This is a genomic window from Corynebacterium sp. MSK122, assembly GCF_030229435.2.
GTDB classification, from domain to species: Bacteria; Actinomycetota; Actinomycetes; order Mycobacteriales; family Mycobacteriaceae; genus Corynebacterium; species Corynebacterium marquesiae.
Genome location: NZ_JASPHV020000017.1, coordinates 1 through 53,143 on the forward strand (window position 1 = coordinate 1; position 53,143 = coordinate 53,143).

General features: G+C 59.5%; 53 protein-coding genes, 1 tRNA gene and 1 other RNA gene. 16 read left to right on the forward strand and 39 right to left on the reverse strand.

All coding sequences use genetic code 11. The annotated features are described in order from the left end of the window. Nucleotides 1-321 precede the first annotated feature (321 nt). The 9 genes from QP934_RS08115 to ftsE form a co-directional block, all read right to left on the reverse strand. Entirely contained in the window at nucleotides 322-1,077 is a 756-nt protein-coding gene (locus tag QP934_RS08115; protein ID WP_419127262.1) for an ABC transporter ATP-binding protein, read from the reverse strand. Then, entirely contained in the window at nucleotides 1,074-2,057 is a 984-nt protein-coding gene (locus tag QP934_RS08120; RefSeq protein WP_419127263.1) for an iron chelate uptake ABC transporter family permease subunit, read from the reverse strand. Before QP934_RS08120 ends, QP934_RS08115 begins: the two co-directional genes overlap by 4 nt. Continuing rightward, nucleotides 2,047-3,012 carry an ABC transporter permease gene (locus tag QP934_RS08125; protein ID WP_419127264.1) on the reverse strand — a complete coding sequence of 322 codons (966 nt, stop codon included), beginning with the start codon at nucleotides 3,010-3,012 and terminating at the stop codon, nucleotides 2,047-2,049. Before QP934_RS08125 ends, QP934_RS08120 begins: the two co-directional genes overlap by 11 nt. A gap of 63 nt (nucleotides 3,013-3,075) precedes the next feature. Beyond that, the gene (locus QP934_RS08130) at nucleotides 3,076-4,071 is read right to left on the reverse strand and encodes a siderophore ABC transporter substrate-binding protein (protein ID WP_337888285.1); all 996 of its coding nucleotides are present in this window, start codon (nucleotides 4,069-4,071) and stop codon (nucleotides 3,076-3,078) included. A 157-nt stretch (nucleotides 4,072-4,228) separates the two neighbouring features. After that, nucleotides 4,229-4,609, reverse strand: a transfer-messenger RNA (tmRNA) gene (gene ssrA / locus QP934_RS08135). A gap of 62 nt (nucleotides 4,610-4,671) precedes the next feature. Next, nucleotides 4,672-5,028 carry a DUF488 domain-containing protein gene (locus tag QP934_RS08140; RefSeq protein ID WP_419127265.1) on the reverse strand — a complete coding sequence of 119 codons (357 nt, stop codon included), beginning with the start codon at nucleotides 5,026-5,028 and terminating at the stop codon, nucleotides 4,672-4,674. Beyond that, nucleotides 5,021-5,524: an SsrA-binding protein SmpB gene (gene smpB / locus QP934_RS08145; protein ID WP_005322310.1), complete on the reverse strand. Its 504-nt coding sequence runs from the start codon at nucleotides 5,522-5,524 to the stop codon at nucleotides 5,021-5,023. The genes QP934_RS08140 and smpB overlap by 8 nt, the downstream gene beginning before the upstream one ends. Nucleotides 5,525-5,568: 44 nt before the next feature. Then, complete coding sequence (gene ftsX, locus QP934_RS08150; RefSeq protein WP_419127266.1) at nucleotides 5,569-6,471, reverse strand: permease-like cell division protein FtsX; 903 nt, start codon at nucleotides 6,469-6,471, stop codon at nucleotides 5,569-5,571. Then, nucleotides 6,468-7,157: a cell division ATP-binding protein FtsE gene (ftsE, locus tag QP934_RS08155; protein ID WP_419127267.1), complete on the reverse strand. Its 690-nt coding sequence runs from the start codon at nucleotides 7,155-7,157 to the stop codon at nucleotides 6,468-6,470. The genes ftsX and ftsE overlap by 4 nt, the downstream gene beginning before the upstream one ends. A gap of 109 nt (nucleotides 7,158-7,266) precedes the next feature. On the opposite strand from ftsE, the gene QP934_RS08160 reads away from it, so the two are divergent. After that, on the forward strand, nucleotides 7,267-8,886 hold the full coding sequence (locus QP934_RS08160; RefSeq protein WP_284792104.1) for an AbgT family transporter: 1,620 nt from the start codon (nucleotides 7,267-7,269) through the stop codon (nucleotides 8,884-8,886). A gap of 83 nt (nucleotides 8,887-8,969) precedes the next feature. Here QP934_RS08160 and prfB read toward each other — a convergent pair whose 3' ends face one another. Beyond that, nucleotides 8,970-10,073: a peptide chain release factor 2 gene (prfB, locus tag QP934_RS08165; protein ID WP_419127268.1), complete on the reverse strand. Its 1,104-nt coding sequence runs from the start codon at nucleotides 10,071-10,073 to the stop codon at nucleotides 8,970-8,972. Between the two features lie 60 nt (nucleotides 10,074-10,133). Here prfB and QP934_RS08170 point away from each other — a divergent pair, with 60 nt between their 5' ends. Together QP934_RS08170 and hisN are read left to right on the forward strand one after the other, a co-directional pair. Further along, nucleotides 10,134-10,970 carry an inositol monophosphatase family protein gene (locus QP934_RS08170; protein WP_419127269.1) on the forward strand — a complete coding sequence of 279 codons (837 nt, stop codon included), beginning with the start codon at nucleotides 10,134-10,136 and terminating at the stop codon, nucleotides 10,968-10,970. Continuing rightward, a complete protein-coding gene (gene hisN, locus QP934_RS08175) occupies nucleotides 10,963-11,745 on the forward strand; it encodes a histidinol-phosphatase (protein ID WP_049378795.1) in 783 nt (260 codons plus the stop codon). The genes QP934_RS08170 and hisN overlap by 8 nt, the downstream gene beginning before the upstream one ends. A gap of 253 nt (nucleotides 11,746-11,998) precedes the next feature. Here hisN and feoB read toward each other — a convergent pair whose 3' ends face one another. The 3 genes from feoB to QP934_RS08190 all read right to left on the reverse strand — a co-directional run bounded on the left by feoB (nucleotide 11,999) and on the right by QP934_RS08190 (nucleotide 15,517). After that, entirely contained in the window at nucleotides 11,999-13,921 is a 1,923-nt protein-coding gene (feoB, locus tag QP934_RS08180) for a ferrous iron transport protein B (protein ID WP_419127270.1), read from the reverse strand. After that, entirely contained in the window at nucleotides 13,921-14,166 is a 246-nt protein-coding gene (locus QP934_RS08185; RefSeq protein WP_225745784.1) for a FeoA domain-containing protein, read from the reverse strand. The genes feoB and QP934_RS08185 overlap by 1 nt, the downstream gene beginning before the upstream one ends. Nucleotides 14,167-14,428: 262 nt before the next feature. After that, the gene (locus QP934_RS08190) at nucleotides 14,429-15,517 is read right to left on the reverse strand and encodes a S1 family peptidase (RefSeq protein ID WP_419127271.1); all 1,089 of its coding nucleotides are present in this window, start codon (nucleotides 15,515-15,517) and stop codon (nucleotides 14,429-14,431) included. A 149-nt stretch (nucleotides 15,518-15,666) separates the two neighbouring features. On the opposite strand from QP934_RS08190, the gene QP934_RS08195 reads away from it, so the two are divergent. Then, nucleotides 15,667-16,110, forward strand: a complete 444-nt coding sequence (locus tag QP934_RS08195; RefSeq protein WP_419127272.1) for a DUF1990 family protein — start codon at nucleotides 15,667-15,669, stop codon at nucleotides 16,108-16,110. 67 nt (nucleotides 16,111-16,177) lie between these two features. Here QP934_RS08195 and QP934_RS08200 read toward each other — a convergent pair whose 3' ends face one another. The 7 genes from QP934_RS08200 to QP934_RS08230 form a co-directional block, all read right to left on the reverse strand. Continuing rightward, nucleotides 16,178-16,885, reverse strand: coding sequence for a kinesin (locus QP934_RS08200; RefSeq protein ID WP_419127273.1), 708 nt, complete (start codon nucleotides 16,883-16,885; stop codon nucleotides 16,178-16,180). A gap of 24 nt (nucleotides 16,886-16,909) precedes the next feature. Next, entirely contained in the window at nucleotides 16,910-17,722 is an 813-nt protein-coding gene (locus QP934_RS08205; protein ID WP_419127274.1) for an ABC transporter ATP-binding protein, read from the reverse strand. 2 nt (nucleotides 17,723-17,724) lie between these two features. Next, nucleotides 17,725-18,708 (reverse strand): FecCD family ABC transporter permease, encoded by a 984-nt coding sequence (locus QP934_RS08210; RefSeq protein WP_419127275.1) that lies wholly within the window; start codon nucleotides 18,706-18,708, stop codon nucleotides 17,725-17,727. Next, on the reverse strand, nucleotides 18,698-19,630 hold the full coding sequence (locus QP934_RS08215) for a FecCD family ABC transporter permease (protein WP_419127276.1): 933 nt from the start codon (nucleotides 19,628-19,630) through the stop codon (nucleotides 18,698-18,700). Before QP934_RS08215 ends, QP934_RS08210 begins: the two co-directional genes overlap by 11 nt. Nucleotides 19,631-19,659: 29 nt before the next feature. After that, the gene (locus QP934_RS08220; RefSeq protein ID WP_419127277.1) at nucleotides 19,660-20,535 is read right to left on the reverse strand and encodes an ABC transporter substrate-binding protein; all 876 of its coding nucleotides are present in this window, start codon (nucleotides 20,533-20,535) and stop codon (nucleotides 19,660-19,662) included. 151 nt (nucleotides 20,536-20,686) lie between these two features. Further along, nucleotides 20,687-20,763 (reverse strand) — tRNA-Met (locus tag QP934_RS08225). A 151-nt stretch (nucleotides 20,764-20,914) separates the two neighbouring features. Beyond that, nucleotides 20,915-23,872, reverse strand: coding sequence for a UPF0182 family protein (locus QP934_RS08230; RefSeq protein WP_419127292.1), 2,958 nt, complete (start codon nucleotides 23,870-23,872; stop codon nucleotides 20,915-20,917). 123 nt (nucleotides 23,873-23,995) lie between these two features. Between QP934_RS08230 and QP934_RS08235 the strand changes: the two genes are divergently transcribed. Next, nucleotides 23,996-24,532, forward strand: a complete 537-nt coding sequence (locus QP934_RS08235) for a PPA1309 family protein (RefSeq protein WP_005322346.1) — start codon at nucleotides 23,996-23,998, stop codon at nucleotides 24,530-24,532. Nucleotides 24,533-24,578: 46 nt separating this feature from the next. Beyond that, a complete protein-coding gene (locus QP934_RS08240; protein WP_419127278.1) occupies nucleotides 24,579-25,247 on the forward strand; it encodes a beta-N-acetylglucosaminidase in 669 nt (222 codons plus the stop codon). A gap of 5 nt (nucleotides 25,248-25,252) precedes the next feature. Here the strand turns inward: QP934_RS08240 and QP934_RS08245 are convergent, their stop codons facing one another. Further along, complete coding sequence (locus QP934_RS08245; RefSeq protein WP_419127279.1) at nucleotides 25,253-26,317, reverse strand: PDZ domain-containing protein; 1,065 nt, start codon at nucleotides 26,315-26,317, stop codon at nucleotides 25,253-25,255. Nucleotides 26,318-26,410: 93 nt separating this feature from the next. Here QP934_RS08245 and QP934_RS08250 point away from each other — a divergent pair, with 93 nt between their 5' ends. Continuing rightward, nucleotides 26,411-27,832, forward strand: coding sequence for a zinc-dependent metalloprotease (locus QP934_RS08250; protein WP_419127280.1), 1,422 nt, complete (start codon nucleotides 26,411-26,413; stop codon nucleotides 27,830-27,832). Here the strand turns inward: QP934_RS08250 and QP934_RS08255 are convergent. Continuing rightward, nucleotides 27,829-28,350 (reverse strand): M48 family metallopeptidase, encoded by a 522-nt coding sequence (locus tag QP934_RS08255; protein WP_337888237.1) that lies wholly within the window; start codon nucleotides 28,348-28,350, stop codon nucleotides 27,829-27,831. The genes QP934_RS08250 and QP934_RS08255 overlap by 4 nt on opposite strands. A 62-nt stretch (nucleotides 28,351-28,412) precedes the next feature. Between QP934_RS08255 and QP934_RS08260 the strand changes: the two genes are divergently transcribed. Beyond that, nucleotides 28,413-29,300: a hypothetical protein gene (locus QP934_RS08260; protein WP_419127281.1), complete on the forward strand. Its 888-nt coding sequence runs from the start codon at nucleotides 28,413-28,415 to the stop codon at nucleotides 29,298-29,300. On the opposite strand, the gene QP934_RS08265 is transcribed toward QP934_RS08260, so the two are convergent. From QP934_RS08265 to QP934_RS08300, 8 genes are all read right to left on the reverse strand, one after another. Beyond that, the gene (locus tag QP934_RS08265; protein ID WP_419127282.1) at nucleotides 29,278-31,335 is read right to left on the reverse strand and encodes an ATP-dependent DNA helicase UvrD2; all 2,058 of its coding nucleotides are present in this window, start codon (nucleotides 31,333-31,335) and stop codon (nucleotides 29,278-29,280) included. The two genes, QP934_RS08260 and QP934_RS08265, sit on opposite strands and share 23 nt — an antisense overlap. Then, a complete protein-coding gene (locus QP934_RS08270; protein ID WP_419127283.1) occupies nucleotides 31,328-32,059 on the reverse strand; it encodes an NAD(+) diphosphatase in 732 nt (243 codons plus the stop codon). The genes QP934_RS08265 and QP934_RS08270 overlap by 8 nt, the downstream gene beginning before the upstream one ends. After that, entirely contained in the window at nucleotides 32,060-33,178 is a 1,119-nt protein-coding gene (locus tag QP934_RS08275; protein WP_419127284.1) for a potassium channel family protein, read from the reverse strand. Nucleotides 33,179-33,250: 72 nt separating this feature from the next. Then, the gene (locus tag QP934_RS08280) at nucleotides 33,251-36,430 is read right to left on the reverse strand and encodes an ATP-dependent helicase (protein ID WP_419127285.1); all 3,180 of its coding nucleotides are present in this window, start codon (nucleotides 36,428-36,430) and stop codon (nucleotides 33,251-33,253) included. Beyond that, the gene (locus QP934_RS08285; protein WP_419127293.1) at nucleotides 36,423-39,530 is read right to left on the reverse strand and encodes an ATP-dependent helicase; all 3,108 of its coding nucleotides are present in this window, start codon (nucleotides 39,528-39,530) and stop codon (nucleotides 36,423-36,425) included. The genes QP934_RS08280 and QP934_RS08285 overlap by 8 nt, the downstream gene beginning before the upstream one ends. A 32-nt stretch (nucleotides 39,531-39,562) precedes the next feature. Beyond that, the gene (locus QP934_RS08290) at nucleotides 39,563-40,348 is read right to left on the reverse strand and encodes a hypothetical protein (protein WP_287555721.1); all 786 of its coding nucleotides are present in this window, start codon (nucleotides 40,346-40,348) and stop codon (nucleotides 39,563-39,565) included. Nucleotides 40,349-40,357: 9 nt separating this feature from the next. After that, nucleotides 40,358-41,296 (reverse strand): DUF3152 domain-containing protein, encoded by a 939-nt coding sequence (locus QP934_RS08295; protein WP_419127286.1) that lies wholly within the window; start codon nucleotides 41,294-41,296, stop codon nucleotides 40,358-40,360. A gap of 61 nt (nucleotides 41,297-41,357) precedes the next feature. After that, complete coding sequence (locus QP934_RS08300) at nucleotides 41,358-41,582, reverse strand: DUF3107 domain-containing protein (protein ID WP_005322370.1); 225 nt, start codon at nucleotides 41,580-41,582, stop codon at nucleotides 41,358-41,360. Nucleotides 41,583-41,653: 71 nt separating this feature from the next. On the opposite strand from QP934_RS08300, the gene QP934_RS08305 reads away from it, so the two are divergent. Then, nucleotides 41,654-42,979, forward strand: coding sequence for a DEAD/DEAH box helicase (locus tag QP934_RS08305; protein ID WP_198492676.1), 1,326 nt, complete (start codon nucleotides 41,654-41,656; stop codon nucleotides 42,977-42,979). Continuing rightward, nucleotides 42,976-44,214: a hypothetical protein gene (locus QP934_RS08310; RefSeq protein ID WP_340419228.1), complete on the forward strand. Its 1,239-nt coding sequence runs from the start codon at nucleotides 42,976-42,978 to the stop codon at nucleotides 44,212-44,214. Before QP934_RS08305 ends, QP934_RS08310 begins: the two co-directional genes overlap by 4 nt. A 74-nt stretch (nucleotides 44,215-44,288) precedes the next feature. On the opposite strand, the gene QP934_RS08315 is transcribed toward QP934_RS08310, so the two are convergent. Further along, nucleotides 44,289-44,777 carry a hypothetical protein gene (locus QP934_RS08315; protein ID WP_049378770.1) on the reverse strand — a complete coding sequence of 163 codons (489 nt, stop codon included), beginning with the start codon at nucleotides 44,775-44,777 and terminating at the stop codon, nucleotides 44,289-44,291. A gap of 497 nt (nucleotides 44,778-45,274) precedes the next feature. On the opposite strand from QP934_RS08315, the gene QP934_RS08320 reads away from it, so the two are divergent. Further along, a complete protein-coding gene (locus QP934_RS08320) occupies nucleotides 45,275-45,535 on the forward strand; it encodes a WhiB family transcriptional regulator (protein WP_005322377.1) in 261 nt (86 codons plus the stop codon). Between the two features lie 83 nt (nucleotides 45,536-45,618). Next, entirely contained in the window at nucleotides 45,619-45,693 is a 75-nt protein-coding gene (locus tag QP934_RS08325; protein WP_100067784.1) for a 50S ribosomal protein bL37, read from the forward strand. Between the two features lie 266 nt (nucleotides 45,694-45,959). On the opposite strand, the gene QP934_RS08330 is transcribed toward QP934_RS08325, so the two are convergent. Both QP934_RS08330 and QP934_RS08335 read right to left on the reverse strand, forming a co-directional pair. Next, a complete protein-coding gene (locus tag QP934_RS08330; protein WP_198492673.1) occupies nucleotides 45,960-46,232 on the reverse strand; it encodes an anti-sigma factor in 273 nt (90 codons plus the stop codon). Then, a complete protein-coding gene (locus QP934_RS08335; RefSeq protein ID WP_005326558.1) occupies nucleotides 46,232-46,834 on the reverse strand; it encodes a sigma-70 family RNA polymerase sigma factor in 603 nt (200 codons plus the stop codon). The genes QP934_RS08330 and QP934_RS08335 overlap by 1 nt, the downstream gene beginning before the upstream one ends. A 37-nt stretch (nucleotides 46,835-46,871) precedes the next feature. On the opposite strand from QP934_RS08335, the gene ybaK reads away from it, so the two are divergent. After that, complete coding sequence (gene ybaK / locus QP934_RS08340; RefSeq protein WP_419127287.1) at nucleotides 46,872-47,375, forward strand: Cys-tRNA(Pro) deacylase; 504 nt, start codon at nucleotides 46,872-46,874, stop codon at nucleotides 47,373-47,375. Here ybaK and QP934_RS08345 read toward each other — a convergent pair. Further along, nucleotides 47,361-48,008: an SOS response-associated peptidase gene (locus QP934_RS08345; protein WP_419127288.1), complete on the reverse strand. Its 648-nt coding sequence runs from the start codon at nucleotides 48,006-48,008 to the stop codon at nucleotides 47,361-47,363. The genes ybaK and QP934_RS08345 overlap by 15 nt on opposite strands. On the opposite strand from QP934_RS08345, the gene aroA reads away from it, so the two are divergent. Both aroA and rsgA read left to right on the forward strand, forming a co-directional pair. After that, nucleotides 48,007-49,308 carry a 3-phosphoshikimate 1-carboxyvinyltransferase gene (gene aroA / locus QP934_RS08350; protein WP_419127289.1) on the forward strand — a complete coding sequence of 434 codons (1,302 nt, stop codon included), beginning with the start codon at nucleotides 48,007-48,009 and terminating at the stop codon, nucleotides 49,306-49,308. The two genes, QP934_RS08345 and aroA, sit on opposite strands and share 2 nt — an antisense overlap. Next, nucleotides 49,301-50,326, forward strand: a complete 1,026-nt coding sequence (gene rsgA / locus QP934_RS08355) for a ribosome small subunit-dependent GTPase A (protein ID WP_049378766.1) — start codon at nucleotides 49,301-49,303, stop codon at nucleotides 50,324-50,326. The genes aroA and rsgA overlap by 8 nt, the downstream gene beginning before the upstream one ends. Here the strand turns inward: rsgA and QP934_RS08360 are convergent. The 3 genes from QP934_RS08360 to QP934_RS08370 are packed head-to-tail and all read right to left on the reverse strand — an operon-like array spanning nucleotide 50,323 to nucleotide 51,517. Further along, a complete protein-coding gene (locus tag QP934_RS08360; protein WP_419127290.1) occupies nucleotides 50,323-50,574 on the reverse strand; it encodes a hypothetical protein in 252 nt (83 codons plus the stop codon). The two genes, rsgA and QP934_RS08360, sit on opposite strands and share 4 nt — an antisense overlap. 17 nt (nucleotides 50,575-50,591) lie before the next feature. Then, a complete protein-coding gene (locus tag QP934_RS08365; protein ID WP_005326570.1) occupies nucleotides 50,592-51,107 on the reverse strand; it encodes a DUF6912 family protein in 516 nt (171 codons plus the stop codon). Beyond that, nucleotides 51,107-51,517, reverse strand: coding sequence for an HAD-IA family hydrolase (locus tag QP934_RS08370; protein WP_040424828.1), 411 nt, complete (start codon nucleotides 51,515-51,517; stop codon nucleotides 51,107-51,109). The genes QP934_RS08365 and QP934_RS08370 overlap by 1 nt, the downstream gene beginning before the upstream one ends. 152 nt (nucleotides 51,518-51,669) lie before the next feature. Here QP934_RS08370 and QP934_RS08375 point away from each other — a divergent pair, with 152 nt between their 5' ends. After that, on the forward strand, nucleotides 51,670-52,077 hold the full coding sequence (locus QP934_RS08375; protein ID WP_225745815.1) for a hypothetical protein: 408 nt from the start codon (nucleotides 51,670-51,672) through the stop codon (nucleotides 52,075-52,077). 22 nt (nucleotides 52,078-52,099) lie between these two features. Here QP934_RS08375 and QP934_RS08380 read toward each other — a convergent pair whose 3' ends face one another. Then, complete coding sequence (locus QP934_RS08380; protein WP_419127291.1) at nucleotides 52,100-52,918, reverse strand: hypothetical protein; 819 nt, start codon at nucleotides 52,916-52,918, stop codon at nucleotides 52,100-52,102. A gap of 132 nt (nucleotides 52,919-53,050) precedes the next feature. Next, nucleotides 53,051-53,143, reverse strand: a 93-nt coding sequence (locus tag QP934_RS08385) for an IS3 family transposase (RefSeq protein WP_156474291.1), incomplete at its 5' end; no start/stop codon positions are given.

Below are 53,143 nucleotides of genomic sequence, written 5' to 3' on the forward strand. Positions count from 1 at the left end.
ACACACCAACCAACAAACCACCTAGGCCTGCTGGCAGACAAACCAATCAACACACAACCATGCACACAAAAAATAAAAAGTACATTGGCACACTATTGAGTTCTCAAACATCATCCACACACCACAAGAAAATTAACTTCCCGTTAACCTCTCGTTGGCGGCCCGTACAAACTTACTCAACCAAATGAACCAAGTCAAATCATCGAACCAAGTCCGTACAAAATTCGCTTGAAAGTAACCAACCGGCTACCTCGCGGCGACTTGGAATAATCTAGCCCACCACAACCAAACAACACAAACCTGCAGGACAACCTAGGTTTACTAGTGGTAACAAGCTATCTTTCCTTCTGGCCCTTCGATTACTTGAACTTGGGTATCAAAAATAGAAGTAAGGATCTCATCTCGAATAATTTCTTCTGTTGAGCCAAATTCAACGATGCGGCCTTCTTTACACGCACAGATGTAGTCGGCATACCGGGCTGCAAAGTTAATGTCATGCAGCACCACCACTATGGTCCGACCTAGTGACTGGGCAGCGTCTTTTAGATATCGCATCATCTCTACAGAATGAGCTATGTCGAGATTATTGAGCGGCTCGTCTAATAGGACATATTCCGTCTCTTGGCACAGGACCATAGCTACATAAGCGCGCTGGCGTTGACCTCCTGAAAGCTCATCAAGATACCGATGCTGCAATTCTTCCAGTCGGAAAAAGTTTATGTATTTGGAGATTATTTCTTCGTCATACGGCGTATTTCGGCCTTTGGTGTAGGGAAAGCGGCCAAAGCCAATCAATTGCCGCACGGTCAATTTGGTTACGAAGTGGTTTTCTTGCCGCAGAATGGACACGACTTTTGCTAAGTGCCCGGATCTCGTAGATTGGACATCTTTTCCGGCGATCTCGATATCGCCCTCGTCCATGTCCAGCAGCCGGCCAATCATTGTGAGCATGGTGGACTTGCCCGCACCGTTGGGACCAATCAATGCGGTGATTCCACCTTTTGGGATCCGCAGATTGAGCGGCCCGATAGCTACTTCCCCAGAGTAGCGTTTGGATACGTTCTTTAATTCAATCACAGTCGACCCTTTCGCAGAATGATAAAGAGAAATGCGCAGCCGCCAACGAGCTCAATAATGATGGAAACCACGCCTTGAGCGGCGAACACGTGCCGCATTAGAAAATATGCGGCGGTAAGCAGCAAGAAAGCCAAACCAATGGCCATCGGGAAGATGAAGCGGTGGTCATAGGTATCAGTGAATTGATAGGCCAACGTGGCAACCAAAAATCCTAGGAAGGTCATTGGTCCCACCAAGGCGGTTGTCGTGGCCATTAAAAGGGACACCAAGATCAAGGTATAAATTGCATGGCCCTTGTGGTTAACTCCCAAATTCGTACTGACATCTTTGCCTAGGGAAATCGCGTTCAAGGTACGCGCATTGAGCAGCAGAAGCGCTGCCACCATCGCAACGATGGGAATGACGATGGGATAATAGTCTGATTCCGCATTGTTGATGGAGCCGAATAGTCGCGCGGTGAGCACGTCAAACTCGCTAGGCGTTAGGGTTCGCTGCATAAACGTAGATAGGGATCCCAGTCCGCCACCGATGACCACGCCAACCAGCAGCATTGCGTGCATATTGTGCTTGTTATTGGTGAGTAGCCACGAATACAGCACCAAAGACAGCCCCACCATGAGCGTCATTTGGAATAGGAATGTGGGAAGGGTGCGGGCGTCGTTAAGCCCTGCTGCACCGAGGAAGAAGATGGTCGCAGTATTGATCGCTACATACAGTGACTCAAAGCCCATGATGGATGGGGTAAGAATCCGATTATTCGTCACAGTGTGAAAAGCCACCGTAGCCATCGCTTGGCACACCGCCACAATTGCCATCGCAATGAGCGCATCAGCACGACGCTGTGCAATTAGCCAGAATTTTCGCGTTCCAAACTGCATCGGGTTGTCATATGCCAACCAGGCGAAGGCAAAGGCCAAGGCCAGTCCCCATACGCAGGCCAGAGTTATCCAATACTTTTTCCGCGTGGGCTTAGTGTGCACGAGTGGACCTCACGATCATCACAATGAAGACAACCGCACCGAGTACCCCAAGAATCACCGAGACTGGCATCTCAAAAGGTGCGATAATGATGCGACCAACTAAGTCACAAACGGTCACGATACCTATGCCTAAAAGGCATACCCACGGCAAGTTGGAGCGCAGGTCGTCCCCACGCACCATCGAAACCACATTGGGCACGATGAGCCCCAAGAATGGCAAAGAGCCAACGACTACGGTGACGACGCCGGTGGCCACGGCAATCAAGCTCGTGCCCAGCAAGAGCATACGGTTGTAGTTGAGCCCTATGTTGGTGGCGATGTCTTCACCCAAGCCAACAACGGTGAGCCGGTCTGCATAAATGAATACGGCGGCCAGGACCGCTAGCACCAGCCACAGAACTTCATATTGCCCCTTGTACACGGAGGTAAAAGAGCCCATAAACCAAATCCCCAGCTGCTGCAGCATATCGGCCTGCAGAGCAAAGAAGCTGGAGACTGCAGAAATCACGGCTCCCAACATGATGCCAACGATGGGCACAATGAGCGAAGATCGCAAGGTCACGCGCCGCAGGAATAGGAAGAACACAATGGTGCCAATAAAAGAAAACGCTACGGCTCCCATCATTTTGACCAGAATCGAAGCGGTCGGGGCGATCCACAAGACAAAGAGCAAACCTAACCCCGCCCACTCAGTGGTTCCTGTAGTGGAAGGTTCTACAAATCGATTTTGGGTTAACAGTTGCATGACCAACCCGCTCATGGCCATTGCGGCACCAGCGAGAACGAGCGCTATGGTTCGCGGAAGCCGAGTGATGCCAAACATGGCGGCCCCGTCCTCCGCGCCAAAGACGTCGTACTGTCCCAATAGCAAGGAGGCAGCGAGCAGGGCAAAAACAATCAGGGCCCCAAGGCCGAGCTTCCAATCCCACAGCGCAGGGCGCGTGGTAGTTTCCATTTTTCTCCTCTAGCAGACAAAGGCCGGAGGGCTCCTCCCCTCCGGCCTTGGCGTGCGCGCTGGCTAATTCTTTTCGAAGGCGTCCGCCATCGCGTTCAGCGTTTCCGTGTAGGTAATGATGTTTTCGTTGGTGTAGGTATCCTGCGGAGCGGTAACGATGCGGCCTTCCTTGACTGCGGTGACGTTCTTCAGCGCGGAGGAATCTTCTACCAGCTTTTGGCCTGGGGTATAACCTTCTTCATCCTTGGCTATGGCACCATCGCGATCCATGACGAGGATATAGTCCGGGTTGGATTGAGCGATTGCCTCCACCGAAATATCGTCACCCTCGTGGTCATCGCTGGCATTGTCTACCTCGAGCGCCGGAGTCATCCCAATCAGCTCGAAGAGTGGCCCATAGAAGCGTCCCTTACCAGGGGCAATGTAGTTAATCTCCCCGCCGGAGGTATTTACTGCCATGATCTTTTTGTCCGGGTCATAGGCCTTCTTGGCGCGTTCCAAGGCAGCGTTAAAATCATCAACCAGAGCTTTTGCGTCATCCTCGTGTCCAAAAATTTTGCCCATCGCCTCTGTCTGGCGGATTAGCTCTTTCGCCATATCCTCGCCGTCCCGTGGAGTGAAATCCACCACCGGGGTTCCATCAACCAGGGATTCCAGGTCATCTTGATACTGGCTGAAGCGCTGACCATTAACCACAATATCTGGGTCCGCAGCCACCAGCGCCTCCAAATCTGGTTCGCGGTGGGAGCCTAGGTTGGCTTCTACACTTTCCTCATTGATGTCTTTGGAAAGGGTATCCGGCACCAAGTCGAGAGGAGCAGCCACTATATGGACACCCCAATCAGACAGAATCTCGAAGGCGCGGTTATCAGTTACAGCTACGCGCTCATACGGGGGATGAAGTTCCTGTTCCCCGTTATTGTCCTGCAACGTGAGCGCGCTTGCCGACGCCCCCTTTTCCTCCTCCACTGTTCCGTCCTCTGCGGGACTGCAGGCAGTCACTGCCAAAGAAGCGGCGATAACCGCAGAAACAAGAGAGCGATGAATATTCTTCACGATGAATTCCTTATGGGCGGGAAATAAATACCAGCCTAACCTAACTTAGGCATGCCTTATGTTTCAAGTATTAGGATAACCTTACCCCCACCGAGTGTTGAAAGGGCTTGTGAGAAAGCGAATAAAACGAGAAAAAACCCCCGATTTCTCGGGGGCCTCTCGGTGGAGCTGCCGGGAATTGAACCCGGGTCCTTCGTCACCTTGCCAGGGCTTCTCCGTGCGCAGTTCGCACAGAATCTCTGCTCGGCCCTCCGGATCGGGCGAACACGTCCGGATGATGGGCCCAGTCACCAGTAAGAGTCCCGACTGGTCCTGATGACCCGACCAGCCGGCTAGTTCCTTAGTCGATGCCAGGATCTAGGTCAGGAACGAAACCTAGGCTGACAGACACGCGTCGCTGTAATTAGGCAGCGAGGGCGTAGTCACGCTGAGAGTTCTTCTCTGCGTTTATTGGTTGCTACGACGCTTATACGGTGGTCGTTAGCCTGCACCGGCACGCTTCCCCTGGCGCAGTGCACGAAGTCGAAACCAAATCAACCCCATGCTGTAGGGACGGGATAGTGCATCTTCCCTACGGTTCGTTCAACACTACCCCACTCGCTTTTATTTCCTCAAGTGCTCTTCTAGCCACTCTTTGAGAACGACTGCGTGGTTGATCTCGCGGCTGGATGCGGCGAAGAGGAGGGTGGCGTCGGAAAGCGCAAGCAGTTGGGAGAGCTCGTCGGAATCGTTGCCATCGAGCTCAGCCTTGTAGCGGCGGGCAAACTCGTCGAAGCGCTCCTCGTCGTGGTTCCACCATTTGCGCAGTTCGGAACTGGGTGCGACGTCTTTAAACCATTCGTCGTAAGCAAGGTCGCTCTTGGCAACGCCCCGGGGCCACATCCGGTCTACCAGTACTCCGGTGCCCTGGATAGTGTCCTCGCCCTTGGCAACGTCATGTACTTTCGCAGTCTTAAACATTAATTCCCTTCACGCGGCGGCCGAGTTCGCGAGAGATTTCACGGTCTTGGTCGCGGCGCTTAATATCCTCACGTTTATCGTAGTCTTGTTTACCTTGCGCCAACGCCAGCGAGAGCTTGGCGTAGCCGTTTTTAAGGTAGACCTTGAGCGGAACCAAGGTCTTATTGCCGTTGCGCACCTGCCCGTAGAGCTTGTCGATTTCGCGGCGGTGCAGCAAAAGCTTGCGGGTGCGCCGCGGGCTGTGGTTCGTCCACGAGCCCATGGAATATTCCGGGATGTGCAGGTTGCGCAGGTACACCTCGCCATCGTCGATGGTGGCGAAGGCGTCATTGAGTGAAATCTTGCCCTCTCGGAGGGACTTGATCTCGGTACCGAGCAGGACGATGCCGCACTCGTATTCCTCGAGGATCTTGTAGTCGTGCCGGGCCCGGCGGTTGGTAGCGAGCGTTGCTTCGCCGGACGCCGCCTTCTTATTCTTCTTGCCCTTCTTAGCCATAATAATGCCAGTGTAGTGCCCTTTTACTTGGCCCGGCAAACAGACTATTTGCGCACATAAGACCGCAGGGTGATATGGGCCGTGACGGCGGTAACCACCAGGGCTAATAGGCCGACGAGCGGGAGGGCAATCCAAAGGTCGCCGGACTTCATAGGTGCAAGCAGCTGGGATTCATATAGTCCCTGCAGGGATGGGTCCACCACTTGCGACTTGCCCAAGAAGATGCCGGCCCCGCCGAGAACCACACCGATGAGCGAGGCCAGCACTGCTTCCACCACGAACGGCGCCTGCGTCATCCACCGGCTCGCGCCCACCATGCGCATGATTTCCGTTTCGCGGGTCCGGTGGAACGCGGCGATCTGCACCATATTGGCCACCAAGAAAATGGCAGCCACGGACATCACGGTGGCCAGGATGAAGGTGGCATTGCGGATGGAATCGAGGTTGCTTGCGGCATCGCGCACCTCTTGCTGCTGGTCGACGACATCCTCTACCGCCGGGTTATCCCGAATCGCATCAATGGCGGAGGCGTCTTCTGGGTCCGCAAGCCGCACGTGGAATGCAGCCGGCAGCGCATCAGGTGAGGTTTGCTCCACCATCACAGGATCGGTGTCTTGGAAAAGCTCCTTGAACCGCTCATAGGATTCTGCGCGGTTGCGGTATTCCACGGACTCGACGGAATCATCCGCCTCCAACTGATCCTTGATATCCGCGCATGCCGGACTCGTACAGTCTGGGTCCCCGGCGGAAATGTCCTCATTGAGCTGGACCATGACCTCAACGCGGTCTAGGTAGATATCCTTGGTGTCCCTGGTCAGGTTGGTCACCATAATGCCTGCGACAACGAGCCCCACCGCAATGGCGGTGGTGATGATCATGGCGATGGTCATGGTCAGGTTGCGGCCAAGACCCTTGGTAGCCTCGCGGAAAATAAACCCTAGCTTCATGCTTCCCCCTCGTACATAGCCTCGTGTTCGTCGCGCACGAGGACTCCATTGCGCAGCTCCAACACACGCTTGCGCGCCCTATTGACGGCGCGGGCATTGTGGGTGGACATGACCACGGTGGTGCCACGGCGGTTGATGCCTAGGAGCAGGTCCATGATCTCGTCGGCGGTGGAGGGATCGAGGTTGCCCGTGGGTTCGTCGGCAAGCAGCAGCTTCGGGCGATTGACTACGGCGCGCGCAATAGCCACGCGCTGCTGCTCGCCACCGGAAAGCTCGTGGGGATACGCATCGCGACGATCCTCTAGGCCGACCAAGTCCAAAACCTGCGGGACCGAGGTAGAGATCCGGTACTTGCTCTTGCCAATCACCTCCAGCGCAAAGGCCACGTTTTGATACACCGTCAGCTTGGGGAGCAGGCGGAAATCCTGGAAGACGTAACCAATGGACTGGCGTAGCGCGTTGATTTGCTTGCCGGAAAGCTCATTGACGTGGAAATCGTCGAAGTAAATATCGCCCTTGCTGACATTGTTATAGCGCACCATCAGCTCCAAGAAAGTGGACTTACCGGAGCCGGAGGGTCCGATGAGGAAAGCGAATTCACCATCCGCAATCTCGAAAGACACCTCATCGAGCGCTGGGCGAGACTCGGCGGAGTAGGCCTTAGTCACGTTGTCGAATCTAATCACACGAATCACTGTAGCAACCAAAGTTGACACCGCGCTGTGAACTATATTTAAGTAATGTGGTCTAAGACACTAATTTGTTCCGACCCAATCGACAGAAAGTGCCGATACTATGGCCGAAACCGAAACCAAAGAAAAACCACGTTCTGCAAGCGGCTTCCTAGGCACTGTAGAAAAGATTGGCAATAAACTGCCGGATCCGTTCTGGCTCTTCGTTATCCTCGCAGCCATCGTCGCTGTGACTTCTTGGCTAGGACACCTCATTGGCATGACCGCAGAGGACCCCAAGACCGGCGAAACCATCGAAGTAGAATCCCTGCTGACCACCGAGAATATCTCGCGCATGGTTACTGATGCAGTGGAGAACTTCACCAGCTTCCCGCCGCTCGGCGTCATCCTTGCCGTGATGCTCGGCGTGGCCGTGGCGGAGCAGTCTGGCCTGCTTTCCGCGTTGGTGCGCGCGATGGTGACCAAGGTCAGCGCGAAAATGCTGACCTTCGTTGTGGCGCTGGCCGGCGTGACCGGATCCGTAGCCTCCGACGCCATCTACGTCATTCTAATTCCGCTGGGTGCAATGGCCTTCCACGCCGTGGGCCGGTCCCCCATCGTGGGCGCGATGGTGGCCTTTGCGGCGTCGTCAGCCGGCTTTAATGCCTCGCTGATTCTCAATATCACCGACCTCCTGCTGGCGGGCATTTCTACCCCGGCCGCACAGTTTGTGGACCCAGAATATGAAGTCAGCCCGCTTGCCAATATCTTCTTTGTCATCCCATCCGCAGTGGTACTCTCCCTCATCATTACAGCAGTCACGGAATTCCTCATGGTGAAAAAGGCCCGCGAGCTCGTGGACCACGACCACATTAATTATGAAGAGGTCTCTTTTTCCAAGGCCGCCGGTGGGGCCGGCGCGAATGCAGAGGAGGATGAGGAGTACGACTTCACCGATGATGAAGAGGCAATGCGCATCAAGCCCAACGAACAGCGCGGTTTGATTGCTTCCGGCATCGCACTCGTGCTCTTCCTTGCCGCCTTCTTTGCACTCCTATTTATCCCTGGCTCCCCGCTAGCAAGCCAAGGGGATAGCTTCATGGAGTCGCCACTCATTAGCGCCATCGCGGTGCCGATTGCCCTGGCTTTCTTGGTATGCGGCATCGTCTACGGCTTGGCGGCAGGCACCGTGAAGTCTTTTGCTGATGTGCCGGAGTTTATGGCCAAGGGCATCGAGACCCTTGTCCCCATGCTGGTCCTCTTCTTCGCGGTGGCACAGTTCCTCGCCTGGTTCGAATGGTCGAACTTGGGCGTATGGACCGCCATCAAGGGTTCCGAGCTGCTCCAACACTGGTCATTGCCGCCGCTAGTCATGTTTGCGGCACTGGTGGCCATGGTCGCACTGCTTAACCTCTTCATCACCTCCGGTTCCGCCCAGTGGGCGCTGATGGCCCCGGTCATCGTGCCGATGATGATGTATGTGGGCGTCTCACCTGAGGTTTCCCAGATGCTCTTCCGTATCGGTGATTCGCCGACAAATATCATCACCCCAATGTCGCCCTACTTCGCGCTGGCGTTGACCTTCTTGCAGCGCTACTACAAGCCGGCAGGTGTGGGTACCTTGATGTCACTGGCGCTGCCCTATTCTCTCTGCATGATCGTGGGTTGGTTCGTCTTCTTTGTCATTTGGTATCTCATCGGCATCCCGCTGGGACCGGGCGCTCCGATGGACTACGTGGGTTAGGTCCATAGAGATCAGGCCGAACTGAGGATCTTCTCCCCTCAGTTCGGCCTTTTTGCGTTCAATTCAGCCCGATCAGTATGGACCTAAGCTTGGTCTTCTTGTTGCTGCATGCGCCAGCGGATACCGGATTCCAGGAAGCCATCGATATCGCCATCGAGCACCTTGGAAGGATCGCCCACCTCAAAATTGGTGCGCAGGTCTTTGACCATCTGATACGGGTGCAGCACGTAGGAGCGCATCTGATTGCCCCAAGAGGCGTTGCCACCGGCACCCAACGCATCGAGCTCGGCCTGTTCCTCTTGGCGCTTGCGCTCCAGAAGCTTTGCCTGCAACACGCGCATAGCCGAGGCCTTATTTTGAATCTGCGACTTTTCATTCTGGCAGGTCACCACGATTCCGGTGGGAATGTGGGTCAGGCGCACCGCAGAGTCGGTGGTGTTGACGGACTGTCCTCCAGGACCAGAAGAGCGATAAACATCGACGCGCACATCATTATCCGGGATATCGATGTGGTCGGTCTGCTCCACCACCGGCAGGACTTCCACCTCGGCAAAGGAGGTTTGGCGCCGGCCCTGGTTATCAAAGGGCGAGATGCGCACCAGGCGGTGTGCTCCCTGCTCCACAGAGAGCTGGCCATACATGTATTCACCGTGGACCACAAAGGTCGCAGACTTGATGCCTGCTTCTTCCGCATAGGAGATGTCATAGACATCCACTTTGTGACCGTGCTTTTCCGCCCAGCGCGTATACATGCGCATAAGCATTTCGGCCCAGTCGGCCGCATCCACACCGCCCGCGCCAGAGCGGATATTGATAACCGCCTCGCGCGGGTCATACTCACCAGAAAGCATGGTGGTAACCTCCAGCGATTCGATAGCAGATTCCAGGTAATCGAGCTCATCATCCGCCAGAGAGGTATCCCCCTCTTCTTCCGCGAGTTCGTACATCACGGGCATGTCCTCTAGGCGCCCGCGCAGCGATTCCAGCTTGCGGACCTTAGCCTGCGCTGCGGAAAGCTCGGAGGTGACCTGTTGCGCGTGGGCGGGGTCGTCCCACAGGGACGGGTCGCCGGCCTGGGCCTCTAGTTCCCGAATGCGGGCAGCCAAAGCCTCCGGGTCCATGACCTTCTCGATGGTGGTCAGGGTGGTTTCCAATTGCTTGAGCCGTGCTGTTACTTCGGGACGCATAGGCCCCAATCCTACCCACCCGGCCGGCATAATTAGCCATCGGCCGCGTTTAGGGTGACAATGGTGGGCATGGATCAAAAGCCGAGCTTGCAGGAGATGATCGACGCGGTCATCAAGACCTTCATTGTCGCGCACGCGGATGACGGGGATGCGCACCTGGCGCAGGCCCTTGTCTATAACGCCGGGCGCCTGGCCTGGCGCCTGCGCGAGATGGGCGTCGACGTAGAGCACAAGACTTCTATCTCGGACGTTGTTACGGATGCGGACAGGGCGGCCGAGCGCTTCGTCGCGGGCGTGCTCGAAGCCGTGCGCCCGGAAGACGGCATCCTCGGCGAAGAGGGTGCGGCCCGCGAGTCCAAGTCCGGGCGCACCTGGGTCATCGACCCAGTTGATGGCACCTACAATTTCTCCTCCGGTTCCGATTATTGGTGCTCTGCCTTGGCGCTTACCGACGCCACGGGGATCACCCTCGGCGCCGTCCACCGCCCCGCCATGGGGTACACCTGGTTCGGTGGCCGGGACTACCCCACTTCCCTCGACGGCAAGGAAGTAGCTCGCCTGCAGGAGAAGCCGGCCGAGCAGATTTCACTATCCACGTATCTGCACCCAACTTCGCTGGCGGATGAGGATATCCGCGGGGCATGGCAGCACGTGGCGGAAAACTTTGCTACAGTCCGTATGCTCGGTGCCGGTTCTGTTGACCTGTCCTCCGTGGCCGATGGCACATGGGGCGCATGGATGCAGCATTCGGTAGCGGATTGGGATTGGTTCCCCGGCAAAGCCCTCGTGGAAGCGGCCGGTGGTGCTGCCCGCAAGGTAGAAGCCGGTGGCGTCGAATGGTGCCTCGCTGGCAATAAACAGGTAGTGGATCAGATGGAGGATTGGCTCCGTGGGTAAGTTCAAAGAAGACTTGGGCCTCGCGCTCGAGCTGGCGGGCCATGCCGATGTAGTGACCATGCATCGTTTCGAGGCCTCGGACCTTTCCGTCAAGGAAAAGCCAGATATGTCCCCCGTATCGGATGCGGACCTCACCTGTGAGAAGCAAATCCGCGAATCCCTCAAGCGCTCCCGCCCGCGCGATGAAGTGCTGGGTGAGGAATACGGCGGCGAGGCCTGCTATAAGGGCCGCCAGTGGGTCATAGATCCCATCGACGGCACCAAAAACTTCGTGCGTGGCGTCCCCGTATGGGCCACGCTCATTTCCCTCTTGGAAGACGGCGAACCGGTGGTATCTGTAGTTTCCGCACCCGCCCTGCGCCGCCGCTGGTACGCGGCCAAGGGCGCTGGTGCCTTCCGCGTTTTCGGCGGCGAGCCGAAGCGCTTGAGCGTATCCCACGTGGAAAAGCTCGCCGATTCTTCGCTGGCCATGAGCTCGCTGACCGGATGGGCCGAACGCGGCCTGCGCGATCAGTTCCTCGCACTCACGGACAAGACCTGGCGCCTGCGCGGCTATGGTGATTTCTGGTCCTACTGCCTCGTGGCCGAAGGCGCGGTAGACATCGCCGCCGAACCCGAGGTGTCCTTGTGGGACCTCGCCGCGCCCTCCCTCATCGTGACCGAGGCCGGCGGCACTTTCACGGATCTGGACGGAAACCCCGGCCCGCACGGTGGATCCGGCGTCGCTTCCAACGGCCTGCTCCACAAGCACGCCCTAGCCGCGCTGCAAGGCTAGGAATGTCTCCGCAGCTGAAGTAACACCGGACCGCGGCGCTTCGCCGCCGCTCCGGAACACCCACCCACCTGCGCGCAACTGCCGCAGCCGCCCGTGGGGCACGCGGTGAGCGATTCGCGCACCAGCTCCGCACTACGCTCGAGATGGGCGAGGATAACTTCCACGGTACCCTGCCCTAACCCAGTAGCTTTTGCAATCTCGACCGGGTTGGATTTTCCCTGTTTAATAGCCTCCTTAACCTTCTCCGTGGGGCTCATAGGAAGACCTTGAGGACCTGGAATACTCCCACCGCAAGGATCCAGGCGGTGGCGAGCTGAAGGGCGAAACCGATAAGCGTCCACTTCCAGCCTATTTCCCGCCGCTGCGCGGCTACCGTGGCCACGCACGGGGTATAGGCCAGCAGGAATACCATGTACGCCCATACCGCCGCGAGCCCATGCCCGCCAGAGGCCGCGTCGAAGTCGGCGCGAATATGGCTGGCTAGTGGGGATTCTGCTTGCTCTTCTGGGGCATCATCAGTGACGTCTTCTACCGCATAGGTTTGCGCCCAGGTAGAAATGAGAGTCTCCTTGGCCACGAATCCGGTGACCAACGGGCCTGTCAGAGACCAAGAATCAAAGCCAGCCGGGGCAAAGGCCGGGGACATCACCTTTGAGACCGCACCATAGGCGGAATCCTCCGGCGGTACCGCCCCCTCGTTGAAAGAGTGCCCACCGGTTACCGGGATGGACATGAGCAACCAGATGACCACCACGGTGGCGACGATGATGCCGCCGGCGGTATGCAAGAAGCCCTTCAGACGCACCCACATCACCGACAGAGTGAGGCCAAAGGTGGGAAGCTGATAGGCCGGAAGATCGATAACTAGGGCTTCGGCCGGCATGGCGCGCCACACCGTGCGGCGCAAGGCGAGGCCTACCAACACCACCAGCGCGATAGACAGCACGTACATGGCGAATACCGCGGAACCAGCATGAGCGGGGAAAAACACCTGCGCCAGCATCATGAACACGATGAGACGGGCCGAACAGGAAGTGAAAGGAATAAGGAGGCAGGTGAGGATGCGATGGCGGACGTCGCCAAGCACGCGCGTCGCCGAAATCGCCGGAACATTGCAGCCATAGCCCACCACGATGGGGATAAAGGCCTTGCCCGGTAGGCCAATGGCGCGCATAACTCGGTCAGTGACCACGGCCGCGCGCGCCATATAACCGGAATCCTCCAGCACGGCTAGACACAGGAACATCAGGGCCAGCAGCGGGGCAAAGGTCAGCACCATGCCCACACCGCCGATAAGGCCATCTACCAGCAATCCTGAGACCAACCAGTGGTCTGGGAGGAGGCTGCGCACGGCAGCAGAGACGGGACCAGTGATCAGTGCCTCTAGGCCGTCCTGCAGCGGTCCCGCAACCGTAGTGGTAATGAAGAAGACAACCCACATCACCGCCAGAAATAGAATCGGGCCGAGCACGGGGTGCAGCACCACGCGGTCTACGCGCTGGCTAAGCGGTTCGCCGATGTCCGTCCTGGAAACGGCAGCCTTTTCCGCGGCGTCTAGATCCGCAAAGCGTTGATCCAAATCTGCGTTGGGCCGGATAGTCTGTGGCTCCGTCTGCATTGCTTTTGCAACGGCACCCTCCAGCGCGTCTAGGTTTTCTCGGCGGCGACCATTGACGCTGACTACCGGCATGCCCACGGCGCGCGATAGCGCGGAGGTATCGATGCTTATGCCCTGTTGCTTGGCGACGTCCTCCTTGGTCACCCCAATCACTACCCGATACGGGTACTCCGCGATCTGGAATGCGAGGTTAAGCCCGCGCGCTGGCGCAGTGGCATCCACCAACACCACAACCACATCTGGGCGCTCACACGGTGGGCACTCAACGAGCATATCGCGGGTGAATTCCTCGTCCGGGCTCATTGGATCCAAGGAATAAGCACCGGGCAGATCGATGATGTCGAACGCCTCTGGCTGCGCGCTCCACAAACCACGACTGACTTCTACGGAGGTACCCGGCCAGTTGCCGGTCTGGACCTTCGCTCCGGTCAGCGCGTTGAACAAGGTAGATTTGCCGGAATTTGGAGCCCCGACCAAGGCGAGGACAGGCGTTCCCTCCGCGGCGATACGCATGGAGGAGGTGGAGTGGCAGCTTGGCGCTGCGGTCTTGCGCGCCATTATGCTGCCACCGGGATAACTTCCAGCTGGCCGAGCGTAGCCGCATCCACCGCGTACCGGGCGGTACCTACGGTGACCAGGCGCGCCCCGCCGGCCACCTTGCGCCCGATCTGCACGCGCACTCCTGGCCGGAATCCCAGTTCACGCATACGCAGCGCCAACGCCGGCTGCGACTCAATCGCATGCCGCAGGCAGCATTCAGGTAGCTCTACCAATGCGTCCACTGGGGCTTGATCGGCACGCATACATTCGGACCTTTCGCAGGTCTGCTGGGTACGGGTGCGGGACAATAAAGACAGCTGCAACATCGCGCGGTCACCTCGGTTCTCTCGACCCGGCTCACGCCGGTGACGTTAGCCACACCTAAGTAGCTTCTAGATAAGCCTAACCTTAGTCCGCAAAAGGATTTCACACAAGCGATGATTAGTTGTGATTATCGGCACTAGACAGAGACATAAAAGTGCCCGCTCCCAGTAGCAACGGGAGCGGGCGAAAAGTTGGGCGAGGCTAGTCCTCAGGCAATGTAAAACCAGCACCTACGCCACCGCGACGGTCCATATCCTCCAGGACCGCATCCATGGTGTTCGCGGCGGTTGGGTTATGGACCGGCCCCTGCAGCGGGGTGCGGCACGGGAAATTCACCGGCAGGAATCCACCGGAAATGGAACCAATGAGGCGGCCGTTGACCAACAACGGTGCACCGGAATCGCCCATCATGGCGCAGACTTGGTTGACCTGAATCTTCTTTGCCTGCTGATAGGTAATGCCGCAGGTCTTGCCAGTGGCGACACCCTGCTTGCACACCTGCTGCCCCGGCTTAACGCCGCCGCCCAACTCATTGACGGTCACGCCATTGTAGGAGCGGGAGACCTTGGCCTTAGAGCCGAACTCGATGACGGCGTAATCCAAGTCCTCATTCTTGGATACCACGGTGCCCGTCGGGCCAATCTGCTCTGAATCGGCGGAGGTGACCGAATCCCCCACGTTGCCGCAGTGCGCGGCGGTGAGCCCCACCTTGCGGCCTGCATTATCGTTGCCCGCTACGGTCAGGGTGCACATCATGTTCTCATTGACATAAACCGGGGTGCCAGGGCCATAGAGCGACTCCCCCTCATTCATGGCCGCAACGGATTCTTCTGGAATGCGTGGCGCATCAAAGAAGGAGCCCGGCACGCGGTGCAACACGTAATCAGCCTGTGGCTTGCCCGCAGCTACCTTGGAAAATCCATCATTTTTCCACTTGTAGTTCGGATTGGTGCCCTTCGGTTTAAACTCCGGCTGGGTGGCCTGCTCCGCTAGGCCGATGGGATTCGGGTTGGTCATCGGCTCCGCGTACTGTGCCTGCTGGGCCGTATGCTGCACGGCTTGCTGCGCGTTGCGCACAGAGGAATCTACGGCGTCGGTAACGTTCTTATCCACCTGCGGGGTTTGGATGCCTACCCCAGCCAGGCCATCTCGGACCTGGTCAATAATCCCTGCGGAATCGAAATCCGGTTGGGGCAATTCCTGGGCGCCTGCGGCCGGGGATCCCAGGAAAAACGCACCAGCGAAAGCCGAGCCCACCAGGACTTTCTTAAGGTGCGGAATGCGAAGCATCAAGGTACCTACTTTCAGTTGTCAACATCGTGCAAGCTCGATACTGGCACGAAAAAGTTGTGGAAGCAGCAAACTCCTGTGACTGTGTCCAAGCCGTTATATTTCTGCCAGAATTCGGGGGTGGTCACCCCTCCCCTATCATCGGGCGCATGGTCACACCGCTGTCTTATTCCGATACTTCTGGCTTTCCGCAGCTGCACATGTCACGAGTCATCGACGCTGATTTTGATACCGCCGCACACCGGCTTTTCCGCTGGTCAATCCAACGCAGCGGCCTTTTTCGCGTGCGCCCCACCCATGAGGTGGTGGAGCTCGGCGCGGAGGTCACGATGGGCCTCGGCCCGTGGGATTTTCGCTGCCGCGTAGTCGATGTATTCCACAAGGACGGCCGCTGCGGGTTCACCTACGGCACCCTTCCCGGACACCTCGAGCGCGGCGAGGAGACCTTCGCTCTGGAGCGCCTGCGCGATGGCCGCACACTGCTGCTTATCGACGCTGCCTCCGAGCCATTCCTCCCCTTTCTGCGCCCCCTTGTGGACGTGCCAAGGCGCCTGCTGATTAGCCGGCTCTACCTCCACGCTTTGGACGATTAGCAGGATTGCGGAAACGACGAAAGCCGCCTCCCTGACCCCTGGAAAAGCGGCTTAGTATCAGCGCTGGTTAGTTCTTACGCTTGTCCTCGATGGACTCGCGTGCATCGCGCACAGCGCCCTTGACGCGATCAAAGAAGCCACCCTTCTTCGTGGACTCCTCTTGGTACTCGTGAGCCTTGTCTTCCACGAAGCCCTTAGCGCGCTGGAACGCATCGCCGACGGCGCTACCAGCCTCGGATGCCTTGTCCTTTAGCTGATCCAGGCGCTCAGAGGACTGCTGACCGTTGACGTTGTCCTGGTTCGGCGCAGTAGCAACACGCTCTTCGTTTGCTTCGCCTACGATATGCTGGCTGGGCGCGTAGTCAGAGTTGCCCTCGTCCAGCTTCTCCTGCAGGTCCGGCTGCTGCGGGGCGGAACCAATGTGCTCTTCCTTCGCCTCACCTACGATGTGCTGGCTCGGCGCGTAGTCAGCGTTGTTCTCATCCAGCTTTTCCTGCAGGTCTGGCTGCTCGGCAGCTTTAGCCACATGTTCTTCCTCCGCTCCAGCGACAACGTGGTTCTGCGGTTCATACTTGCTTGCGGTGGACTCATCGCCGTCCGCAGACCGCTTACCGACCGGCTTGGACAGGCCGGCTGCACCTGCGGCACCAGCTGCAGCTGCAGCGGACTGCGAGGACTTGTCAGATTTAGCTGCCGAAGACGCGGTGTCTTTAGATGCTAGGTACTTGTATTCGTCGCGATCCAAGTCAACTTCGTGGCCTAGTTCGTTTGCCATTGCTACGTACTCCTTTAAATAGATTTATCTTCTTCCTTCTAGGGTTCCAGAAAATTCAGGAGCGTGCACGGAAATGGGTATGGGAAAGCGTCGACCGGTGGAGGGATCAGTCATCTCTAAACACTCAACATGGAAGGTTTCGCGTACGAGTTCAGCGGTCATCACCTCCTCGGTGGCCCCTTCGGCCACAATGCGTCCCTCACGCATGGCTACGATTCTATCGGCGTAACGCGCGGCATGGACCATATCGTGGACCACCATGACCACTGTGACCCCGGTGCCATTAAGATCTCGAATCAGATCCAAAATGGACAATTGGTGCGCGGGATCGAGGTAAGTAGTCGGCTCGTCAAGCAAGGTAATTGGCGTTTCTTGGGCCAGAGTCATAGCGAGGAAGACGCGCTGGCGCTGACCACCGGAAAGGTCTGCCGCGGGGGCGTCGAGAAGCTCGCTCACCCCAGCACGCGAGGCAGCACGCTCAACCGCTGCATGATCTCCGGCCCGCATCGTCGCTAGCGCCCCTGTATAGGGATAGCGGCCGTAACCGATGACGTCACGCACTAATACCCCTTCCGGAGCCACGGGATGTTGTGGCAGAAAAGAAACTTCACGGGCATAGGCACGCGAGGAATACGTGCTGATATTTTGGCCCGAGAGGTACACCGCACCTGCGCTGGGCGTAAGTTGGCGGCCCAATGTCTTGAGAAGCGTCGACTTGCCGCAGCCATTCGGCCCGATCAGAGCGGTTACTTGACCGCTGGATAAGTGAAGATTTACATCCTTGACCACATCGGGTCCACCGTAGCCCACGGTTAATCCGCTGCACGTCAGTGTCATGTCTAGCCTCCGTTTCGCACTCGGGTCAGTCGAGTCAATAGGAAAATGAAATACGGTGCGCCGATCAGCGCGATGAGCGCGCCAACGGGGATTTCCGTGGGGGCGAAGGCCCAGCGACCGAGCGTATCGCATGCGGTCACAAGGACCGCGCCGCCTAGGGCTGCCACGGGTATTTGCCAGCGCAGGTTCGCGCCAACAACCAAGCGAGCAGCATGGGGGACGATGAGTCCGGCGAAGCCCAAGACCCCGGCCGCGGCGACTCCCGCGGCACCGAGGATGACGGCTAAGGCTACTGCTATTAGGCGCCATATCTTGGCGCTCACGCCGATGCCGGCCATGGTGGAATCATCCAGCGCGAGCATATCCAGGTGTTTTGCCACCACCATCGCGACGGTTAGGGCGAGAAGGATAAAGGGGGCGACAATGGTGGCATCGCCAAGCGAGCGGGCGTAAAGCGAACCTTTCAACCATGTCATGGCCGCTCCTGCCTCTGGGGCAGCCCGCACCAGGAGCAATTCGGTGATGGCGCCCAGCCCAAAAGATACCGCCACCCCGGTAAGCGGCAGGCGCACCGGATCACTTGCCCCGCGCCCGGCGAGGAGAAGAACCAGCCCAGTTCCAGCCAACGCTCCAATAAAGGCTATGAAAGTCAGCAGGTGGGCCGGCAGGGCGCCTGATCCCATGAGTACCGCAACGGCCGCGAGTCCGCCGCCGGAGGTAATACCCACCGTATCTGGTGCGGCCAAAGGATTGCGTAGCGCAGACTGCAATAGACAGCCAGAGACGGCCATGGCAATACCGGCGCAGATTCCCACCAAGATCCGCGGGGCGCGGTACTTCCAGATGAGCGGCTCTCCGGTAACGAAGGCGGTGATCACCTCGCCCGGCGGTTTCATCACCGCACCGACGCCCATGCCGAGGATTGCGCTCAACGCCAACGCCAGGATGAGTCCTACTAGCACCCCAACAAATCTCTTATGCCGCATGCTTCCTCCTCCCCAGCGCATGGACGGCCCACAACACTAATGGCATGCCAGCCAAAGAAGTCACGATGCCCACTGGGGTCTCGGCTGGCGCCCAGATTGCCTGGCCAACCGAATCGGCCACCAAAAGCACCGCTGCTCCAACAATTCCAGCCACGCACAGCCCCATGCGGTGGTGTGAGCCGCACACCCGCCACGCTACGGCCGCGGCGATCAACCCCAAGAAGCCAATCGGCCCAGTTGCAGCTACGGCCGGAGCAATAAGCACTACCGCCGCCACAATGGCTGCCAACCGAATGCGCTCCGGCTTCGCGCCGACAGCACCAGCCACGGTATCGCCTGCTACGAGCAAGTCCAGCGTTTTTGCACCGACTAAGGTCAAGGGAACCACGACCAGCACGGCAATCAGCGCCGGCATGATACCGCTTAGGCGCACACCGGCAAGCCGACCAGAAAGCCATGACATCACCGTAGCCAGTTGAGCTTCATCTACTACCAAGAAAATGGAGGTCAATGCGCTACACAGCGCGGAAACAGCAACGCCAACGAGTACCATGCGCTGGATCGCACCGCTCTTACCGACGCCCACCGTCACCCCCACAGCAATCCCCGCACCCAACAGCGCACCGGGCAACTGGTCAACGCTCGAGGTTTCGCTTCCTAAAAACATTGCGGTTGCGACTGCACCGAGTGCCGCACCGGAGTTCACACCAGTGATGGACGGATCGGCGAGCGGATTCGCGGTTGCCGTGCGCAGCAATAACCCACCTACACCTAGTGCAATACCGACCACCGTGGTAGCAAGGAGACGGTCAAAAGCCACGCTATGCAGCTCTTCTTCTAACCACGGGGTATCAACTGGCACCTGAACATGGCGAAGCCGCCACCACCACACAAAGGCAGCGGCAGCGGTTGCAAGGACCAAGCAGACGCTGGCTTTAGTTCGAGGTGCCACTACTTTTCAGCGGCGATAATGTCATCGAGCATATGCTCGGCGGAAAGCGGCCCGCGGGCGCGCGACCAGATATCTTGGTCTACCTCTACGATGTCACCGCTGCCCTTGGCATAGGGCGTCTTTTTAAACGCATCGACGTCCTTGTACATAAAGACCAGGTCAGCCTTCATTCCAGGGAGCTTATCGCCGGTCAGTTCCGCTACATCAGTCTTAGATTCGATGGATGACTTCTCACCTTCGAAGGCATAGTCATAGCCCACCTCACTTAGTAGCGACTGGGGGAAGGAAGGGTTGACCCAGGTATAGAGCATCTCACTGGACCAGCCAGCCACGACCGCACGACTCCCCGGCTTTACCGCGTCCTTGGTATGAGCAATCTTGTCCTCGATGCGCTGACGGACTTCCTTGGCCTTTTCCTCTTTACCTAGCTTGGCCGCGATCTCATCCATCGAGTCCAGCACGTCCAAGTAAGTCTCATCTGGGTAGGATTCGGTCTGCGCAATCTCTTCCAGCTGCGGCATGATATCCGCTTGACGGGTAGGGCTAGCTAGGATCAGGTCCGGCTCCAAGGACTGGATAACCTCTAGATTCGGCTGCTTGGCCTGGCCCACAGAGGTCGCCTGACCCAGCTGCCCTTTCAAAGTGGTCGGTGCCTCCGACTTACCGATTTCCACGATTCCCACTGGGTCCACATCGAGGGCCTTGAGAATTTCCTCGTAGCGCCAATCAAGCGCCACAACTCGCTCGATCTTCTTTTCTCCGTTTCCTTCCTTAGAAGAAGAATCAGAAGAACACGCAACAAGGCCTGCGCCTAGGGCTAGAGTGGCTACGAGTGCGATAACTGCACGCACATTCATGAAGTCTTTCTTTTGCATAGCCTTACCTTACTTAGGTAAGGGTTTGCTGTCTAGGGTCTGATTGCCACGTTCCCGATACGGACCATGTTGCCGCACGTCCGCTAAAATCCGCCCAGTAAGCAAAAATAAAAAATGACCCTCACCGGCGAACCGATGAGGGCCTGGAAGTTGGTAGCGGGGGCAGGATTCGAACCTACGACCTCTGGGTTATGAGCCCAGCGAGCTACCGAGCTGCTCCACCCCGCGTCGAGATGACTTCCATCATCTGCGCTTGAACAGCACGTTAACACAAAGTGTATTCGCTCTGTCCTGGCGACTCATGTAACTATACATAGGAAAAGGCACCTACCCAAATCCGCTGGGCAGGTGCCTAATTCATTGCGATTATGAGCCGGGACTACTTCTCCGTCGACTGGTAGGACTCGACTGCCTTGTCGAGCTCATCCAGGGCGCGGCCGTATTCCTCGAAGGATCCATCGCGTGCATCCTCAAGGCCCTTCAAAGCCTTGTTGATGTCATCGATGGCGCCAGCCTGATCAGAAGAAGACGGAGCGGAAGCTGGAGCCGAAGGTTTGTCCTCCTTGGCATCCTTCTTATTCTTGTCGTCCTTGGCACCGTCCTTGTCCTCGGAATCGCCTTCGACCTCCTCAATGTTTTGGGCGGACTTGGCATCGATTCCCACCTGCTCAAGGGCATCACCAATAGTCGGGGCGTAGCCTACGCGGCCCTTATAGGACACGAGCACGCGCAACAGCTTCGGGAAGGCAGAAGCCTGGTCCTTGCGCTGCGAGTAGATCGGCTCGAGATACAGGATTTCGCCGCCACCTACTGGCAGGGCTAGCAGGTTGCCGTTGTGCAGGTCATTGGTGCCCTCCCACAAAGTGCGGTCGCGGGCGACCTGGTCGGAGGACATCATCGCATCCTGTGCCTGCTTCGGGCCCTGGGTCTGTGTATTGGTGGGCAGCACGCGCACGGTGATATCGCCGTAGTTTTCCGGATCGGAGGATACAGCCATGTGCGCAGACAAGAACTCGCGGTTGAGGCCACGGTAAGACGTGGTCAGCTGGAAGGTCGGCTTGCCGGTCTTCGGATCTGCGGCCATCACGTAGTACGGCGGCTGATTGAGCTGGCGGGATTCCTCCGCGGTGGGGTCATTCGGCACGGACCAGAAGGCATCGTTATTGAAGAAGACATTCGGGTCATCCACGTGGTAGCGGGCCAAGAGGTCACGCTGCACCTTGAACATATCCTCCGGGTAGCGGAAGTGCTCGCGCAGCTCATCGGAGATCTCCGCCTCAGGCTTAACGACGTCCGGGAAGACGCCCTGCCAGGCCTTAAGCACCGGGTCATTCTTGTCGAACTCGTAGAGGTCCACAGTGCCGTCATAGGCATCGACGGTGGCCTTGACCGAGTTGCGGATATAGCCGACCTTGTCATTGACCAAGCGCTGGGTGGTGCCATCGGGGTTGAGGGTGTCCTGGGTGGCGTCGGAAAGCGAGGCACGCTGGGAGTAAGGCAGGGACTCCAAGGTGGTATAGCCATCCACAATCCACTTCAGACGGCCATCAACCACGGCCGGGTAGGTAGCAGAATCGGTGGTCAGCCACGGAGCAACCTTTTCCACGCGCTCGCGCGGATCACGGTCATACAGCAGCTTCGATTCGCTGCCGACGCGATCCGAAAGCAGGAAATTCAGCTCGCGATACTTGGCGGCGTACATGGTGCGGTCAAAGATATTGCCAATGCCAACCCCGCCCTTGCCGTCATAGGTGTAGGTAGAACTATCGGTGTCATACTCCACCGGGTTATCACCAGTCTTGCCGGTAATCGCATAATCCATGCCATCGGCCGAACCGGCAATGACTGGACCGTAGTAGATGCGCGGCTGGTCTACCTTAATGCCAAGGGACTTCTCTGCATCCTGGGTTTCGCCTTCGCCTTCGGCCTCGCCGGCTTGGGTCTGCAGGTCAGAAACCGTGAAGATGGGGAAACCACCGCGGGCAGAACCGGCATCGCGGGCCACCTCATCAACCTTATTGGCCTGCGCTGCCACAAAGCCGTTGCCGTGGGTATAGACGGTGTGGCGGTTAATCCAGTCCGACTGATTCTCCCGCAGCTCGTTCGGGTCTAGCTCGCGGGCGGCGACGACGAAGTCGCGCTTCTTCCCGTCGATCTCATAGCGGTCCATCGACAGCGTCTCTGGGAAGCCGTAGAAGTTCTTCAGCTGCTGCATCTGGGTAAAGGTAGGAGAAAGAATCTCCGGATCCAGCAAGCGAAGGTTATTGATGGTGGCGTTATCGGAGGCGACCTTGTCATCGGAGACTTCATCCCCGCCCCAGTTGTCCTCATAGGTGACGTGATCATCCGTGAGCCCATAGGCATAGCGGGTTGCCTCAATATTGCGGGCGATGGATTCTTCTTCCTTGGCTTGACGGTTGGGCTGTACGGAGAAGCGTTCCATCAGCAGCGGCCATGCCTGGCCAATGACCAGCGAGGACAGCAGCATCAGCACCACTGCCAGGCCGGGGATACGCAGATCCTTGATGACAACGGCCATAAACAGGGCCACGGCCACAAAGACGCCAATGATCATCAATATGATCTTCGCCGGCAAGTAGGCGTGGATATCGGTATAGGAACCACCGGTGAAGAGGTCGTGCTGGGTATTAAGCAGCTCATAGCGCTCCAACCAGTAGCCAATGACCTGGGTTACCATCCACAGGCCGGCGGTTACCGCCAGCTGCAGGCGGGCTGGGCGGGAAATGGATCCGCGCACACCGGCGGCCTTATTGCCAATCCGGATGCCGCCCAGCACGTAGTGGCCGAAAAGCGCGATGAGGAAGGCCAGAATCAACAAGATGGATAGGGTGCTCACCACCATCTTCAGAACTGGCAACGTGAAGGCATAAAAACCTAGGTCGTGGTGGAACTGGGCGTCTTGTTCGCCGAATTCCTGGCCGTTGAGGAAGAGCAGCACCGTGCGCCAATTAGCCTGACCGATGAAACCGGCGATGACGCCCACGATGGCGGGGATGACCTTGAAGAAGACGCCCATGGACTTCTCAATGGACTTGCGGTACTGATACACCGGCGAGTTCAGGTCCCCAAGGTCGAGCGAATCCGGGCGCCCGCGCCAGGCAAAGTAGCCAGCGGCCCACACCACTGCGGCGGCAATAAGGCCAAAGATGATAAAGAGGACTATTCGCGCAATAATCGCGGTGGTGAAGACGTTCCGGTATTCAATCGCACCAAACCACCTCCAATCCGTGTACACGCCCACGAGCATGGGGCCGAAGAACAAAAGGACGGCAATGATGGCCGCAATGATTGTCGCGACCCGCGGGGGCCGCTTCAACGGGGCGGCTGGTGTGGATGACCCTAAGGACAACGCCAGCTCCAATCAAATAGTGCGAATATAAAACCTGTAGACTTCTTCCAGCTTAAGGAAGTAATACACAGATAACGAATAAGGATGTTCATGAGTTCCCCCGAATTATCACAGCCAGCTTTAAACCGTGCGATGACCGAAGCCGTGGAATTCGTCCACGCCGAAGGCTGGGACGCTCGGCCCACCATCTTCGCGCTGGTTCCCACCCACTTGGTAGCCGATCAGCTTGCCGCGCTCGATGAAGAGGACGCCGCGCCGCTGACCCTCATCGTGCAAGATAATGTGCCCGAAAACATTGAGCCCGGTTCTGAGCAGCTGGCCGATTATGTCTCTCGCCTGGCCTGGCCCCGGGAGGTTGCCGGCGTCATCTTGGCCCAAGAAATTAAGTTCCGCGATACCTCCAGCGAGGACCCCTCCCCTCGCCCGGCGCGCCTTTATTCCGGGGCGCTGCGAGAGGAAGGCATCGAAACTACCTTGCTGCAGCTGCGTCCCACCGAGGAGGAGCTGGAAGCGGCCGGACCGTTCGCAGAGGATGACATCCAGTTGCGCGGTGGCCCACAGGTAGCTCCGGGGGTCATTGCGGCCCTGCGCTATGGGCTGAACCAAGACCCGGATGAGCTAGATTAGACTGAAGTGACAATTCTCGCCTGCGACTAAGGAGCATTTTCCTACCGTGCGACGCACTACTCTCACTCGCCTGACCGCCACCCGCGCCACCGCAGCAGCGCTTCTGCTGGGTGTAGGCGTGAGCACTGCCGCTTGTTCCTCGGACGATGCCGCGCCTGCCGACGCCCCCGTGGAGACCACCGCCGCCGGCGCCGAGACCACCGCCCCTGCGGCGGATACCGCTGAGGAAACCAGCACCGCCTCTAGCTCCTCCACCATTGAGTCCAGCGCTGAATCGAGCGCGGCGGAAAGCTCGGAGGCGTCGGAGGGGGCGTCGGCAAGCAAGGAGCCCGGAACCGAAAAGATGGAAAAGTCTGTGGCCAAGGCCTATGACATCTTTGCTCCGGTAGCGCCCAAGGAGCTTTTCGCCCTCTTTGACCGCTGCGATTCCACGGGCGGGGACGATTCCTACAACTGCTCTGGGCCAGAGGTAGGCCAGTTCCAGTTCTTCCGCTCGCACTCCAAGGCGAAGCAAACCACGCAGGTGCTTACCGAGCTGCGCAGCTCGCAGGTCATTGAGGATGACGGCGACCGCGTCGTAGGCTGGTCTACCTTGGGAACCACCGCGGTCATTACCGTAGTGGACAATAAAGAAGGCATGGTCATGCAACAGATGATCTCTTCCGACCAGGAAGACCCGGAAGAGAAGATCAAGGAGCTGGGCCTAGCTAAGTAGGCCGGCTACTGGCAGGTTTTAATATCCTTGCCGTCCGCGAAGTCCTTCATTGTGGACACTGCCTCATCCAAGGTGGAAACTGCCGCGATGGGCATATCGCCGTGATCGCTCGCGGCGGCCTCGGAGCAATTATCCTTCGGCGCGAGGAAGAGCTCCGCACCCGCCTCGTGCGCCGCGGCGATTTTATGTTGGATGCCGCCAATGGGGCCTATCTCACCGTCTTCCTGAATAGTGCCCGTACCGGCCACGAACTTGCCGCCGGTAAGGTCTTCCTCGTTGAGCTTATCGATAACCGCTAGGGTAAACATCATGCCAGCGGAGGGCCCGCCAATATCCTGCAGGTTGTATTTGACCTTAATATCGTCCTGCGGAACCGAGAGCATGGCGATGCCAAGCATTGCCTGCCCCTTTTGCTGGGGATTCTCCCCGAGCTCTATTTCTTCTTCTTGCTCAGTGCCGCCACGCTGGACGGTCAGCGTGGCCTTATCGCCAGGGCTTTTCTGCTTGATGACGTCCTGGACCTCGCCTGGCTCCGAGACCTCCTTGCCGTCAACTGCGGTTATGACATCGTCCTTTTTCAGCGTGCCCTGCGCCGCGCCTTCATCTAACACTTCCGCGATGGTGATCTTCACCGGCAGGTGGAGGTAATCCATTGCGGCGACGGTTGCGGCAGACTCGGACTGGGTAAAGGCCTGCTTATTGGACTCTTCTACCTCTTTATCGCTCATGTTCTGCGGGATGACGGTATCGATGGGCACGATCGTGTCATCAGTCATCATCCAGCGGCCCAGCGCCTGCGCCAGGGTCATATTGGTGCGCACGGAGACCGTGGTCATGTTGAGGTGGCCGTCGGTGTCATAGGTTTTCGGTGCCTGAACATCAACGACCTGGGTGCCGTCGACCTCCCCCAACGTGTCCACCGTGGGACCGGGCCCCTCAGCGGCATAAGGAACGGTCAAAGACACATCGGTGCCGGGGATATGGTCAAGCGATACCAACGCACCGGTGAGGACGACGGGGATGGCACCCCAGGCGATGGTGCGGACGCGACGGCTAGCAGGAGAATTCACGGATCAATACCCTACAACCTTTGCCGTAGTGTTCGCTGTCAGCGTAGCGGGGATCATGGAAAGTAGCCGGATGGTGCCGGTAGATTAGGACGCATGAGCAACGGATTCGGTTTTTCTTTCCCCAATAACGATGACGACGATAATGACGGACGTCGTGACCAGAACCCGTTCGGCGCATTCGGCGGCGCTAATGGTGGCGGCCTCGGTGACATGCTGAACCAGTTCGGTCAGATGCTATCCGGCATGGGCTCTTCCATGAACTCGCCGGAAAACTCCGGCCCAGTCAATTACGACATGGCCAAGCGCATCGCCCTGCAGCAAATCTCGCAGTCCAAGACGGTAAGCGCGGATGACACCAAGGCCGTAGAAGAATCCGTGCGCTTGGCGGAGCTCTGGCTTGATGACGCCACCTATTTGCCCACCGCCTCCGGCACGGCCAAGGCCTGGGATTCCAAGCAGTGGTTGGAAGAGACCATGCCGGCGTGGCAGCGCATGGTCACCCCGGTGGCCGAGCACATGAATGATGCTCAGCTGGATTCCATGCCGGAACAAGCGCGCGAGATGATGGGCCCCATGACCAAGATGATGAACCAGATGTCTGGCATGAATTTTGGCATGCAGCTCGGCCACGCCTTGGGCGATTTGGCCTCCCAGGCGCTGACCGGTTCCGATTTCGGCCTGCCCATCGCCCCAGCCAATACCGTGGCACTGTTGCCACAGACCATCCAGAAGGTCGCCCGCGAGCTTAATGTTCCTGGCCAGGAGGTGCTGGTTTATATTGCCGCCCGCGAGGCTGCCCGCCAGCGACTGTTTAAGCACGTGCCCTGGCTGGTAGAGCGCATCGTCTCCTCTGTAGAGGAATATGCCATCGGCCTGGTCATTGATACTTCCCACTTGGAGGAAGTCACCCGCGAACTCAACCTCGAGTCCGGCGATCCACAGGCAATCCAGGACGCAATGAGCAAGCTGCAGGGCATGGACCTCTCCCCGCGCATCACGTCCAAGAACACTGCGGCCGCATCTCGCCTCGAAACCCTATTGGCCTTGGTAGAGGGCTGGGCCGAGCACGTGGTTACTGAGGCACTGGGCGAGCGCATCCCGTCGACCTCGAAGCTGACCCAGGCATGGGCACACCGCCGCAGCACCGGTGGTTCCGCCGAGAACGCCTTCAGCAAGGTGGTTGGCATCGAGCTCAATGCCCCTAAGGTCTCTGAGGCCGCAGAGCTATGGCGCCGCGCCACCGTGGCCGTGGGCGCGGAAAAGCGCGATAAGGCTTGGGATCACCCGGACTTCCTGCCCACTGCGGAGCACCTCGATAACCCGGCCGCCTTCATCGACTCCCTGCTGGACGAAGGCCCGGATGAGGGCTTTGAAGAAGAGTTTGCCAAGCTGGAGGAAATGCTGAAGAACGGCGAGGATTCTTCTGCAGCGCAGGGCGACGAGTCCACGGATTCCGAAAAGCCGGAAGGCAAAGACGACAAGAAGGACAAGGGCAACGAGGACGAAGAGAACTAGCAGCCCCAGCGCTGATAGGCCTCAAGATAGCCCTTCGCCCGCTCAGCGTGGGGCGCCCTGTCCGCCCACTGCCAAAAATCCCGCCCATGGCGCGGGATGAAGGTGTGGGTGAGCTCGTGAATGATCACTGAATCCAGCACATAATCCGGCACGTGTTGCAGCCGGTCACTGAGCCGAATATCCGCGGTGGAGGTAGTACAGCTACCCCACCGCGTATTTTGGTTGCTCACCCACCGAATAGAGCCGATGGTTGCACGGCCATCTAAATACGCCGCGTTGAGCCGCCGCGCATGTTCTTCGAGCTGGGCGTCCGTGCGGCGGCCACTGCCCTGTTTCTTCTCCACCCGCGCCAACATGTCTGCGACGGCATCGCGCTCATCCCGCGCGGACATCCACGCGGGAATGCGTACCTCGAGCACCCCGGATACCATGCGCGCCTGCACGGTTTTCTTCCGCTTGGCAGAGCGAATGACTTTGACCTCTGGGGGCTGCGGTGCGGTGGGCTGCGTGCTCGACATGACAGGTGATTGTACCTGTGGTGCAATGGAGACCACATACTTCGGGGGAAGGGGTTAAAAGCGTGGGGATTTCTGCCACCCAAGTGGTCTTGGCGCCAGGCAGCGCAGTGTTGTGCCGCGAGGAAACGGTGATCCAATTTGGCATGGATGCCACCCGCGTTGGGGTTGCGGAAACTGGAAGCGCGCTCACCGTCGCGACGGCTTTCAACACCGCTCGCGAACCAGTGCCCCCGGAGGACTTATCTGAACGACTGCGTGCTGCAGGGCTTGAGAAGGCGGCGGCGCTGAGCCTCATTGAAGACGCGCTGGACTACGGCATCCTCTGGCCACACAACGAGGCCGATGCCAAGGCAGACACCATTGTCCTCATGGGAGAATCCGCCTTGGCGGAGAGGCTCCGCGCGCGCCTTGAGGCGGATGGCTTCCAGGTCCGCATCCCGTTGGAGGAAGACAATGTTTTTTCCTATATCCACGACCTCGACGGCATGTATCCAGTACTCGCTGTGGACCAGCTGCACTGCCCACTGGATTGTGCGAATGCGCTCGCGGGCACAGGCACTACGTGGATTCCGGTATCTTTGCTGGACAATCGTGGCGTCATCGGGCCTGTACGGCTGCGGGGCCAAGGACCGTGCCCATTGTGTGCGCACTTGGCCCGCGTGGATATGGACCCACTGTGGAATATCATCAGCACCCAGCTCACCCGCGTGCGCCGCACGCCAGAAGCCGTGGTGCTCGATGCTGTTACGGCGCATACACAAGTGATCATCCGGCGGCTGATGGGGCGGCCGCTGCCGCCAGGCGCACCGACCGCAAAGCCGCGCCCCGGACAGCAGTGGGAAATCGATGTCTACGGACACCATCAGCAGCGCACCGTCATTGCGCATCCACGCTGCCCGGTGTGCTTCGGCGGCAAGACCAACCTGGCTAGCTGCGAACCGAACGAATAACCTCTAGTACTTGGGCGCCGTAGCGCTCCAGCTTGCTAGGGCCTACGCCAGAAATGAACAGCATCTCTGCCTCATCGGAGGGCAGTTCCTCCGAAATCGCCTGCAGGGTGGCATCGGAAAAGATGACATAGGCCGGAACCTTTTCCTGGCGCGCAATCTGGGACCGCCACGAGCGTAAGGCAGCAAAGACCTCTTCATCGCCGCCGCCTTCACAATCTTCATGGCGGCCTATGACCTTTTCCGCCGGTGTTCCCAGCGGACCAGAGCACACGCGGCAGCGCTTCGGGCGGCGCGAGCGAGCCCCACCGCCGGAGGCATCTTCGGCCGCGGGAACGATGCCATCGAGGAAGCGCGTGCGCTCGCGCGAAGCCCGCGAGCCGGTAGTCTTCGCCAGCGCCCACGACAGTGCGAGGTGCTCACGGGCGCGGGTAATACCCACGTAGAAAAGGCGGCGCTCCTCTTCTACCTGTTCGTCGCCAGCCTTGATGGCATGGTTGATGGGCATAAGCTTTTCCGTTAGCCCCACGAGGAATACAGCGTCCCATTCCAAGCCCTTGGCGGCGTGCACGGTAGCCAGCGTCACGCCTTCCATAGCTGGGGCCTGCTTATCGGTAGAGCGCCGGCGCAACTCCCCCAGCACCCCGTTGAGATCGATGCCAGGAGTGGATTCCACAATCTTTTCAATGAGCCCAACCAGTGCGTTGAGGGACTGCCAGCGCTCGCGGGCCTGGGCGCCCTGCGGCTCGGTGGAGCTCAAGCCCAGCTCGACAAACGCGGCGCGGGCGATCGCCACTGGGTCATCCGGCAGGTCCTCGCGGCGGGTCGCGGCGATGAGCACGCGGATCGCCTCCAGGATTTCCGGGCGGCGGAAAAAGCCCTCGCCGCCGCGGACTTGGTAAACCACTCCGGCGTCAGCAAGCGCCTGCTCAAACTGCTCCGACTGGGCATTGATACGGTAAAGGATGGCAATCTCGGAGGCCGGCACGCCCTGGTCTAGCAGCGTGAGGACCTGGCCGGCCACCTCCTGGGCCTCAATCTCTTCGGACTCATAGGCCTTGAAGGTGGGCTCGGGACCTGGCTCGCGCATGCCTTGCAGCTCCAAGCGCGTGCCAGCTGCGCGGCCGGTAGCCTTGCCGATGACCCGGTTGGCCAGGTCAGTTACCTGCGGCGTGGAGCGGTAGTCGCGCTGCAGCTTGACCACGGTGCCATCCGGGTACGTGCGCGAGAAATTAAGCAGGTAGTCCGGGGAGGCGCCGTTGAAAGAATAAATGGTCTGGTTGGCATCGCCCACCACGGTAAGGTCATCGCGCTCGCCCAACCAAGCGTTGAGCACCCGCTGCTGCAGCGGGGTAACGTCCTGGTACTCATCGACGACAAAGGTGCGGTACTGCTCGCGGAAGGTCTCCGCAATCGCCGGCACATTCTCGATGGCACCTGCGATGTGCATGAGGAGGTCATCGAAGTCCAAGTGCATCATGTCCGGCGTGGCCTTGGACTGCTCGTAGCGGCGGAAGGCCTCTGCTACCTTCGCCGGATCGGCCGGTGCACTGCGGTCCGTATTCGCGATCACGAACTCATAATCTTCGGCACTGACCAGCGCGGACTTAGCCCACTCGATCTCCGCCAGGACGTCTCGAATCATGTCCTTGGAATTATCCAGCCCCACCGAGCGCACCGCGCGGGCAACTAGGGGGAATTTATTATCCAGCAGTTGCCACGGAAGATCTCCTGCTACCTGCGGCCAGAAATACTTCAACTGGCGGCGCGCCGCCGCGTGGAAGGTCTGCGCCTGCACGCCGGCCACGCCCATAGTGCGTAGGCGGTCGCGCATTTCTCCGGCCGCTCGCGCCGTGAAGGTCACCGCAAGCACGCGCTGCGGGCTCACAAAACCCTGGTCCACCAAGTTGGCAATGCGATAGGTAATAGTGCGGGTCTTGCCCGTACCCGCGCCGGCCAAGATGCACACGGGTCCGCGCGGTGCCGTGGCCGCGCGCAGCTGATCTTCATCAAGCAGGGACAAATCCGGCTTAGTCACCGTGATACCACTCCATAATCATCGTGTGTGCAATTGAACCCGGACGTGGAAGCTTTAGCTCAGGCAGCTCGGCGCGCTCCACCCACCGGATTTCTTCCAATTCCCCATCAGTATGGCAGGTGGGGTGGACATCAGCCGTGCGCGCACAAAAGCCCAGCATAAGGGAGCCACTCGGTGGCCACGCCTGCGAGCCCCAATAGCGAATATCATCCACCCTGCGCCCGGTTTCTTCTAGGGCCTCGCGCGCAAAAGCGGCCTCTGCGGTCTCGCCCGGCTCAACGTAACCGGCGATCAGGGAGAAAAAGCTAGTGCGGCGGCGATTGCGCGCCAGCAAAATCCGATCGGTGCCGCTGAGGCGAATAAGCCCGATGACGGCAGGATCTAGGCGCGGGAAGACCATCCGGCGCTCGTCCACAGGATCGCGCCCCACGATTCCCGGTGCTGGGTAGTCCAGCTTGTGACCGGTGCGCGGATCAAAGCGCTGCTCGCGCCGGTTGCGGATCAGCGCAATCGCCTGCAAAATCACCGGCTGGTCCGCAAAGAACGTCGCGCTTTCCAGCCGGCCCAGCTCGCTAGCACCGTCTTCCGGATACGCGCACGCCTGCAGGGTACCTAGGTCCACTACTGCGTGCTTGCCGACGTCCCCGGGAACCTTCTCCACCAGCACCGGCTCCCCCGCTGCCGTAACCGGTACCTGGCCGTGAGGGGTTACTGGGAGGAACATTTAATCCTCATCATCATCGTCCATGACCTCGATGGGCTGTTCCATCTCATGCTTGATGTAGAGCAGGCGGTCGCCCGGCTTCAGCGCGGAGGCATCCGCGGTATCCACGCGGTGCAGCTCGTTGTTGCGCAAAACAGCCAACACGATATCTGCCAGGTGGCGTGGGTTGGAGCCCACCTCGAATTCGCGCACGGCGCGCTCGGCTACGGAGAAACCCTCGTTGGGTGAAAGCAGGTCTTCCATCATCTCCACCACCGTCGGGGTGACGGTGGCTAGGCCTAGCAGTCGACCGGCCGTCTCAGCGGAGGTGACCACGGAATCTGCACCGGATTGGAGCAACAGGTGACGGTTTTCAGACTCGCGCACCGACGCCACGATCTTGGCCTTGGGCGCAAGCTCTCGCACGGAGAGGCAGCACAGCACCGCGGTATCGTCCGTGGATGGGGTAACGACGATGGAGCTGGCGTGCTCTACCCCAGCGATCTTTAGCACGTCCTGCTTGGTGCCGGAACCAAAGATGGTGACCAGCCCATGGTGCTCGGCGTGAGCGAGGGACGCACGGTTGGTATCGATGACCACGATCTGGGAGGACGGAACATCATCGGCCAGCAGCGCGGCCACGGCTCCGGCGCCCTTGGTGCCATAACCGATAACGACGGTGTGGTTACGCAATTGCTTTCTCCAGTTCTGGATTTGGAAAGTACGGCGGGCCTTATCCGTCAACACGGACAAGGTCGCGCCAACCAATAAAACAAGGAAGATCAGGCGGGCAGGGGTAATAAGCGTTAAGTTAATGAACCTGGCCTGCGGGGACACGGGCACGATATCGCCGTAACCCACGGTGGTCAGGGACACCGCCGCATAGTAGGCGGAGTCCAATAACGACATGTCCTCGCTATACCCACCGCCGTCCAAATAAACCACGGCGGTCACGAAGACAACGATGGCAAAAGCCCACAGCACACGCTTGCCCAGCTGACGCCACGGGCTGGAATTTTCATCCCTCGGCACCGTAATGACATCAATGAGCGCGTGATCCGGCTGCGAGGACAGCTCGACCTGCGGCAAGAAGCGACTTCTAAAGCGTGACTTCATTGCCTGCGCACGTTTTTTGGCCACTAGCCCAGCCTTCTTTTCTGGTCTCGAATGATTGCTCAAGAGATTGCGCGCTTACGCAACCGCCCACATACCTTAGCCCTTGTGGTGCTCAACTGACGATTCAAGGAGTTTCTTCAGCTCTTCCCCACGCGGCAGGCGGGAAGGCTCGAAGGTATAGCCATCGTGCACATAATAAAATGCGGCACGAATCTTTTCCCCGCCGTGGATGCGGCGCCAGGCCTCTGCGTAGACCGCTAGCTGTATCTTGGCAGCATCCATAGCTTCTCCCTGGGGTGGGCGGCCGGTCTTCCAGTCCACCACCATCCAGGTGCCATCCTCCATGCGGAATACCGCATCCATGCGCCCGCGCACCACGGACTCACCAATAGTGATTTCAAAGGGCGCCTCCACGTGCTCCGGCTGGCGCTCGGCCCACTCGGAGTTCAGGAAGGCCTGCTTGAGCTCTTCCAAATCAAAGTCCTCCGGTTCATCGATTCCCGGAAGTTCTTCCTCACCCAATAGCGCCGGACTGCCGAAGCGGTCCTCCAACCACGCGTGGAAGGCGGTACCGCGCTTGGCATAGGAATTCGGCTTAAACGGCACGGGGCGGCGCTGCCTGCGGGCAAACTGAAGCGGGTCTGCCCGCAGCGCAACCATGTCAGAGGCGGTTAGCTCGCTGGGTAGCTCAACGTCTACCACCGGCTGTTGCAGGGCCTTATACTCCTCAATGAGAGCGCCAGCTTCCTGCTCCCATAACTCAAAGGTTTCACCCCGGCTCAAATCTGGGAGTTCCTCCATTGCTGCAAGGACTAGGTCCGCACCGGCAACTGCCTCTGGGCTAGCCTCAAGCGCTGGGAATTGTGCGCTCTCCCCAAAATCATCCTCGGAAGGCTCGTCGGGGACGGACCACTCCACCACGTACTGCGGGAATTGCTCTTTCAGACGCTCTAGGTATTCATAAGGAACTTTCTTCTTCTTTCCATTGGCGTTATTGGTGCCCGAGCCGGTAACGGTCAGGGTAGATTCGGTACGCGTCAGCGCCACATAAAAAAGGCGCGCCGATTCCTCCGCCTTGATGGCGCTATCTGCTTTCTTAAACTCCTCGCACGCGTTTTGGAAATGCGAGCGCTTTTGGGCATCCTCCGGGACCTCAATATAGTCATCGTCTCCCGGGACCTTATCGATCCTGGACAGGAAGGTCTCTGCTTGTGCGCTATAGCTAGACGAATCCGCATGCACCACGCAGACGTGTTCCCATTCCAAGCCCTTGGCCTTGTGCGCGGTCATAATCTGCACGCGGTCAGTGGCCGCAGGAACCTCGCCAAGGTCTAGGCCATCTTCCTTTTCGAGCGCTAACGCAAAGTAATCCAAGAGCGCATACAAAGAATCACCGTGGAAGCCCGCGACGATATCGGCAAATTTATCCAGATGTGTCGCGCCCCCTGCGCTTCCACGCGCAAGGACTTCGGTGCGGATATTAAACAATGCTTCAATATCGGCGAAGATATCCACCAGCGGTTTGGAAAGAGAATAGGTGCGCAGGTGTCGCAGTTTGGCAGAAACCTCTTCCATACGGGCCAGGCCTTGCGGGGTATAGCGGTCTCTCTCACCTAGATCGGCCAGGGCGTCGGAAAGGCCGACGCGCTGATCCGGCTCCTCAGCGGTGACATCTTCCAGCTGCGCACGCAGGTAGTCTTCCGGGTCCATCCCCGGCTCCCAGCGCAAGCGCTCCTCCCTCGCGCCGGCCAGGTTTCGTTGGCGGGAAGCAAGCGCTTGAATATCACTAATTCCCAGGCCACAGATGGGCCCTGCCAACACCCGCACTGCCGCAGGCAAGTCTTCTGGGCGCACGAGCATGGTGGCAATAGCTACGAGGTCCTGGATTTCTGGCTGCCACAACAGGCCACCGAGACCAATGATTTCATTGGGTACGCCCACTTTGTCTAGCGCCGCAGCGATGGGGGCGGAGTGCCTATTTTTACGCACCAAAACCGCCGCGCTGAAAGTATCTCCCTCGCGCTTTTCCCACTGCTCTTTCAGGTACTCGGCAACGAATTCACGCTCGCGAACCTCGCTGTCGAAGTACGCCAACTGGATGTCGCCTTCGCCCTTATGCGGGGCGGCAGAAAGCTCGTCCACGGGACGTTCAACGCCTTCGAATACGCCCTCCGCCACTGAGTTAGCCAAGTCCAGCGCACCAGAGGGGTTGCGCCAAGAGGTGGTCAACTGGTCCTTCGGAGCGGGTGTGCCCGGCGCAACCGGGAAGTCCTCCACGAAGGCAGTGAGGTTTTCAGAGGTCGCACCACGCCACCCGTAGATGGCCTGCATTGGATCACCCACGGCCGTCACAGAAAGATCCTTTTGCTCCCCTCCGAACAGGCTTCGTAGAAGCACGCGCTGGGCATAGGAGGTGTCTTGGTACTCGTCTAGCATGACGACCTTATAGCGCTGGGATTGTTGCTTGCCCACCACAGGATGGTCGCGCGCTACGCGGGCAGCGACGGCCATCTGCTCGCCAAAGGTGATGACTTGTCGCTCGGATTGTTCCTTTTTCAGGGCCTCCAGCAGCGGCACGTACTGCACGCGGCGCTCCTGTGTGTGAATATAGTCCAGCAACGTCTTTGAGTATTCGGGGCCATTCTTTTGGGATTTATCGAGGTTATCGATGTCCGCCCGAAAATCGCGAGCATGCTCGGCGATGTGACTCGTGTCCTTGAGCCCATTATCGATGTCTTGGCTGAATTTCAGCAGGGTCTCGGTAATCGTGGCTAGGGCGCGATCATCCTCCAGCTGGCCGGTGTAATTGCGCACCACATCGTAGGCCAAGGAATAGCGCTCGGCCTCCGTAATGATGCGTGCGGTGGGCTCTACCGGAACCAAGAGCCCGTATTCACGGACGAGTTCTCCCGCGTAGGAGTCATAGGTGGCTACCTTAGGCGCGATGTTTTCTAGCGCTTCTGCCACCTCGCCGCCTGGCGGGATGAGGCCGGAATCGCGCAATTTAATCATCTGCCGCCGGATGCGCTGCTCCAGCTGTTGCGCGGCCTTACGGGTGAAGGTCAGGCCGAGAACCTGCTCCGGGCGCACATAGCCATTGGCCACCAGATACACCACGCGCGAGGCCATGGTTTCTGTCTTTCCGGCACCAGCGCCGGCAACCACGAGTTTGGGGCTAAAAGGGCCTTCGATGACATGGGCTTGTTCCTCGGTAGGCGGAAAGTCCTTGCCCAAGGCTCCAGCGATCTGCTGTGGGGAAAAATTGCTCTTAGGCATCGGTAGTCATCCTTCCTTCTTCCTGCACGGGGCAGATGGAGCGAATTGGGCACTTATCGCAGTCTTTATTGGTGCGCGCAGTGATGCGCGGGCCGCGCATCTCCTCCACCAGCGGGGGCAGAAGTGCGGCGAACTCTTCCAGGGCCTCCGGCGATTTATCGCTTTGCCAAATCTCACCAATCTTTTTGGTGGTCGCACCCGGATACACCAGCACACCGCCCTGGCGCGGCATACCTTCGCCGTCGTGAACCTGGTGGCCGTCAAATGCGCCATGGGCAAGCGCGAGCTGATAGGTCATCAGCTGCACATGGTCCTCGCCCTCTTTCTTAGCCGGCGTGTTTCGACCCGTCTTGAGGTCCACCACCAAGTAATTTCCCTCTCCATCGCGAAGCAGACGGTCCATATAGCCGCCGATGCGCACCTCCTCGCTGACGCGTACACCTACGGGGATTTCCACACCGGCAAGCTCTTGATTGACCTCGGATTGGCGCGCCCATTCCCGGGCGCGGTCCAACAGGGTGGAAAACTCATCGAGCTTGAAACGCAATTGCCACTGCGGTACGTCCTGAATGCGCTCGAAAGCCTCCATCACCAATAGCTTGGCCTTTTCCGCATCCATTCCGCGGCCAATGGCTTCAAAGAAGGCGTGCGCCAAAGTACCGCGGAGCAGGTGCTCCTCGGTACTTGGGTCCTCGGCCACATTTCCTAGCACGGCCTTGAGCGGGCAGTTGAGTAATGCTTCCACCCGGGAGGGTGACAAACTGCCGCTGGTATGCAGCGGCATTTCAGCTGCAACGGAGCGTGCAGACCACCACTGCTCCGGGTGGGCGCCAGGGATACCGGCTGCCGCTAGCCGAGCGAGCTGGCGCGCTGCTTGTTTGCGCTCAACCTCACCGGATTCCGGATTGGTAACTACGCGGCGCAATTGTGCGACAAAGGCCGGCACGGACAGCACCGCCACATCGAGGGGATCCACCTCGAGCCCGTCGCGCAATGACACGGGTGCGGGTTCGGGCACATCGAGGCCCAGTTCGCGCGGGAGTTGGGTGCGGCGCAGCGCCCGCTTTGCTTGCCGACGCGCAGCCTGGCCAGGCACGTCCACACCACGGCCAGCGAATTCGCTAATGAAACGCGAAGGTTCAGAGACCGTATCACCTTCCGGGTTTTCCACAGCAGCAATGAGCAGGCGCTGTCGGTGGCGCGTGGTAGCGACATGGAAGAGTCGACGCTCCTCTGCCAAACGGGAGGCAACGTGGCTGACGGGGGTATCGGGATCAATATCGTGGTCGAGGAGATCGATGAGATCTTCTTGACCAAAGATGGAGCCGGTCTCCCCTAGCGAAGGCCAGCTTCCTTCCTGTGCGCCGGCCACAATGACGGTATCCCATTCGCGGCCCACGGCGCCGTGTGCAGTCAGGATCTCTACTGCCTGCGGAATAGCGGTGCGGCGGTCACGCACACCGGTGGGAAGTTCCTGTTCGGTGATATGCGTCAGGAAGGCGCGCAGCGAGGAATCAGGGCGGCGCTCGACGTAGTCGCCTGCGGCGTCAAAAAGCGCCATCATTGCATCCAAGTCGCGGTCGGCCTGCGAGCCGGTCGCACCACCGCGCAGCGCCGAAGCCTGCAGGCGGTTATCGAGCTCGGTTGCGCTCCACACAGCCCAGAGGACCTCCTCCACCGAGGCCCCGGAGGCGAGTGCGTCCCGGCCGGCGCTTAGAACCGCGCGTACACGCTCCAGAATGGAGTATTCGCGCTCAGTAAGTTGCCCATTAAAATCTGGAAGCTCGCCATAGAGAAGACCACGTAGACTATCGATGCCCCGGGTGGTGGAATCCCAGCGGCGCAGACCACGGATAAGGCGGCGCAGGGTGACGGGATCGGCGCCACCCACGGGGCCGGTGAGTAATTCTTCCAACTCCGAGTTTGCTAGGTCTTCCTCCAAGGCACGCAGGGCGAGCAGCACGGCGGAAACCAAACGCTGTTCGGCTAAGACGACGTCGGTAGGGCTAATGTGCACGGGCACGCCGGCGGCCAAAAGAGTGCGGCGCATCTGCCCAATATCACCGGTTGAACGAACGATGACGGCGATATCGCGCCAGGGGACGCCGTCTTCTAAGTGACGGCGCCGCACGGTATTGGCTACGACGTCACGCAACCTGCCGTCCGAATCCACAATGGAGATGCACGCCGGTGAGGGTGTGCGGTGAGGCTCGGTGAGCTCGATGTCGTGTTCAGCTGGGAAGTCCCGCAGGAAACGCGAGCTAGCACCACGGAAGGCAAAGACGGATTGATCGGCATCACCGCCTACCACCACGAGATCCGCCTGCGGGGCCATTTCGCGAATGAGCTTGCCCGCAGTGGGGTCAAGCAATTGCGCATCATCGACAATGATGGTGTGGAAGGGGTGCTCGCGCAGTAGCTGGGGGCGCTGAAGAACCGCGGTAACCAATTCCGCAGCGGAATAGGAATGGGCGCGGGAAAGGAGCTGCACGCGTTCGTACTCGCGCAGGAATTCACCCGCCGCGGACCACATGGGGCGGCCGTGCTCGGCACCGAGGCGCTCTAGGTCGCCCGGGCCCAAGCCGCGTTCAATGGAGCGCAGAAGGAAATCGCGCAGCTGCCGGGCGAAGCCCACATATTCCAGCGCGGGCCGCATCTCCGCGGGCCACGAGCCATGCCCGTCTTCTGCTTGGCCAGTGAGCAGCTCGCGGATGACGGCGTCCTGCTCCGCACCGGTAATAAGTCGGAGCTCCTCCTCGGCTGCTGTGCGCAGCAACGCGAATGCTAGGGAGTGTACGGAACGCACCATGGAGGTCTGTGCGGCGTAATCCTCGAGCCGCTCAGAGAGCTCGCGGCGCAGCCGGGCGCCGGATTCCTTCGAGGGAGCGATAACCAGGATGCCGGAGGGATCCGCGCCGGTCTGCCGGGCTTTATCCAAGGCATGAATGACGGTATCGATAAGGAAGCTGGACACACCGGTGCCGGCGGCACCGGTTACCTTCCAGGTACCGGATTCGGGCAGGTCAACAGGCCAACTGCGGGTCGTGGCGGACTGGGTACGGGGAACGAGGCGCACCTGCGGGGACGGTGGAAGGACCACTCCCGCACGCGCGGTGGAATGGGGGTCGTAACTCACCGCTCCAGTATGGCAGATGCCCGCGACACCAGATGCTGCTCCACCCGCTCAATGTGCGAACGCGTGTTTGAACGCGACGCGGAGTGCAGGTCATTGATATGACGGCGATACGACACAGCGCGCAACAGCAATTCCGGCATACCGGGTACATGACTAAAGCGCTGACAGATCCCATCATCGACTGCTTGGCCAATGAGCCCATCCACAATAACCAAAGCGGCCGTCCAGCCGGCCGGGCGCGGGGATTCGCTCGGCACAATGTCCACAATGCCCGGCGGGTTGGAGCCGTGGTAAACCGTAGTGGTGAGAAGAGCGGTGTGGGCGGGGATAAGGGGGACGTCGGCAAGCAGGGCTGGGCGATAAGCCTCGCCCGTTTCCTCCCAGGCGGCGCGCTCTGCGCGAGCGAAGGCATCGCTACGCTGCCCGTTGGGAAGGGGTACCTCAGCTATAGCCGCGTCGAGGCGCAACGCCATCTGTGCGGTTTCATCAATTCGCCCGCGTACTTGGCCCGGAATAAACTGGGTAGCCTTCCACCCTGCGGCCGTGTGCCGACCATCGCTAGACAGCACCGGCCGGGAAACGCGGGCCCCCTGCACGCTGAGGCGCTCGCGCACCTTAGCGGACCAGGCGGCAAACGGACCGGCCTGGGAATAAACCACGTCGCCCACCTTGATGCCGTTATCCCACACCGGGCCCAATTGATCGCCCTGCACGCGGCGAGTACCAGTGGCACCGGTTTCCGCGTGGAAGGCGCTTAAAACATGCTCTGGGGGAAGCGGCATCCTTAACTCCTATTCGGGTTGGTGGGGATCCTTATTATCCGGATTCGGATAAGGCCACGGGTTTGGTGAGCAGGTCACATCCTCATCAGGATAGACCTCGCTGGGCTTGCGGTCGTGCAATTCTTTGTTGTTAAGGTCCAAGGTCTGCTGCATCATGATCGGCGCTAGCTTGCCCTGGCCGCCACACGGCTGGTGGGCCGCATAGCCAATGGCATGACCCAACTCATGGTTGATGACGTACTGGCGATAATTGCCCAAATCGCCTTCAAAAGGCGTGGCGCCGCGCACCCAGCGGGCCTCGTTGATAATGGTGGTGGACTCGCCCGTAATGGTGGTGTGGCAGGAGGTTTCCGTTTCAATCTTCTCGCCACAGCGCTCTGCGGCGGTGCCGAGCGAAGTCAGCTGGATGCGGGTATCCGGTTCCGCATCAGCGGCCACGTGCTCGAACTCAAAGTCCTTATGCGCGGTCCAGCCGCGCGGGTCAGACAAGGTGGCCTCCACCATGGCGGCAAAAGACTCATCGCCTCCATACGGTGCGGTATTAAGGCCATCTTCTACCTCGATGGAATAGCGCACCTTTTGCTCGCCGCCCTTACCGGTAACGGCGCCAGGCTCGCCTACCTCGTGGAAGGTGCCCTTGCCCTGCTTGGTATAGGAGCCACCGGGTGGCATCTCGCTGATTTCCCGCTTGACCGCTGCAGCATCGGCAGGATCAGGGCCCATCTTCTCCGTACTCGTTGGGGCAGCTTCGCTAGTGCCTTCCGCCTTTTCTTCAGAGGAAGAGGCGGTGGCGATATCGACGATGAACCAAATGGTCAGCGCGATCATGAGGGGGATAGCCACCACGCGCCACCAGCCATATTGACGCGCAAACCGGACCACCGCATTGGGGTGGTCCGGCGCATGGCCCTGGCTCCGGTGAGCGTGGTGAGTCTCCCTTTTTTCCATGGGGCCTTAGGTTACCCGTTTGCATTTAAAAAAGCTGAATCAGCAGCCCTATGCGCTCGCCTTAGGCGCCGGCGAATCCCACGGCGTGCTTCTTTGCAATGCCGACCTCGACGTAGACCACGCGGTCAGTGCGCACGAGGTACTTGCGGCCCTTGTCATCTTCCAATTCCAGGGTGGAGTTATCTGCCAGGGCACTGTTGATCTTCTGCGTCAGCTCGGCTTGGTCACCTGCAGCGCTAATGACCAGCTCGCGAGCGGTATCCGCGAAGCCAAACTTGATATCCATGAAGATTCCTCCTCTAACTAGAGTTTTATTGTCAATGGCCCCACTATAACCATCCCGGCTACTATCAAGGTGTGTCTGACATAAAATCCCAGCCACCGAGCTTCGCGGAACTCGGCGTTGCGGCCGAAATCTGCGATGGTCTCGCCACTCGTGGCATCACGCGTACTTTTGCAATCCAGGAATTAACCCTGCCCATCGCGCTATCTGGCCAGGACTTGATTGGCCAAGCGCGCACTGGCATGGGCAAGACCTATGGCTTTGGCGTGCCGCTTTTGGACCGCGTCTTTGATGACGCCGATATCGACGAGCTCGATGGGACCCCGCGCGCCCTCGTGGTGGTCCCCACCCGCGAGCTTGCCCAGCAGGTCACCGAGGACTTGCAGGTGGCTGCCGCCCACCTGCCCGTGCGCTTAGCCTCCATTTACGGCGGCCGTCCCTACGAGGAACAGATCAAAAAGCTCAACAAGGGCGTAGATGTCATCATTGGCACGCCTGGCCGATTGATCGATCTCCACGAACGCGGCGAACTGCAGCTAGATCGCGTTGCTATCTTGGTGCTCGATGAGGCCGACGAGATGCTGGATCTGGGCTTTTTGCCATCGGTGGAGGCGATCCTCAAGGCACTCGATGGCAATGCCCACCAAACCATGCTCTTTTCCGCCACGATGCCGGGCGCAATTTTGACGCTCGCCCGCCGGTTTATGGAAAAACCCATCCATATCCGCGCCGAATCCGGCGAGCAGGATTTCACCCATTCCTCCACTCGCAAGGTCACCTTCCAGGCCCACCGCATGGATAAGGTTGCCGTCGTCGCTCACGCCCTGCAGGCCTCCGGCCGCGGGCGCACCATCATCTTCGCTCGCACCAAGCGCGCGGCCGCCCAGTTGGCCGATGATCTTGCCCGGCGCGGCTTCCACGTGGGCGCGGTCCACGGCGATCTGGGGCAAAAGTCGCGCGAGAAGTCGCTCCAAGCCTTCCGCACCGGCCAGGTGGATATCTTGGTCGCCACCGATATTGCCGCCCGCGGCATCGACGTTGATGATGTCACCCACGTCATCAACTATCAGGTTCCAGATGATCCGATGACCTTTGTCCATCGCATTGGCCGCACGGGGCGCGCCGGCCATACGGGCACCGCTATCACCATGGTGGGCTATGATGAGCTGGGCAAATGGCAGGTGATTAATGATGAGCTGGATTTGGGTGAGCCGAATCCGCCGCAGTGGTTCTCCACGTCCCCGGAGCTGGCCCAGGCTCTAGACATCCCCGCGGATGTAGAGGAAACTGTCGGCCCTGAGACCAAGGTCGTGGGCCAGGTGCCTGTCCGCGAGAAATCCCCCACCCGTACCACCGCGCGCCGCGGCAGCTCCCGGCGCAGGCGAGGAGGCCGCCGATGACTAAAGCTCCCATTTTGCGCTCGACCCCCGCCGATTGGAAGGCTACCGGCATTATTGCCGTGGTCTGCGCCATCGCGGTCGGCGGGGCGGCTATTACCGCCAATATTAATCAAGCGCATCTCAGCCAAGCGGACGTTCCTGGGGATAAGGATGCACCCGCGCTTGCCGACGTCCCCGAGGCCCTCCACGAGTCCTTCAGCCTCCCCAACGAACCAGTACCCGGCCAATACCGGGCGGTTTCGGCACACGGCCTGACCATCACGCACGACGATCACACGCTCACCGCCACCAACCCGGACGGCTCCGAGGCTTGGACTTATGAGCGCACGGACGCGGATCTGTGCTCGCTGTCTACTGCGTGGGGCAAAATCGTGGCGTCCTATAAAACCGGCGTGGGCTGCGGGGATACCGTGGCGATTAAGGCCGCAACTGGCGAGTATGACAGCACCCGCAGCGCCGTCAACTCGGAAGCGGTAGTACCCGTTTCCTCTAATGACCGGGTAGGAACGGTCTCTACCGACCGCATTGATCTGTGGCGCTCCGATTTGGTGCGCACGGTGGAATACGGTGACGTGGAGGCAAAACAGGAGCCGGACAAGCAACCGCATGAGGACTGCACCATTAGCTCCGCCCTCACCCGTACCGAGAATTTGGCACTGACCGAGTCCTGCCCCGATAAGCCGGGTACCACCTGGCTGCGCTTCCAAGACACCACCCCTGATGATTCCCGTGAGCCCGATATCGCTGCCGATGTGGACATAGCCACCGACGGCGCCCGCCTTATCGCCGTGGGGCAAAAGGCCGCCGCTATCTACCGCCCAGGCCCGCACCCCACAATCGAGTCCTATGACAATAAGGGAGAAAAGCTGGACTCTACTTCGGCACAACGCTCTCCAGACATAGACGCGGGCGCCTCCCCGTTCACCCCGGCAACCGCGGACCTGCCGCACCATATGACGTGGTTTGATGGCTCCCGCCTCTACCTTTTTAAACCAAGCGACCTCGCAGTGGATCACGTGGTGGACGATGCCATCGGCACCCCCATCGCCGTCGCCGAGCACATGTTGGTACCTACCGAAGCAGGCATTGCTGTCATGGATTGGTCCACCGGCAAAACCTTGCGAACCATCCCGGTTGATCGCGGCAGCTACCACGGCCCCGTCTACCTCACCTTGGCGGGCGACACCATCGTGGAAACCCGCGGCGATCAGGTCGTGGGCCTAAGCGCCGATTAATATCCCTGCAACACATAAAGGGCCGCGCCTTCCGGTTTTCCCGAGGCGCGGCCCTTGTGCGCGTGGCAGCGAATTTAGAAGTTTGCTGCCGCCCACTCCGTGGAAGCGCGGACGAACATCAGCAGGAAGATGACTACTGCGGCGCTTACCAAAGTGACCGCACCAAGTAACGGCGATCCACCGCTAAACATCTGGAAGGAGCTCGCTGCCAAGATGAGCTCGACCAAGATAATGGCTCCCCTACCCCAGCGCTTTCCTTTGACCATGGCCCAAGCGCCGACGATGACAAAACCAAAGACAATAAAGATAAATAGTGCGGTGCCTAGCCCCACAAAGCTTCCGGAGCCCGAGTCCGACACCATGGAACCATTTTCTGCGCCGGTCACCTCGCGCACAATCAGGAAGATACCGAAGCAGATGACGGCGATGGACTGAACCACGGCGAGCGCTGCGGCCACAAGGACCGGCTGTGGCGCGCCCTGCTGGGTCTTCGCCTCACGCGCCGGCTGCGCCGAGGCCACACTTTGCTTTTTGTTTACCTGCTTTTTCTTCTGCTTAGACACAAAGCCACAGTCTACTCACCGGTCAACGCCATTTCCTTGTGCGCCACTCAGGTTTCGCGGGGGCAGGAGTTAGCCGGGCAGATTTGACGCTTCTTCAGTCACCACACTCAAGGATTTTTGGACAATACGCCAGTTCAGCGAGTTTCTCACAGGGTTCTTTCAACTCAATCGTGGACTCAAATGACCCCCACACTAGTTTCATTCACGTGAGGTTGACCACAATTTTGCCTCTACCCCTAGCGGAGTCTGAGTAAACATGTCATGATTCTGGGGTAGCAAAAAGAAAGAGGATGTAAACCTCTTCTTAACTTGAAGGAAACTTCAAGTAACCACAATGTGAACCATTGGCGGCGGCGACGCTGGCCCGACCTCGAGACCGGGCCCCACTGCACGCAGACCAGTTCACACAACCACCCACCCTGGCATTGGTTGCTTTTCATTTTCATGAAAAGCGCTTGTGCTTACTGCTGTCGAATTTTTGTTAGGAGATATCAATCATGGATTGGCGCCACGAAGCTGTTTGCCGCGACGAAGACCCCGAGCTGTTCTTCCCAGTAGGCAATTCTGGTCCTGCACTTACCCAAATCGCTAAGGCCAAGCTGGTCTGCAACCGCTGCCCTGTTGCCTCTTCCTGCCTGAAGTGGGCGCTGGAATCCGGCCTGGACGCCGGTGTCTGGGGCGGCCTGTCTGAAGAGGAGCGTCGCGCCCTCAAGCGTCGCCGCAACCGCGGCCGTGGCCGCGCTCGCGTTTCCGCTTAATAAACGGCCCCCAATTTTCGTTTCGGCGCCCTTAGCCGCTACAGTTGAATAAAGTTCAGATACCCTCAACGAAGGAGTGCGCAATGAGCAAGCGTGGTCGCAAGCGCAAGGATCGCCGCAAGAAGTCCGCTAATCACGGCAAGCGTCCTGGCGCATAACGCACAGCATTACTCAAAGCCCGGTTCCCTCGGTCACTTCGACCGTAGAACCGGGCTTTTGCTATGTCAGACGCAAATCGATGTCGTCTCCTAACTCCCCGCTTGACCTCTCCGTGCCTTAAGTCCAATGTGATCGGGCCGAATTGAACACATTGGGGTCTCAATTCAGCCCTTCCGCCCTCAATTCGGCCCGATCAGTATGGACTCAAACAAAAAGTTGAAAGATCATGAGACCAGACCCCACCACAGCGGGTGAGCAACAGTGCCTACCACGCCGTGTCGATGCGGGTGATCTCTATCGAAATGCGGCGGCGCAGCGCCTGCGGCGCCTTAGCCTGGCCGTTACAACAGTTGCGCACTAGGGAGCGGATAATCTCCTCGCTCTCGAGGCGCTGCTGACAGAAATCGCACTGGGCAATGTGCTCGCGGATAGCGAGTGCGCGGGCATAGGTGGTCGATTCATCGAGAAGCTCGCACAGGAGGGCCTGTACCTCTGGGGAGCTACACGCACCACAGTTGTGTTCCGTTGCGCGGTCCATTACTTCTCCTCCATGTCTGGGTGTTCTAATCCAATGCCTTGTTCTCGTGCCACGTCTTTCAACGCTTTCCGGAGCAATTTTCTTCCCCGGTGCAACCGGGACATCACCGTGCCCAGTGGAGTATCCATAATTTCCGCAATTTCTTTATACGCCAGGCCCTCTACATCCGCGTAGTACACTACCATCCGGTAGTCATCGGGCAGGTCATTCATGGCCTCTGAAATGGTGGCATTTGGCATATCCTTAAGCGCAGCTACCTCGGCGGATTCCAGGCCAGTGGAATCGTGCCCAGCAGTGGTATAGAGCTGAAAATCGCTCAGATCATCGGCCGAAGACTCCGTGGGTCGGCGCTTCGCCTTGCGGTAGGAGTTGATGTAGTTATTGGTCATGATGCGATACAGCCAAGCCTTAAGGTTTGTACCTTGCTTGAAGGAATGAAAGGACTTATAGGCCTTGAGGTAGGTCTCCTGCACGAGGTCCTCAGCATCTTGCGGGTTGCGCGTCATGCGCAGGGCACCGCCGTAGAGCTGGTCTAGCAGGGGCAGCGCTTCCGCTTCGAAGCGGCGCTGCAGCTCCTTTTCGCTGATTGTTTCTTTAGCCACAATTTCTATCCTAACGCGTAGCGCTAGAATCCCAGCCATGTCCAAAAAGTCCCCGCATGCAGCCACCCCAGCGCTCAAAGTCGTGGAAGACGCCGGCGTAGACCACCATGTGTACACCTTTGAGGCGGGCAAGGATCACTTCGGCGATCACGCCGCAGCGGCCCTCGAGGTAGAGCCGGAACGCGTGCTCAAAACCTTGGTCATCGATTTAACGGCAGGCAAGGGGCCCAAGCGGAAGTTGGCGGTGTGCGTAATCCCTACCACCCACCACCTGAGCCTTAAGAAGGCCGCGGCCGCCCACGGCGTTTCTAAGGCCGCCATGGCGGATCCGCATGACGCGTCCAAGTCATCCGGATATATTCCCGGCGGCATTTCCCCACTGGGACAGAAGAACCCGCTGCCCACGGTCATTGAGGAAACCGCCGTGCTTTTCGATACCGTCTTTATTTCCGGCGGGCGCCGCGGGCTAGATATCGAGCTCAATGCGGAGGATCTCGCAGAGCTGTGCTCTGCTAGCTTTGCCGATCTACTCGCCGAGTAGCTCCGGATAATCGTTGGATACGCTGCCCACAGCCTTGTCGGCGGGGTGGGTGTGGAAGCCACGCAGGGGCGTCGGCAAGAGCAGCTCAGCGGCTTCTTCGGGGCTACCCTCCAGCCAGGTACGCATTTCTTCGGCCGCCAAGAAGCGGGGCAGGCGGTGGTGCAGCCACTCCATTTCTTCCGTAGCTGCAGTGGTGACAATCGTTGCAGACAGGCGGTCTAGGCCGGTGTCCCACAGGCCTGCCGCCCACAACAGGCCCTCTTCCGCGCGGACGAAATAGGGCTGCTTGCCGCCTTCTTCCTGGTGCCATTCGTAGTAGCCGTTCATGGGGATAAGGCAGCGCTGCTCTTTAAAGGCATGCCGAAAGGAGGGCTTGGAGGCCACGGTCTCCGCCCGGGCGTTAAACAGCGGCGGGCCGTCCAGGTCCTTCTTCCAGTGCGGCAGCAGTGCCCACCGCGCAGGGTCGACTTGGGCGAGGATTTCGCGCACGCGCACCATCGCCACCGGCTGGGTGGGTGCAATATTGTAGCGCGGGCCTGGGGTGCCGTGTGGGGCATGTACCTCTGTGACTCCGGGCAGCGCTCCCACCTCATCAAGAAGGGACTCGGTAAAAAGAACGAATCTTCCGCACATGCCCTCTATTATGGACGATATGTCTCAACCATGGTCCGCCCCGCAAGCGGCAGGCCCCATTACGTGGGCCCAGCACGTGCCGGGCTCGAAGTCTATTACCAACCGCGCTTTCATTCTGGCGGCGTTGGCCGATGGCCCTTCTACCTTGCGCGCGCCGCTCGTCTCGCGCGATTCGCAACTGATGGAAAAGGCCCTGGAATCTATGGGCGTGCACTTCGAGCACGACGGCGAGGATATCCACGTCACCCCAGGCCCGCTTAAGGGTGCCACGGTGGACTGCGGCCTGGCCGGCACGGTCATGCGCTTTATCCCGCCGGTTGCGGCCCTGGCGGACGGCACCGTGCTTGTCGACGGCGACGAGCAGGCCTACGCCCGCCCCATGTCCACCACCCTGGATGCACTGCGCCAGCTCGGCGTCGAGGTAGACGGCGAAAGTCTGCCGTTTACCGTGCGTTCGCACGGAGCACCGGAAGGCGGCGAGGTCACTATCGACGCCTCTGGCTCCTCGCAGTTCGTCTCCGGACTACTGCTAGCCGGTGCACGCTTTAAAAAAGGCATTACCGTCACCCACAAAGGCGCTCCCCTGCCCTCCATGCCGCACGTAGAAATGACCGTGGGCATGCTGCGACAAGCGGGCGTGCGCGTAGACTCCGGCGAGAATACGTGGACCGTGCACCCCGGTCCCATCGCAGGCCGAGAATGGACCATCGAGCCGGATCTATCCAATGCCACGCCCTTCCTTGCCGCCGCTGCCGTGACCGGCGGCCGAGTGACCATTAAGCGCTGGCCTGCCAATACCACCCAGCCGGGCGACGCTATTCGGCATATTTTGGTGGATATGGGTGTCATGGTCACCCAAGAGCCGGGCTTTGTCACTGCCAAGGGCGCCAAAGACGGCGCGCTGCAGGGCATCGAGCGCAACATGGGTGATATCGGTGAGCTCACCCCCACCGTCGCGGCGCTGTGTGCCCTGGCAGAAACCCCCTCTACCCTTACCGGCATTGCCCACCTGCGCGGTCACGAGACCGACCGCCTCAAGGCGCTGGCGGATAATATCAACGCCCTCGGAGGCAAGGTCACCGAGCTTGCCGACGGCCTGCACATCGACCCCGCCCCTCTCCACGGCGGAGAGTGGCCGTGCTACGCGGATCACCGCATGGCCACCGCGGGCGCGATTATCGGCCTGCGGGTACCGGGCGTAGAGGTAGAAGACATTGCCACCACCGCGAAGACCCTGCCTGGCTTCGACCGCATGTGGGAGACGATGGTGGACCCCGAGCAACAGGAGAGCAATGGCTAGGCGTTTCGGTTCTTTCGATGAATCCGATGTGCGCGTGCGCCCCGGCAAGGGCTCACGGCCGCGCACTAAAGACCGCCCCAAGCACAAAAATGCCAAGTTCGGCATGGTCATCACCAAAGACCGTGGGCGCTGGGGCGTAGCACTAGACGACGGCCCGCGAGTAACCGCCATGCGCGCCCGTGAGCTAGGCCGCACCGCCATCGAGGTGGGCGACCGCGTGGGCGTGGTGGGCGATACCTCCGGCAAGAAGGACACCCTAGCGCGCATAGTGAAACTCGAAGAGCGCACCTCTGTCCTCCGGCGCACGGCCGATGACACCGACCCTTATGAGCGCATCGTGGTGGCGAATGCGGACCAGATGCTCATCGTCACCGCCGTGGCCGATCCGCCGCCGCGCTCTGGGTTTGTCGAGCGCGCGCTCATCGCTGCGTTTGTGGGCAATATCCACCCCATCCTGTGCCTGACCAAAACCGATCTCACGGATCCTGCCCCCTTTGCGGCCGAGTTCGCCGATCTTAATGTCACGGTGGTGGAAGCCGGCGTCGAAGACGGACTTGAGGCGGTGCGCCACCACATCGACGGCCACGTTACCGCGCTCATCGGACATTCCGGCGTGGGTAAATCCACCCTGGTCAACCGATTGGTACCGGATGCGGATAGGGAGACAGGGGAAGTATCGGGCGTCGGCAAAGGCAGGCACACCTCCACCCAATCGGTGGCGCTCCCCCTCCCCGCCGAGGATGCATTCACCGGCGGCTGGATTATCGATACCCCAGGCATTCGTTCCTTTGGCCTCGCACACGTGGATGCCGATGACGTGCTTGGCGTCTTTGAAGACCTTGCCGCAGCCATCGAGGACTGCCCCCGCGGTTGTACGCATATGGGCCCGCCTGCGGATCCAGAATGCGGCCTCGATGACCCTGCACTTATCCCCCCTGATACCGCCAGTGCGCGGCGGCGCGACGCTGTGCGCGGCCTACTCGAGGCCCTGCGCACCAACGTGGAGTGGGAAAATTAGAGGTGGAAGCCGGTATCGGCAATAAAGCCGAGCAGGAAATCAATGATGCCAAAGACCACATCGAGGATCTGGCCCCAGGTGCCCTGGGACGAGGTCTCTAGCAGTGCTAGCCACGGAGTGGTGGGCACGGCGTCGGCAGCGGCATCTGCGGCTGGGATGGTATCGGCTGCCAGGGCGGCCGGCGCGGCACTGAGGGCTGCGCCGGCGGTAACGGTGGCCGCAGCGATGTTCTTGAAACGCTGAGTCATATTGTCTCCTTGAGTATTTAGAGCAGTTCTACGAGGAACGGCAGCTCGGTGGGGTGATAAAAGGCCATGAACTTATCCAGTGCATCGCCTACAGCCAGCTCCGCATCCTCATCGCCAAGGTCTGCGGTATCGATAGCCTCGATGGCCTTCGCTGTGGTTTCCTCGGACTCTGCAATATCCACATGGATGGCCGCTAGGTCATCCTTGCTGAACTGCGCGGGCTTGAGCTCTACCACCGGCTCGCCCATATCCGGGCGCGGGGTGAGGACAGAATCATCCAGGTCTACGGAGATGACCACGCGGCGGTGCGGGAACTTCTCTTCATCACCAATGGCCAAAAGGCGCATAGAAGCCATAGAGGCCTCGAGGAATGCTGAGTAGGCGATTTCTTCTTCATCGCCCTCGGTATAGAACTCCTGCAGCGCAGGGGTCACCATAAAGCCCCAGCCGGAGCGTGCGGACAGGGAGCCGGTTTCTTCCAGCTCCGCCAGCATGGCGTAGGTCGCGGGGATATAAACGCGGGCTTTAGCCACTAAAATTCACCTTCAATATCGAAGACTGCCTGGATTTCTACAGAGACGCGATCAAAGCTGGTGTACAAAAAGCCCACCATGCCGGATTCCACAGCGGCGCGCACGTTGAGGATGGAATCATCGATCATGACGCAGTCATTGAGCGGCAGCTCTAGGGCATCAGCGGCCGCTTGGAAGGCAGCGACCTCAGGCTTTTCCGCCCCCACCTCGCCGGAAAGAACGACTGCGTCGACGTTGCCGCGGTACTCCCACTCGCGGATGTGCTCCGCGCCTGGTCCGCCTGGGTCATTGGACAGGATGGCGGTTGCTGCGCCATTTGCCTTGGCAGCGGCCAGCAGCGCCTTCCAGCGGCGGTTGTCTTCTTCGGTGCCATCAAGGACGCCGACATAGTCAACAATTAGACCACGCATGTACTTAAATCCTTTGGTTACGATTCTCTTTAACTCCCCGAGAGTATAGCGAACCGCGCGCGCATTCGCGCCCACCCCTTTCAGGAAACCCTCAGAAATGGCGGGGTTGGGGCGGGCATGAGACAATTATCACGCGTCCGCCTCCTGCCCTTATGCAGGAGCATTACTTCCCCACCATGTACGAGCCCATCCCTGGCTACTCACACCTCAAACTCTTCATTGCGCCCCACCGCGTGCGCTATGGCCGCTTGCCGACGTCCGCGGAAGTCGCCGCCCAACACCGCATCCAAGGCTGGGTAGTCTTCGCGCTCGAGGTAGCCGCCGGCTATCGTCCGCTAGCCCATCTCAATTCCGCGCGCTATTCGGATGCCATCCGCTTGCACATTGGCTCGTGGGTGCGCCGGCGCACAAGCCCCTACGCCACGGACAAACTGCAATTGACCAGCCTGCACGCGCGGCCCAATGGCGAGTACTTTGGCTCCGCCTACATAGGCCAACAGCAGCATGCATTTACTGGCTCGGCGAGCCCCACCGGTTTAACGTCATTCCGCTTGCTTTAGCCCTGCGGGCAGGGCTTGGCGCCTAGGAAAAGAACTGGCCTAGGTGAGAAAGAATCTCGGACCAGTTGAGTGCGGACCATCCGAATCCGGCGGCGCTGGCCAGCGCCGCTAAACCGGTGGCCAGAAGGCCGCCTTCAAAGGCGGATAGACCGGAAGACTCGTTCGCCGTCGCATCCGTGCGCATGGTTCCCACAGCATGGTGCGACGCGGCGGCCTGCTCCAGGGGCGCATTGACTTGCTTGGTGATGGTGACAATATCGCGCAGTGCCGCCGCATAGGCCGGAAACTCATCTGGGAAGGCGGAGCCAGTATCCCCGGTGGTCGGCAGCTGGGTACGCGGAGAGGTCGCCGCGTTGCCGGCGGGGGCCTGCGGCACATCCTTGGTGAATTCACCCAGCTCGGCGCGAATTGCCGCATGGGCATAGTTGGCGCCCAGCATGTCGAGGTAATCCAGTACGGCCGCTTCGGTGTACTGCTTGCCGTCTAGGGATTGCGTCCGCTCCTCTGGCTCCCACGGGAAGTCCAGCGGCGTGGAATAAATATTGCCATCGGTGCGCGCCGTATTGAGCCGGGCTTTGCCAAAGTAGTACCCGAAGGCGGCGTCCGCCTTATCCTGAGACAAAATTCCATCGGCCACCAATGCTTCCTTGCGCTGGGTAGCAATGGCCAGGATGGCCGCGGCCGCGTTATTCTGCTCAATTTTTTCGCCCGAATCCAAAATGATGCGCAACGAGGTGGCAGACTCACGCTGCATCTCATAGGCCACGGCCGGCGTGGCACCACCGAGCAAGGTGGCAGACAGGAGCGTCGTAATACCGAGACGCAAAGAGCGGCGGCGCATCGTCAGTGGAGCTCCTCACAGGAAATAAGCAGAATGGACAGATTTCTTATATTCTACTCATTTTTCCCTGAAAAGAAACCTGCCCCGCTCCCACTATCTGAACTGGCCCCTGAAAGTTGGACTGGTTTAATTCTAGGCGGTTAGGGCTTCAAGGGTCTGATTTCGATATTGCATCGGGGTCAGACCCTTGAGTCGTTGTTGGATGCGTTCGGTGTTGTACCACTG

Coding starts and splice junctions, on each gene's coding strand:
- QP934_RS08205 (WP_419127274.1), bottom strand. CDS start 17,722: ATGACACTGACGTGCAGCGGATTAACCGTGGGCTACGGTGGACCCGAT.
- QP934_RS08140 (WP_419127265.1), bottom strand. CDS start 5,028: ATGTTTAAGACTGCGAAAGTACATGACGTTGCCAAGGGCGAGGACACT.
- smpB (WP_005322310.1), bottom strand. CDS start 5,524: ATGGCTAAGAAGGGCAAGAAGAATAAGAAGGCGGCGTCCGGCGAAGCA.
- QP934_RS08200 (WP_419127273.1), bottom strand. CDS start 16,885: ATGGCAAACGAACTAGGCCACGAAGTTGACTTGGATCGCGACGAATAC.
- prfB (WP_419127268.1), bottom strand. CDS start 10,073: ATGCGTCCCGAAGTAACAGCACGGCTCAAGCAATTGGAAACCACCCTG.
- QP934_RS08360 (WP_419127290.1), bottom strand. CDS start 50,574: ATGACTCAGCGTTTCAAGAACATCGCTGCGGCCACCGTTACCGCCGGC.
- QP934_RS08295 (WP_419127286.1), bottom strand. CDS start 41,296: ATGGAAAAAAGGGAGACTCACCACGCTCACCGGAGCCAGGGCCATGCG.
- QP934_RS08195 (WP_419127272.1), top strand. CDS start 15,667: ATGGTCACACCGCTGTCTTATTCCGATACTTCTGGCTTTCCGCAGCTG.
- QP934_RS08160 (WP_284792104.1), top strand. CDS start 7,267: ATGGCCGAAACCGAAACCAAAGAAAAACCACGTTCTGCAAGCGGCTTC.
- QP934_RS08330 (WP_198492673.1), bottom strand. CDS start 46,232: ATGGACCGCGCAACGGAACACAACTGTGGTGCGTGTAGCTCCCCAGAG.
- QP934_RS08125 (WP_419127264.1), bottom strand. CDS start 3,012: ATGGAAACTACCACGCGCCCTGCGCTGTGGGATTGGAAGCTCGGCCTT.
- aroA (WP_419127289.1), top strand. CDS start 48,007: ATGCCCTCTATTATGGACGATATGTCTCAACCATGGTCCGCCCCGCAA.
- QP934_RS08270 (WP_419127283.1), bottom strand. CDS start 32,059: ATGTTCCTCCCAGTAACCCCTCACGGCCAGGTACCGGTTACGGCAGCG.
- QP934_RS08250 (WP_419127280.1), top strand. CDS start 26,411: ATGAGCAACGGATTCGGTTTTTCTTTCCCCAATAACGATGACGACGAT.
- QP934_RS08380 (WP_419127291.1), bottom strand. CDS start 52,918: ATGCGCCGCCGCTCTTTGCGTCTCGGTATTACGACGCTCCTGTCTGCC.
- QP934_RS08235 (WP_005322346.1), top strand. CDS start 23,996: ATGAGTTCCCCCGAATTATCACAGCCAGCTTTAAACCGTGCGATGACC.
- QP934_RS08310 (WP_340419228.1), top strand. CDS start 42,976: ATGACTAAAGCTCCCATTTTGCGCTCGACCCCCGCCGATTGGAAGGCT.
- QP934_RS08375 (WP_225745815.1), top strand. CDS start 51,670: ATGCAGGAGCATTACTTCCCCACCATGTACGAGCCCATCCCTGGCTAC.
- QP934_RS08210 (WP_419127275.1), bottom strand. CDS start 18,708: ATGCGGCATAAGAGATTTGTTGGGGTGCTAGTAGGACTCATCCTGGCG.
- QP934_RS08190 (WP_419127271.1), bottom strand. CDS start 15,517: ATGCTTCGCATTCCGCACCTTAAGAAAGTCCTGGTGGGCTCGGCTTTC.
- QP934_RS08320 (WP_005322377.1), top strand. CDS start 45,275: ATGGATTGGCGCCACGAAGCTGTTTGCCGCGACGAAGACCCCGAGCTG.
- ybaK (WP_419127287.1), top strand. CDS start 46,872: ATGTCCAAAAAGTCCCCGCATGCAGCCACCCCAGCGCTCAAAGTCGTG.
- QP934_RS08290 (WP_287555721.1), bottom strand. CDS start 40,348: ATGCCGCTTCCCCCAGAGCATGTTTTAAGCGCCTTCCACGCGGAAACC.
- QP934_RS08220 (WP_419127277.1), bottom strand. CDS start 20,535: ATGCAAAAGAAAGACTTCATGAATGTGCGTGCAGTTATCGCACTCGTA.
- QP934_RS08345 (WP_419127288.1), bottom strand. CDS start 48,008: ATGTGCGGAAGATTCGTTCTTTTTACCGAGTCCCTTCTTGATGAGGTG.
- feoB (WP_419127270.1), bottom strand. CDS start 13,921: ATGGCGCGCAAGACCGCAGCGCCAAGCTGCCACTCCACCTCCTCCATG.
- QP934_RS08370 (WP_040424828.1), bottom strand. CDS start 51,517: ATGCGTGGTCTAATTGTTGACTATGTCGGCGTCCTTGATGGCACCGAA.
- ftsX (WP_419127266.1), bottom strand. CDS start 6,471: ATGAAGCTAGGGTTTATTTTCCGCGAGGCTACCAAGGGTCTTGGCCGC.
- QP934_RS08300 (WP_005322370.1), bottom strand. CDS start 41,582: ATGGATATCAAGTTTGGCTTCGCGGATACCGCTCGCGAGCTGGTCATT.
- rsgA (WP_049378766.1), top strand. CDS start 49,301: ATGGCTAGGCGTTTCGGTTCTTTCGATGAATCCGATGTGCGCGTGCGC.
- QP934_RS08255 (WP_337888237.1), bottom strand. CDS start 28,350: ATGTCGAGCACGCAGCCCACCGCACCGCAGCCCCCAGAGGTCAAAGTC.
- QP934_RS08185 (WP_225745784.1), bottom strand. CDS start 14,166: ATGCGTGCCGATCAAGCCCCAGTGGACGCATTGGTAGAGCTACCTGAA.
- QP934_RS08280 (WP_419127285.1), bottom strand. CDS start 36,430: ATGCCTAAGAGCAATTTTTCCCCACAGCAGATCGCTGGAGCCTTGGGC.
- QP934_RS08170 (WP_419127269.1), top strand. CDS start 10,134: ATGGTGGGCATGGATCAAAAGCCGAGCTTGCAGGAGATGATCGACGCG.